The organism is Bacteroides sp. AF25-38AC (genome assembly GCF_003602995.1).
GTDB lineage: Bacteria > Bacteroidota > Bacteroidia > Bacteroidales > Bacteroidaceae > Bacteroides > Bacteroides uniformis.
In genome coordinates this window covers 57,672-104,836 of the sequence record NZ_QTMD01000018.1, presented here as the reverse complement: position 1 = coordinate 104,836, position 47,165 = coordinate 57,672, and the positions used below count along the sequence as shown (strand labels likewise).

26 protein-coding genes and 1 tRNA gene (1 of these 27 only partly in view) are annotated in these 47,165 nt (G+C 50.9%); 5 read left to right on the top strand and 22 right to left on the bottom strand.

All coding sequences use genetic code 11. From position 1 onward, the window contains the following. The first annotated feature begins 165 nt into the window (after positions 1-165). From prfB to DWY55_RS13550, 5 genes are all read left to right on the top strand, one after another. Complete coding sequence (prfB, locus tag DWY55_RS13565) at positions 166-1,281, top strand: peptide chain release factor 2 (RefSeq protein WP_117713767.1); 1,116 nt, start codon at positions 166-168, stop codon at positions 1,279-1,281. Between the two features lie 80 nt (positions 1,282-1,361). After that, entirely contained in the window at positions 1,362-1,496 is a 135-nt protein-coding gene (locus DWY55_RS22525) for a hypothetical protein (protein WP_005830349.1), read from the top strand. 19 nt (positions 1,497-1,515) lie between these two features. Beyond that, positions 1,516-1,983, top strand: coding sequence for a CYTH domain-containing protein (locus DWY55_RS13560; RefSeq protein WP_005834595.1), 468 nt, complete (start codon positions 1,516-1,518; stop codon positions 1,981-1,983). Positions 1,984-2,017: 34 nt separating this feature from the next. After that, on the top strand, positions 2,018-3,313 hold the full coding sequence (locus DWY55_RS13555) for an MgtC/SapB family protein (protein ID WP_120178111.1): 1,296 nt from the start codon (positions 2,018-2,020) through the stop codon (positions 3,311-3,313). A 150-nt stretch (positions 3,314-3,463) separates the two neighbouring features. After that, positions 3,464-5,995, top strand: a complete 2,532-nt coding sequence (locus DWY55_RS13550) for a TonB-dependent receptor domain-containing protein (RefSeq protein WP_120178110.1) — start codon at positions 3,464-3,466, stop codon at positions 5,993-5,995. 87 nt (positions 5,996-6,082) lie between these two features. On the opposite strand, the gene DWY55_RS13545 is transcribed toward DWY55_RS13550, so the two are convergent. From DWY55_RS13545 to DWY55_RS13435, 22 genes are all read right to left on the bottom strand, one after another. Continuing rightward, positions 6,083-7,417 carry a glucoamylase family protein gene (locus DWY55_RS13545; RefSeq protein WP_035447069.1) on the bottom strand — a complete coding sequence of 445 codons (1,335 nt, stop codon included), beginning with the start codon at positions 7,415-7,417 and terminating at the stop codon, positions 6,083-6,085. Positions 7,418-7,461: 44 nt separating this feature from the next. Further along, entirely contained in the window at positions 7,462-8,325 is an 864-nt protein-coding gene (locus DWY55_RS13540) for an endonuclease/exonuclease/phosphatase family protein (protein ID WP_120137747.1), read from the bottom strand. Between the two features lie 39 nt (positions 8,326-8,364). After that, entirely contained in the window at positions 8,365-10,701 is a 2,337-nt protein-coding gene (gene bglX, locus DWY55_RS13535) for a beta-glucosidase BglX (RefSeq protein ID WP_120178112.1), read from the bottom strand. Between the two features lie 315 nt (positions 10,702-11,016). After that, positions 11,017-12,537 carry a RagB/SusD family nutrient uptake outer membrane protein gene (locus DWY55_RS13525; protein WP_120178109.1) on the bottom strand — a complete coding sequence of 507 codons (1,521 nt, stop codon included), beginning with the start codon at positions 12,535-12,537 and terminating at the stop codon, positions 11,017-11,019. 79 nt (positions 12,538-12,616) lie between these two features. Further along, positions 12,617-15,652, bottom strand: coding sequence for a SusC/RagA family TonB-linked outer membrane protein (locus DWY55_RS13520; RefSeq protein ID WP_120178108.1), 3,036 nt, complete (start codon positions 15,650-15,652; stop codon positions 12,617-12,619). Positions 15,653-15,789: 137 nt separating this feature from the next. After that, positions 15,790-18,081 carry a beta-glucosidase BglX gene (bglX, locus tag DWY55_RS13515; protein ID WP_005830329.1) on the bottom strand — a complete coding sequence of 764 codons (2,292 nt, stop codon included), beginning with the start codon at positions 18,079-18,081 and terminating at the stop codon, positions 15,790-15,792. Between the two features lie 119 nt (positions 18,082-18,200). After that, complete coding sequence (locus tag DWY55_RS13510) at positions 18,201-19,592, bottom strand: glucoamylase family protein (protein ID WP_034525906.1); 1,392 nt, start codon at positions 19,590-19,592, stop codon at positions 18,201-18,203. Between the two features lie 17 nt (positions 19,593-19,609). Further along, positions 19,610-21,709, bottom strand: coding sequence for a family 43 glycosylhydrolase (locus DWY55_RS13505; RefSeq protein WP_005830326.1), 2,100 nt, complete (start codon positions 21,707-21,709; stop codon positions 19,610-19,612). Between the two features lie 12 nt (positions 21,710-21,721). Beyond that, positions 21,722-23,272, bottom strand: a complete 1,551-nt coding sequence (locus DWY55_RS13500; RefSeq protein ID WP_005830324.1) for a RagB/SusD family nutrient uptake outer membrane protein — start codon at positions 23,270-23,272, stop codon at positions 21,722-21,724. 18 nt (positions 23,273-23,290) lie between these two features. Further along, on the bottom strand, positions 23,291-26,314 hold the full coding sequence (locus DWY55_RS13495; protein WP_005830322.1) for a SusC/RagA family TonB-linked outer membrane protein: 3,024 nt from the start codon (positions 26,312-26,314) through the stop codon (positions 23,291-23,293). Positions 26,315-26,492: 178 nt separating this feature from the next. Beyond that, a complete protein-coding gene (locus DWY55_RS13490; RefSeq protein ID WP_117963385.1) occupies positions 26,493-29,357 on the bottom strand; it encodes a hypothetical protein in 2,865 nt (954 codons plus the stop codon). 168 nt (positions 29,358-29,525) lie between these two features. Next, positions 29,526-29,607: transfer RNA gene (locus DWY55_RS13485), tRNA-Leu, on the bottom strand. 76 nt (positions 29,608-29,683) lie between these two features. Then, positions 29,684-30,700 carry a S41 family peptidase gene (locus DWY55_RS13480; protein WP_085931088.1) on the bottom strand — a complete coding sequence of 339 codons (1,017 nt, stop codon included), beginning with the start codon at positions 30,698-30,700 and terminating at the stop codon, positions 29,684-29,686. A 44-nt stretch (positions 30,701-30,744) separates the two neighbouring features. Next, positions 30,745-31,599 (bottom strand): DUF3316 domain-containing protein, encoded by an 855-nt coding sequence (locus tag DWY55_RS13475; protein WP_005830316.1) that lies wholly within the window; start codon positions 31,597-31,599, stop codon positions 30,745-30,747. Between the two features lie 61 nt (positions 31,600-31,660). After that, positions 31,661-34,342 carry a DNA gyrase/topoisomerase IV subunit A gene (locus tag DWY55_RS13470; RefSeq protein WP_009037727.1) on the bottom strand — a complete coding sequence of 894 codons (2,682 nt, stop codon included), beginning with the start codon at positions 34,340-34,342 and terminating at the stop codon, positions 31,661-31,663. A 137-nt stretch (positions 34,343-34,479) separates the two neighbouring features. Beyond that, entirely contained in the window at positions 34,480-34,605 is a 126-nt protein-coding gene (locus DWY55_RS22520; RefSeq protein WP_255342453.1) for a hypothetical protein, read from the bottom strand. A gap of 158 nt (positions 34,606-34,763) precedes the next feature. After that, positions 34,764-37,604, bottom strand: a complete 2,841-nt coding sequence (locus tag DWY55_RS13460) for a family 43 glycosylhydrolase (protein ID WP_227212766.1) — start codon at positions 37,602-37,604, stop codon at positions 34,764-34,766. Between the two features lie 49 nt (positions 37,605-37,653). Beyond that, positions 37,654-40,044, bottom strand: a complete 2,391-nt coding sequence (locus DWY55_RS13455) for a TIM-barrel domain-containing protein (RefSeq protein WP_009037730.1) — start codon at positions 40,042-40,044, stop codon at positions 37,654-37,656. 14 nt (positions 40,045-40,058) lie between these two features. Continuing rightward, positions 40,059-41,675 carry an alpha-L-fucosidase gene (locus DWY55_RS13450; RefSeq protein WP_057281390.1) on the bottom strand — a complete coding sequence of 539 codons (1,617 nt, stop codon included), beginning with the start codon at positions 41,673-41,675 and terminating at the stop codon, positions 40,059-40,061. Positions 41,676-41,732: 57 nt separating this feature from the next. Continuing rightward, positions 41,733-44,840: a glycoside hydrolase family 2 TIM barrel-domain containing protein gene (locus DWY55_RS13445; protein ID WP_005830298.1), complete on the bottom strand. Its 3,108-nt coding sequence runs from the start codon at positions 44,838-44,840 to the stop codon at positions 41,733-41,735. 22 nt (positions 44,841-44,862) lie between these two features. Then, entirely contained in the window at positions 44,863-46,923 is a 2,061-nt protein-coding gene (locus tag DWY55_RS13440; RefSeq protein WP_005830295.1) for a beta-galactosidase, read from the bottom strand. Positions 46,924-46,949: 26 nt separating this feature from the next. Beyond that, positions 46,950-47,165 carry the end of a glycoside hydrolase family 2 TIM barrel-domain containing protein gene (locus DWY55_RS13435; RefSeq protein ID WP_229031903.1) on the bottom strand. 3,510 nt of this gene lie beyond the right edge of the window, so only the last 216 of its 3,726 coding nucleotides appear in the window; its start codon lies off the right edge, out of view; its stop codon occupies positions 46,950-46,952.

Genomic DNA, 47,165 nt, shown 5'->3' with positions numbered 1-47,165 from the left:
ATGAATGATGCCGATTCAGATCAACTGAACCTATGGGAAAATTTCTTTGGACAGTAGTGGGTGTTCTGGTGAAATCATTTGCTGTTAGTATTACTTATTGGATTGACAATTGCGGAATTATGTGTTTTTTTATACCTTTGCACTTCCTAAATTGTAAATGCATATATGATTACCGCAGAACAACTGAAAGATATCAAAGAACGTACCGAGGCGTTGAACCGCTATCTGGACATTGAAGGAAAGAAGATACAAGTGGAAGAAGAGCAGCTCCGCACCCAGGCTCCCGGTTTCTGGGACGACCAGAAGGCTGCCGAGGCTCAGATGAAGAAAGTGAAAGGCTTGCAGCAATGGATTTCCGGCTACAATGAGGTAAAGACCTTGGCCGATGAGGTACAACTGGCTTTCGACTTTTACAAAGACGAACTGGTGACTGAAGAGGAAGTGGACGATGCCTATGTCAAGGCAATCACTGCTGTCGAGGCTCTCGAACTCAAGAATATGCTTCGAGAGGAAGCCGACCAGATGGACTGTGTGCTGAAAATCAACTCAGGTGCCGGTGGTACGGAGAGCCAGGACTGGGCAAGCATGCTGATGCGTATGTATCTGCGCTATGCCGAGACTCACGGCTATAAGGCCACCATCGCCAACCTTCAGGAAGGAGATGAGGCAGGTATCAAGACTTGTACCATCGAGATTTCCGGCGATTATGCCTACGGCTACCTAAAAGGTGAGAACGGTGTACACCGCTTGGTGCGTGTTTCGCCCTACAATGCCCAAGGCAAGCGCATGACTTCTTTTGCATCCGTGTTTGTCACTCCCTTGGTAGATGATACCATCGAGGTGAACATCGAACCTGCCCGCATGTCATGGGATACCTTCCGAAGTGGTGGTGCCGGTGGACAGAACGTCAATAAGGTAGAGTCCGGTGTCCGTCTGCGCTATCAGTATAAGGACCCATATACGGGCGAAGAGGAAGAAATCCTGATTGAAAATACCGAGACGCGAGACCAGCCCAAGAACCGCGAGAACGCTCTCCGTCTTCTCCGTTCCATGCTTTACGACAAGGAACTCCAGCACCGCATGGCCGAGCAGGCAAAGGTGGAAGCCGGTAAGAAGAAAATCGAATGGGGTAGCCAGATTCGTAGCTACGTCTTCGACGACCGCCGCGTGAAGGACCACCGTACCAACTTCCAGACCAGTGATGTGAATGGCGTGATGGATGGAAAGATAGACGGCTTTATCAAAGCTTACCTGATGGAGTTTGCAGGAAGCGGCGAATAAATTTTCTCCCTTTCATTTGCATTCTTCCCGAATTTCTTCTTACTTTGTTCATCGTTGAACTTTAAACTATAAAACACACCATGGGAAAAAGTAAAAAGAAAGCAATGCATAGCCAGAAGGAAGAGCAACAAGCCAAGAAAGTGATGATGACGATGGGAGTAATAGCCATTGTATTGGTCATCGCCATGTTTGTGGCTTACTCTTACTGGGGCTGATAAAATCATTGGAAACGACATGCCGCAGGAGATAGAACGGAAATTCCTCGTGACGGGAGAATACAAGCCACAAGCGTATGCACACAGCCGTATCGTACAAGGATACATCAGCAGTGTACGTGGACGGACAGTACGGGTGCGCATCCGCGATGAACGGGGATTTCTCACCATCAAGGGTGCATCCAATGAATCGGGAACCAGCCGCTACGAGTGGGAAAAGGAAATTCCGCTGTGCGAAGCGCGGGAATTGCTGAAGCTGTGCGAACCGGGTATCATCGACAAGACCCGTTACCTGGTGCGCAGCGGACAGCACGTCTTTGAGGTGGATGAATTCTATGGCGAGAACGAGGGACTGACTGTGGCCGAGGTGGAACTCTCCTCGGAAGACGAGCCTTTCGTGAAACCTGCATTCATCGGACGGGAGGTGACGGGAGATGTCCGCTACTATAACTCGCAACTGATGAAACACCCTTTCACCACGTGGTAGCAAACCAATTGTATGCCGTACTTGTTTAATCGTCATGGAGAAACTTTACGACTACCTGCCAAGAGAACTGGTCACCTTCCTTTTGGTCACTGTATTCTCTTTACTCATCGGGCTTTCACAGCGTAAAATCAGCTTGAAGCGCGAAGGGGAAACTACGCTTTTCGGTACCGACCGCACCTTCACCTTTATAGGCATTCTGGGCTATCTGCTCTATATCCTCGACCCTACGGGCTATCGTCTGTTCATGGGAGGAGGAGCCATTCTGGGACTGCTGCTCGGACTGAACTATTATGTGAAGCAGTCACAATACCATGTGTTCGGAGTAACCACCATCATCATTGCACTCATCACCTACTGCATTGCTCCCATTGTGGCTACGCAGCCGTCGTGGTTCTACGTCATGGTCATAGTGACCGTCCTGCTCTTCACCGAGCTGAAACACACCTTCACGGAATTGGCTCAGCGCATGAAGAATGACGAGATGATTACGCTTGCCAAGTTCCTTGCCATCAGCGGCATTATCCTGCCGATGCTGCCCAATGAGAACCTTATTCCCGGCATCAACCTGACGCCATACAGTATTTGGCTGGCCACGGTGGTTGTATCGGGCATTTCCTACCTTTCTTATCTGTTGAAGCGTTACGTCTTCCATGAGTCGGGTATTCTGGTTTCGGGCATCGTGGGAGGCTTGTACAGCAGCACGGCTACCATTTCCGTACTGGCGCGAAAGAGCCGTAAGGCTTCTGCGCAGGATGCTCCCGAATATGTGGCAGCCATGTTGTTGGCGGTCAGCATGATGTTCCTCCGTTTCTTGATATTGATAGGTATTTTCAGCCGGGAGACGCTACTGGCCATTTATCCCTACTTGCTGATAATGTCGGTGGTGACGGCAGCCGTGGCATGGTATCTGCATTCCAAGCGGAAACGGGTGGACGACGGCACGCAGACCACGGAGGACGAGGACAGCAGTAATCCGTTGGAGTTCAAGGTAGCGCTGATTTTTGCCATGCTGTTTGTGGTGTTCACTATCTTGACCCACTATACGCTGGTGTATGCCGGCACGGGTGGGCTGAACCTGCTTTCTTTCATTTCGGGCTTCAGTGACATTACTCCCTTCATCCTGAACCTGCTTCAAGGAACGGGCAGTGTGGCGGTGCTGGTGATTACGGCTTGCAGCATGCAGGCTATTGTCAGCAATATAGCGGTGAACATGTGCTACGCGTTATTCTTTGCCGGCGGAAAAAGCCCTTTGCGCCCGTGGATATTGGGGGGATTCGGCTCTGTTATTGCCGCAAATATCTGTCTGTTACTTTTCTTCTATTTTCTCTAAATTGCTTTCTTTTTGCTTTTTTAACTCCGAAAGTCTCGTAAATGCATGAAAAAGGGGCTATTTTTGCCGAATTCATTGTGACAAAAGTCGAACGGGAAACGTCTAATACCAAGACAATAAACATGAATAGTCACTAAATATAAAAACGCAATGAGAACAAAATGGACTGTGCTGCTATGGATGCTGATGATTTCGGGACTGCTTGCAGCGCAAAACACGGCAAACACTTCTTTCCAGGTTAAAGGAATTTTGCTCGACTCACTCACCCAGGAGGGTGAACCTTATGCTACCATTAAAATCGTGAAGAAAGAGGCCCCTGCAAAGGCGCTGAAAATGCTGGTAACGGACATGAAAGGCCAGTTCCAGGAGAAAGTACCCGGTACGGGCAACTTCGTGATGACCATCACTTCCGTGGGACGTACTCCCATCGTGAAGGACTTTTCTGTGAAGGCAGGGGAGAAGCTGGTGGACTTCGGCATGCTGTATATCGTAGATGCCTCCAATGAGCTGGGGCAGGTGGAAATAGTGGCACAGAAGCCTCTGGTGAAGGCAGATATCGACAAGATAGAGTACAATGTGCAGGATGACCCTGACGCCCAGTCGAACTCCGTGCTGGAAATGCTTCGCAAGGTACCGTTGGTAACGGTGGATGGCGAGGACAATATTCAGGTGAACGGGAGTAGCAGCTTTAAGGTATATGTCAACGGAAAGCCCAACAACATGATGAGCAACAACCCGACGGAAGTGCTGAAAAGTATGCCTGCAAACAGTATCAAGCATATTGAAGTGATAACCAATCCCGGCCCCAAGTATGACGCCGAGGGTGTGGGCGGTATTCTGAACATCGTCACCGTGGGCAGCGGACTCGAAGGCTATACGGCTACGTTCAGTGCCAACGTCAGCAACCGCGGTGCAGGCGGCGGGGCATTCGGTACCATTAAGAGCGGCAAGCTGACCGTCAGCGCCCGCTACAATTACAACTACAACGATCAGCCCCGCAACTATAACAGCGGTAGCCAGCATGTGACACCGGAAGCTGTTACGGAGAATTCTTCCAATCTGGACTATGACGGCAGCAACAAGGGACACGGTTCTTTCCAGTCAGGCAGCATGGAGGCCAGCTACGAAATAGATACATTACGCCTGGTCACCATGTCTTTCGGACTTTGGGGCGGCGGGAACAAGAGTAACGGCTCTACGGACTACATCGCTACTTTTCCGGAGAACATAAACGCTGCTCCCATTTACAGCTACTCTGCCTTCAACCGCAGCAAGTCTTCCTGGTATTCCATCGACGGAGGTATCGACTACCAGCGTCTGTTCAAGGTCAAGGACCGCATGCTGACGTTCTCCTACAAGATAAACACCCGTCCGCAAACGTCGGATTCCTATACGGAATATGAAATAGACAATGGCTATAACCCCGATTGGGCAGACTATCTGAACCGTTTGAAGAACCAGCATAACGACGGTGAGCAGAATACCACGGAGCATACGTTCCAGGCCGACTATACCACGCCTATCGGCAAACTGCATACACTGGAGGCAGGCACCAAGTACATTCTGCGCAACAACTCCTCCGAAGACGACCGTTTTGATGCGGACGATACCGGAAAGTATGAATACAACAAGGACCAGAGCTCGCACTACAAGCATTTGAACGATATCATCGCCGCCTATCTGGGATATGGACTGAAGGTGAAGAGACTTTCGGGCCGTTTGGGATTGCGCTACGAGCATACCATCCAAGATGTGAAGTATCTGGTGGGCCGCGGCGAGGATTTCACAAAGAACTTTGACGACGTAGTGCCTTCCGCTTCCATCGGCTATAAGCTGACGGATATGTCCAATCTGCGTTTGGGGTACAACATGCGTATCTATCGTCCGGGAATCTGGTCTCTGAATCCTTATCTGAATGATACGGACCCCTCCTACATCAGCCAGGGTAATCCGGAGCTGGACAGCGAGAAGAGCCATGCTTTCAACTTGAGTTACAGTAACTTCACACAGAAGTTCAACATCAATATCTCGGCCCGTTACTCGTTTACCAACAACAGTATTGAGAATGTGACAAGGCTCATGCCTGATACGGAGATTGAGGGATTGAAGAATCCCACGGGCAAGGATGTGCTTTATTCTACCTATGCCAACATCGGCAAGACCCGTTATGCCAGTGTGAACGGCTACGTCAACTGGAATGCCACTCCACGTACACGTATCTACATGAACATGAGCGGCAATTACTCTTATCTGGAGGGCAGTGAAGGCATGCGTAACGATGGCTGGAGCCTCTTTGCCTACGGCGGTGCACAGCAGACGCTGCCCCATGACTGGCGCATCAGTCTGAATGTCTTCGGACAGACGCCGTGGATTATGCTGCAAGGTAAGGGTAGCAGCTTCTTTGATTATGGCTTGAGCGTCAACAAGTCCTTCCTGGACAAGCGCCTCACCTTGTCTGCCTTTGCCAGCAACTTCTTCAAGAAGTATATGGACCAAAGCTCCACCACCGAAGGCAGCGGTTTTATACGGGAAAGCAATTATAAGTACAGCCGCCAACGCTTCGGCATAAGCGTCAGCTACCGTATCGGTGAGTTGAAGGCAAGCGTGAAAAAGGCTGCGCGCACTATCAGCAATGATGATGTGAAGAGCGGTGGCAGTGGTTCCGGTGGCGGCGGTGAATAGGTTGTAAATACATCCCCTTCTGAAACTTGTACCTCGCTATTCATCAGAGAATACAAGTTTCAGAAGGGGATTTTTTATGATAGTAAGTTACTTGCTGACTGTTGAGAACCCCAACTCCTTCAACCCTTTCTGCACATCCGGATGACTCATGAAGAGCTTCCACAGCAGTCCCGACCGATAATTCTCGAGCATGACGGCTATCGGGCCCTGGTCAATGGCGAGGTAGCGCTGCGGATACCAGTTGTCCGTTTCGCTGAAAGCATCGTAGAAGCCATAGGGGCCGAAGACCTTATCTCCCATCTCGTAGAGGTGGCGCATCACTTGCAACGACTGTTCCGGGGTATAGACGATGGATGACAAGGCGGCAGTTGGAGAGATGACTCCCTGGTCGTCGCGTTCGTTGGGAGCGTGGGCGGCATATCCGTTGACGGAGTAGCTGGCTGTCAGTCCCCAGCAGTCGGGCCCGAAACCTTTGTAGTGCTTGGGGTTGCGGACACAGTAGGCACGGTTCACAAGCGTCAGGTTACGCATCTCGTCGAAGTAGTTGGCGCAGTATTCATCCTTCAGCCCGATGGGGTCGAGGCCGAGAAACGAGTATTGTGCCCAGAAGAGCGGTCCGGCTTCTGTGCCTTGATAGCGCAGATGCAACTCGATATTCTCCACTTTATGAGGGTCTACAATGGCCCCGTTCTGCGCCCAGCCCTCGTGATAGACTGCTGCAGGCACGCCGTGGGTAGGCGAGGCGGCGGCAAGGATATACATGATGAGGCATTCGTTGTAACCGTGTACGGGAAAGTTCATTTCCCAACCGTATTCCGGACTCCAGTGCCAATAGAGCACGTTCTGGCCGTTCTGGCGGTAGAAGTTCCAGTCCACTTCGCGCCACAGCTTGTCGATGCGGGCGGCGAGGGCTTGCTCGGCGGGCGAACCGTCGATGTAGTACTGGTGGACGGAGAGCAGCGCCTGCATGATGAAGGCTGTTTCTACCAGGTCGCCGCCATTGTCTTTCTGCCCGAAGGGTTTCACCTTGCCCGTATCGCCATACCACCAGTGTGGGTAGGCACCGTGGAAACGGTCAGCGGTTTCGAGGAAGGAGACGATTTTCTCCATTCGTTCCAGCCCTTCCTGGCGGGTGACATAGCCGCGGTCTATACCGGCAAGTATAGCCATGATGCCGAAGCCGCTTCCACCGGACGTGATTACGTTCTGGTCGTTCTCCGGATAGACACCGTCCATGTGGATGCGTTCGCGTGCCAGTCCGCTGTTGGGCTCGGCACCTTCCCAGAAGTAGTTGAAGGTACGGCGCTGTACGGTGTCCATTAGGGCATCGTCGCTCAGCCGGTCTTCTTTGGCGGCGGGGCTTTTGCATTGCGTGAAACCGAGCAACAGCAGGAACAATAATAAACAGTATTGTATTTTCATTGTACCAATGCTTACTTGTTTTTTTATCATTTACTTATCTATATTCATTGCACGGTCAATTCAACAAGTATAGGACAGTGGTCGGAAAGGTAGCTGTTCTCCGGTTTGTCTTGGATAACGCGGTAGCGGTCTATCTTTGCGCCTTTGGTCACGAAGACATAGTCCAGCAGTACGCGTTCCTCCACCGGCAGACGGCCGAAGTCATGGAAAGACCAGGACGGACCGTAGGTGACGGCAGCTGTCTTTGCGGCATTTTCCATTCCTCCCTTTTCCAGCGTTTGCAGAGGTTCTTCACCGGGCGTACAGTTAAAGTCACCGGTGATGATGGCGGGCATGTCCGGTGCTATCTCCTTGATTTTGTCGAGAATGAGTTGCACGCCCTCTTTGCGGGCTGTCTTTCCGTCGTTGTCCAGATGGGTGTTGAAATATACAAACTTTTGTCCGTTGTTCTTTTCCTGCAGTATCGCCCAGGTGGTGACACGGTTGTAGGAAGCGTCCCAGCCCTTGATGCCGATAGTTTCGGGTTGCTCGCTGAGGGAGAAATTGCCGTATTCCACCAGTGTAAACCGGTCGGTCCGGAAGAATATCGGGCAGTATTCGCCTGCTTCCTTGCCGTCGTCGCGCCCCACACCGAGTGCTGTGTATTGCGGCAGCCCGCGTTTTAGGCCTTCCATTTGGTTGTGAAGCACTTCCTGCATGCCCAGCAAGTCGGGGCTGTAGTAGGCTATCATACGGCAGGCGTCACCCTTGCGGTAATTCCAGTTGTTTACACTGTCCGAAGGAATATCCAGGCGGACATTGAACGTCATCACTTCCAGCGGCTGTCCGTTCTGTGCGGAGGGCTGGCTCTTGCAGCTGCCAAGGAGCAGAATGCTGCAAAAACAAAGGAGTAAAGTAGTATATCTCATGTTTTCTTGTTTTTAGAGTGCAATATTAAATATTTTATTTTATTTCAGTGTCAGTCGGGCTGTCTTTTCTGCCTGGCTGCTGCCACCTATCATCACATCGAAATCTCCCGGCTCGGCCACGTGGTTGAGGTCGTAGTCGTAGAAGCGGAGCAGCTCAGGGGTAATCTTGAAGGATACGGTCTTGCTTTCGCCCGCTTTCAGGAACACCTTTTCAAAGCCTTTCAGCTCGCGTACGGGGCGGGTAATGCTGCCTACGAGGTCGCGGATATAGAGCTGCACGACTTCTGCGCCGTCACGCTTGCCGGTATTGGTCACGGTGACTACGGCAGTGGTGGAGCCATTTTGTCCCATGACCGGGGTACTGAGGGCGATGTCGCTGTACTGGAAAGTGGTGTATGAGAGTCCGTATCCGAAGGGATACAGCGGTTCATTGTCCACATCCAGATAGTTGCTGCGGAACTTCTCGAACCAATTGCCGGCAGCCAGCGGGCGACCGGTATTCTTGTGGTTATAGAATAAAGGTATCTGCCCCACGTTCTTCGGGAAAGTCATGGTCAGCTTACCGCTTGGGTTCACGTCGCCGAACAGTACGTCGCCGATGGCGTATGCCGCTTCACTGCCACCGAACCATACGTTCAAGATGGCGGGCACATGTTCCTGCTCCCAGGTGAGCGTCAGCGGCCGGCCGGTGAAGAGGGTTAGTACAACGGGCTTTCCGGTCTTCAGCAAGGCCTCCAGCAGGGTGCGTTGCACGTCGGGGATGTCGAGGTCGGTACGGCTCGAGCTTTCACCGCTCATTTCGGAAGACTCGCCCAGGGCGGCTACAATCACGTCGGCACCGGAGGCCACCTTCAAAGCTTCGTCCAGCAGTTCCTTATCCGTACGGTTGTCCCGGCCCAGCGATCGGCCGAATAGGGTGGCGCGTTCCTCGTAGGCTACATCACCGATGAGGTTGCTGCCTTTGGCGTAGGTGATGTTCACCCGGCCGGCTGTCATTTCTTTCAATCCTTCGTACAGAGAGGGATAGTCGTCCAGGCGTGCGGCAACACTCCAGGTACCGGGCATGTTGCTGCGGGTATTGCCCAGGGGGCCGATGACGGCGACGGTGCCTTGCTTCTCCAAAGGAAGGACGGGACGAGAAGACTTCTTGCCTTGTCCCTCAAAAGGTTCGTTTTTCAGCAGCACAAAGCTTTCGGCGGCAATCCGGCGTGCGGCGTCGCGGTGCTCGCGCGTGAAGATGTCGCGTGCGGGACGGCTGAGGTCGCAGTATTTGTAAGGGTCATCAAACAGCCCTAACTTGTATTTCGCTTCAAGGATGCGGCGGCAGGCTGCATCCAGCGTCTTCATGGTTATTTTGCCTTCGGTGAACGACTTTTTCAACGTGCCCACGAAACCTTCGCTCACCATATCCATGTCCACACCGGCGTTGAGCGCACGGGTGGAAACGGTCTGCAGGTCACCGATGCCGTGCTCCACCATTTCGGAGATACCGGTAAAGTCGGTCACCACAAAACCGCTGAACCCCCATTGTTTGCGCAGCACGTCTGTCATCAGCCAGTGGTTGGCGGTGGCGGGCACGCCGTCCACTTCGTTGAAGGAGGCCATCACACTACCCACTCCGGCGCGGACGGCTGCTTCATAGGGGTACATGTATTCGTTGAACATGCGGTTGCGGCTCATGTCTACCGTGTTGTAGTCGCGTCCGGCTTCTCCGGCACCGTACAGTGCGAAGTGCTTGACGCATGCCATGATTTCGTCGTTCCGTTTCAGTTGGTCGTTCAGGTCTTTTCCCTGATACCCCAACACCATAGCGCGGGCGATGGCACCTCCGAGGAACGGGTCTTCGCCCGAACCCTCGGATACACGTCCCCAGCGTGGGTCACGGCTGATGTCTACCATTGGACTGAATGTCCATGAGATACCGTCGGCACTGGCTTCTGTAGCGGCTATGCGGGCAGACTGCTTGATGGCTGCCATATTCCACGTGCAGGAGAGGCCGAGGGGGATGGGGAAGATGGTCTCATAGCCATGTATCACATCCATGCCGAACAGCAGGGGGATGCCCAGGCGGGAGTTCTCTACGGCCAGTTTCTGTACGTCGCGTATCTTGGCCACTCCTTTCAGATTGAAAAGCCCTCCCACGAGCCCCTGCTCAATCTTCTTGGCCACGTCGCTGCTCTTTGCCTGACCGGTGGTGATTTCTCCGGTCACGGGCAGGTTGAGCTGGCCGATTTTCTCTTCCACAGTCATCCGGCGCATCAGTGCGTCGATGAAGCGGTCCATGTCCTGCGGAGATTTCTGCGCCTGCACGGTGGCGGTGACACCTATTAAAGCGGTCGCGAGCAGTAGACTTGTTCTCTTGAAAATTTTCTTCATATTCATATTGAATTAATTGTTTGTAAGTATGTTCCCTTCATTGTTTTTAGATTGCCGTCACTCTATTGCAGTGGCGCTATGACTTCTTTGCAACGGTGCTGCAATTTCTCTGCAGTGATACTGCAAACGATTTGCAGCGCTACTGCAACTGCTTTGCAGCGACACTGCAACTGTTGTGCAGTGCTACTGCAACACTTTTGCAGTGCCACTGCAAAAAGTTTGCAGCTCTTTGCAGTAGCAATGCTTTGATTGAGAGCAAGTTATAAAACAGACCTTTTGCCATTGATTGGGTCGGCTGTTTCCTTTGGCCGGGTATCAATAGTCGGGGTTCTGTACCAGTACTCCGTTCGATTTGTCTATCTCTGTCTGGGGCAGAGGCAGCAGCGCATTCTTGTCCTGGTAATTCTTTCCGGCAGCTTGCAGCACTTCTTTGGCAATGCCCCAGCGTACGAGGTCGTAGAAGCGGTCGGGTTCCAGTGCCAGCTCTACGCGGCGTTCGTGGCGAATGGCGTCACGCAGCACAGACTGGCTGGCAGATTCTACCTTCGGAAGCACGTCTGCCAGTGTGCCGCGGGCATGGGCGCGTACTTGTTCCAGATACCCGGCGGCTTCGCCTGTCAGCCCTTTCTCGTTGGCGGCTTCGGCAGCCATCAGCAGCACGTCCGGATAGCGGATGAGGCGGATGTTTACCCAGAAACCCATACGGCTGTACTTGCGGCGCAGTGTCGGGTCCGTGTAGGCCTTCTTGTTGAAGTAGGTACCCATGGCGGTGGATACGGGTGACTCGCCATAAGGCTGGTTGGTATTCTCCGGTGTAATGGGTTCGTCCGTGCTGTGACGGAAGTAGAGCAATGTGGCGTTCCGGCGTGGGTCGCCCGGCTCAAAGGCCTTGCCCATCAGTGAGGTGGCCATGTGCCAGCCCCATCCCAGGTCCCACTCGCCGGCTCCGCGCACCCCTTGCACCTGGCAGAACTGGCTGCCGATGCTGGCGTCCTCTTTCATGGCGTCGGTGGCTTCACATTGCAGTTCGAAGATGCTCTCGCCGCAGTTTTCCCCTTCTACGGTGAAGACTTTGTCGACCGGTGTATTCAGGTTGTAGATGCCCGACTTTATCACTTCGGTGGAGGCTGTGTACATATTGTCCCAATCGTTCCGCATCATATAGGTGCGTGCGTGCAGGGAGCGTGCGGCGCCCCAGGTCAGCCGTCCCGTATAGTCGCTGTCCCACCGCAGGGGCAGGCATTCTTCGGCTTCGGTCAGGTTTTTGTCAATCTGTTCGTATATCTTTTCCGCCGTGGTCTTGGGCACGTTGGCATCGGAGGCTTCCACTACCTTGATGGTGACCAGCGGCACTTCGCCAAAGGCGCGTACCAGGTTGAAGTAGCACCAGGCACGGAAAAAGAGCGCTTCGCCACGGTTGCGGATGGCTTCGGTGTCGTCCTTGTGTCCGCTCTTCTCAATGTCGTCCAGGATTTCGTTGCACTGGTAGATGATTTTGTAGTTCTGTCCCCAATAGGCACTCAGAGGGCCGTTGGAGGCAGTGTATTCGAAGTCATCCCACATGGCGGCCTCGTTGCTGCCGTCGCCGGCATCACTGCCTTTCTCGGAGTCCTCGCTGCGCACCATGTGCACCATAAAAGCAGGAATACCGGCAGTGATGTCGTACGAGCGCATCAGGTAGTAGACGTTGAATATCTTTCCGCCTACAAGGGCGTTAGGAGAGTCATCTTCCGTGAACTGCCCCAGCGGGTCGCGGTCCAGGAAGTCGTTGCAGGATGTCAGTGAGAGGGCTGTTGCACCCACCAGCAATGTAAATATGTATTTTATCAGTTTCATAAATTTATATTTTTCATTCCCCGTTCCCTTTGAAGGAGTCGGGGGAGGTTTGAAGTTACTCTTTTTAGGGGAGAGGCTTTTAGAACGTCAGATTAAATCCGAACGTATAAATCGCCGGCATCGGATAACTGCCGTCGTCCACCCCGAAGGCGATGGCGCTTCCGCCCAGTTCCGGGGTATATCCGGTGTTGTGCTTCCACGTCTTCAGGTTCTGTATGTTCACGTAGAGCTTCAGCGCCTGCATGCCTATCTTCGAAATCAGCGCCTTGTCGAAGTTGTATGCCAGCGACACGTTACGGATGCGGAAGAACGAGCTGTCCTCTATGTAATACTCGGAGTTCAGATTGTTGATGGTATGCTTGGTGTTCAGCAGCGGCTGGGTGTTGCTGGTCCCTTCACCGTGCCAGCGGTCCATGCGTTGCTCCATAAAGTTGAACTGGCTCCAGTTGTAGTTGTCCCAGGTACGGTAAATCTGATTGCCGCCTTGTCCCATCATGTCAACGGCAAGCTCCCAGTTCTTGTAGCCCAGGCCGAGCGTGAAGCCGTAGGTGACATCGGGTGTAGGATTACCAATCATCGTACGGTCTGCCGTGGTGATTTCACCGTCACCGTTCACGTCGCGGAATTTCAGGTCGCCCGGGGTGACGGTTGCCAGTGTGTTCTTGGGAGAGTGCTCAATCTCCTCCTGGGTCTGGTAGACGCCTTCCACCTTGTAGCCGTAGAAGTAGCCGATGGGGTATCCTGCCATTGTGTAGCTCTGCTGCTTGTCTCCGGCTATGATGGAGTAGCCTTCCTGCACGAGGCTCAGTACCTTGTTCTTGATGGTGGCAAGGTTCATTCCGATGTTGTAGTTCCAGTCGCCTATCCGGTCGCGCCAGCTCAAGGCAAGCTCTACGCCCGAATTCTCGATGGAGCCAAGGTTTCCGATACCCGGTACGGTGCCCGAGATGCCCGGCACTTCGGCCAGCAGGTCTTTGGTTTTCTTCTTGTAGTACACCCCTTCAAAGTGCAGGCGGTTGCGGAGGAAGTTGGCTTCTGCACCGGCTTCCCAGGCTTCCACCTTCTCCCAGCGCAGTTTGGGGTTGGGCAGGTAGGCAAGCTGGTAGCCCGGATAGATGGCAGACGGGGTGCCGAACACGGCGGAGTAGGCATTCGTCAGCAACGGTTCGGCGGGATAGGCGCGGTCCAGGTTCTGGTTGCCCAGTGTGCCCCATGAGCCTTTCAGTTTCAGCATATCCAGCCAGGTGATGTCCTTCATCCATGCTTCCTCGCTCATCAGCCAGCCCAGGCCGACGGAGTAGAAGTTCTGCCACTGGTTGCCGGTGTAGGAGAAGGCGGAAGAACCGTCGCGGCGGTAGGAGCCGTTGAACAGGTACTTGCCCTTGTAGTTGTAGAGCACGCGTGCCAGCACGGACACGGTGGAACGTTCCCACTGCGTGCTGCCGTTGGTGGCGGTGGCTGCGTCACCGATGCTGACGTACCATTTGTCGGGATTGTCCGGAATGACCAGGCCTACCCCTTGGGTACGGGCGCTGTTCAGATTCTCGAGCTTGTTGTAGTAGGTGGTAAAACCGGCAGTGGCCGTCAGGCTGTGGTCTTCCCAGGAGTTGGTGTAGGTCAGCAGATAGTCGCTCTGTACCTTCATTTCCGTTTCTTTGGCTTGGGACACTCCGGTCTTGCCGTTGCCCAGCGTGGCTATGTCTCCCTCGACGCTTGCGTCATATACCTGGATAACCGGGGTGTATGTCCGTGTGCTGTTCGAGGCATAGTCCAGGGAGAACATGGCCTTGAACTGGAAGTGTTTCAGGAAATCCCATTGCCCGTACACGTTGCCCGAGCCACGGTAGTTCTCGGCTTTCGTGGTATTCGCCTTCAGGTCTACGTCCACCATCGGGTTGTTCATCTGTGCCTTCTGGAATCCGGGCAGTGAGGTGTAGAGGCCGTACTCGGAGTTGAATACATGCGCCACCGGAGCTGCGCGCAGGGCTGTAGCCACACTCTTCGTGTCGGCGGGCAGCATGCGTGCCCCGTTGAATTGGAAACCTACCTTGAGGTTGTCCGTCACTTTATAGTCGTTGCTGATGTTCAGCGTGATTTTGCTGTACTTCTCGTGCTTGATGTTGCCTTGCTCGTAAGCATAGCCCGCACCGAGATAGAAGCTGTTCTTGTCCGAGGCACCCGTGATGCTGATGTTGTTGTTGGTGATGAACCCAGTCTGGAAGATTTCATCCTGCCAGTTGGTGTTTCCCGTCCAGTCCGAGAAGTTGTATTCCGGGTTGCCTTCATTCCTCAACTGTTCGTTGTACAGCAGTTTGAAGCCTTCGGCATCCGTCAGTGCAATTTTGTCGGTGACGGACTTGAAACCGAACGAGCCGTTGATATTGACGCGTGTCTGTCCCTCTTTCGCCTTCTTGGTGGTGATGATAATCACGCCGTTGGCACCGCGCACACCGAAGATGGCGAGCGACGACGGGTCTTTTAGTATCTCCATGGATTCGATGTCCTGCGGATTCAGGAAGTTGATGTTGTCGTTGAACAGTCCGTCCACCACATAGAGTGGCTTGTAGCCGTTGATGGAGTTTGTTCCGCGTACACGGATTTCCGGGTCGGAGCCTGCCTTGCCGGAGTTTATCACCTGCACGCCGGCAATCTTTCCTTGCAGTGCGGATACGGGGTTGACCACCGGCTTGTTGGCGATTTCGTCGCCTTTAATGTTGGTGATGGAGCCCGTAAGGTCTCGCTTCTTGGCGCTGCCATAACCGATGACAACGGTTTCGGCCAGCATCTGCGAGTCGTCTTTCATCTGGACGTTGATTACCGACTGGCTGCCTACCTTGACAGCTTGCTTCACCATGCCTACATAGGAAAAATCCAATGTGTTCTCCGGGGTGGCCTGGATGGAGTACCGGCCGTCTATGTCGGTAATCACGCCATTGGAGGTTCCCTGCACCAATACGGTGGCACCAATCAGCGGGTCACCCAGGGCATCGGTCACGGTACCGGTTACTGTTTTCTCCTGCGCCGATGCGGCGACACTTGCCAGCAGGCACACCGTCAGAAATAGGTTTCTCAGTCTTCCGGTTTTCTTCTTGGGAAGGTTTAGGTTCTTCTTCATTACATTGATTTTTTAGTGGATAAATCATTCAGTTTCTCCTCTGAACAATCAAAATGCAAAAAAGATTTGGTGACGGTGTTAAAAAAGGGCAGCCCGGTTTTCGCGGACTGCCCTCTTACCTAAAAGCAAAACTATACCTATTTCAACTCAAAACTCGTAGTCTTTACATCGCGGCTGTTGGGTCCAATCATTACATGGAACTCGCCGGGTTCGTATACATACTGTATGTCGTAGTTGTAGAACTTCAGCAATTCGGGGGTAATGGTGAAGGTCACCTGCTTGCTTTCGCCTTTTTTCAGGTGGATGCGCTCGAAGCCTTTCAGCTCTTTCACGGGGCGGGTAATGCTGCCCACCAAGTCGCGGATATAGAGCTGTACGATTTCATCTGCATCGTAGTTACCCGTATTGGTTACGGTTACGGAAGCGGTCAGCTTGCCGTCCGCATTCAGTTGCTTGGAGCTGAGCGTGATGTCACTGTACTGGAAGGTGGTGTAGCTCAAGCCATAGCCGAAAGGATACAGCGGGTCGTTGCTCACATCCAGGTAGTTGCTGCGGAACTTCTCGAACCATTTGCCTTCTTTCAGAGGACGGCCGGTATTCTTGTGGTTGTATGCCATAGGCAACTGGCCCACATTCTGCGGGAAAGTGGTGGTCAGCTTACCGCTGGGGCAAACGTCTCCGAACACTACGTCGGCAATGGCGTCTGCAGCTTCACTACCTCCGAACCATACATTCAGGATGGCAGGAACATTTTCATTCTCCCAAGTCAGCACTACGGGACGTCCGGAGAACAATACCAATACTACGGGTTTGCCCGTTTTCAGCAATGCTTCCAGCAGGTGGCGCTGTGCGTCCGGCATTTCCAGTTCGGAACGGCTACTGCTCTCACCACTCATCTCGGAGGACTCGCCGAGGGCGGCTACAATGACATCGGCTTGTGCGGCTACTTTCAGGGCTTCGTCCAGCAGTTCTTGGTCATTGCCACGGGGCAGTTCACGGCCGAACATCGTGGCGCGTGTCTGGTAGTCGGCATCGTACATCAGGTTGCTGCCTTGTGCATAGAGAATGTTGGCCTTGGAGCCGACAGAATTCTTGAAACCTTCCAGCAGGGTGCTGTATTTGTCTGCTGTGGCTGCCACACTCCAAGTGCCCGGCATGTTGGCACGGGTGTTGGCAAGCGGGCCAATCAAGGCGATATTGCCTTTGCGTTGCAAGGGCAGCAGATTGTCCTGGTTCTTCAGCAGTACGAATGTCTCTGTGGCAATCTGGCGGGCGATGGAACGGTGTTCGGGAGTGAACACTTCTTTTTCGGCACGCTTCACGTCGCAGTATTTATACGGATTGGCAAACAGTCCCAGCTTGTATTTGGCTTCTAGGATGCGTCGGCAGGCTTTGTCAATGTCGGCCTCGGTCACTTTGCCTTCTTTCAGAGACTTTTCCAGTGTGCCGATAAATCCGTCGGCTACCATATCCATGTCTGTTCCGGCGGTCAGGGCACGTGCGGATACTTCCTGCAGGTCACCGATTCCGTGGTCTATCATTTCGGAGATGGCTGTATAGTCTGTCACCACGAAGCCATCAAAGCCCCATTGGTTGCGCAGAACGTCGGTCAGTAGCCAGTGGTTGGCAGTGGCGGGTACGCCGTCAATTTCATTGAAGGAGGTCATTGCGCTACCCACACCGGCTTCTACGGCAGCCTTGTAGGGAGGGAAGTATTCGTTGAACATACGGTTGCGGCTCATATCCACCGTGTTGTAGTCGCGGCCGGCTTCTCCGGCGCCATACAGTGCGAAGTGCTTTACGCAAGCCATTATCTCGTTGTTGGCACTCATATCCTTGCCCTGATAACCGCGAATCATGGCTTGTGCAATGGCTGAACCCAGGAAGGGGTCTTCACCGTTGCCTTCTGATACACGTCCCCAACGGGCATCGCGGCAGATGTCCACCATCGGGCTGAACGTCCAGCAGATACCGTCTGCACTCGACTCAATGGCGGCGATACGGGCCGATTTCTCTATAGCCTCCATGTCCCAACTGCACGAGAGTGCCAAGGGGATGGGGAATACCGTTTCGTAACCGTGAATCACGTCCATACCGAACAGCAAGGGGATGCCCAGGCGGCTGTTCTCTACGGCAAGTTTCTGCACTTCGCGGATGTTCTTCACGCCTTTCAGGTTGAACAGACCTCCGACTTCACCGTTGCGGATTTTACCGGCAACGTCGCTGCTCTTGGCTTGTCCGGTGACGATGTTTCCCGTTACCGGCAGGTTGAGCTGACCGATTTTCTCGTGCAGCGTCATTTTGCCCATCAGCTCCGTAATGAATTTATCCATCTCCTGCGGATTGCCTTGGGATGTGTTTTCTTTGGGCGTTGCCGTCACGGTGAGGGCAGAGAAAGCCAAGGCTGCTAATAATGTGTATTTCTTCATATGATATAATTTTGATTATCCCCTCCGGCCCCCTGAAGGGGGAGGGGAATAGTGATATAGAAATTCAACTTAAGCTTAGCTGCTCCATCATGTCGCATACTAACTTCAATCGTAAATCCCTAAGCCTTAAATCCCAGCTTCTGCAATCCTTCCTGAACCTCGGGACAGCTCATGAAGAGTTTCCACAACAAGCCGGAACGATAGTTCTCAATCATCGGGGCAATGGTGCATTGGTCGATGGCAAGATAGCGGGGCACCGTCCAGTCACTTCCCTCGGAGAAGGCATCGTAGAATCCGTACTTGCCCCAAATCCAGTCGCCTTTGGAATAGAAATACTTCAGTGCACGCATGGATTCCTCCGGTGTGTAGGGAAAACTGGACAAGGCTGCTGTCGGTGTGATGACACCATGGTCGTTGTCGCCCGGGCAGTGGGCTGCATAGCCTTTGGTAGAGTAGCTGGCGGTCAGTCCCCAGCAGTCCTCGCCGTAACCTTTGTATTGTTTGGGATTCTCCACGCAGTAGCGGTAGTTGGAGAGGGCATGGTTGCGCACCACGTTCCAGTAGTTGGCATAGCGGTCGCTCAGGTTGCGCGGGTCCAGACCGATGTGCGAGTATTGTGCCCAGAACAAGGGACCGCCCAGTTTCTCGGCTCCGTTGTGTTTCAATTCCAAAGGCAGGCCGTAGGGGGCAGAGTCGGACTTGATGCCGCCGCCGCGTGCCCAGCCGTTGTGGTAGGCTGAAGCCGGAACGGGATAAGTGGGGGAGGAGGCTGCGAGCACATACACAATCAATGCTTCGTTGTAGCCTTCCAGCGGGAAGTTCATTTCCCAGTTGTATTCGGGAGACCAGTGCCAGTAGATGACATCCTTGCCATTCTGATACCAGCTGAACTCCATCTCTTTCCACAATTGGTCAATCTTCTCTGCCAGCGCCTTTTCCTGCTCGTTGCCGTCGCGGAAGTATTGGCGTACGCAAAGCAAGCTTTGCATCAGGAAGCAGCTTTCCACCAAGTCTCCGCCGTTATCTTTTTGTCCGAAAGGTTTCACCTTGCCGGTAGGGCCGTACAACCAATGGGGCCATACGCCGTGGAAGCGGTCGGCGCGTTTCAGGTAATCGGCAATCTTGGTCAGGCGCTTCACGCCTTCTTCCCTGGGGATGAAGCCGCGTTCGATGCCTACCAGCAGTCCGGCTATACCAAATCCGCTGCCGCCGGTGGTGACAACATTCTGGTCCTTTTCGGGATAATCCCCATCCAGGTGGATGCGTTCGCGTGCCAGTCCGGAGGTCGGTTCCGCACCGTCCCACATGTAGTTCAAATGTACCTTCTGGATGTAATCAAGCATTTCGTCATCCGAAGCGAATGATTCGGGACGTACTTCCTCTGTGTCGGGCTTTTCCTCTTTTCCGTTCTCTTTCCCGTTTTCCTTCAAGTCGGAAGAGCAGGATGCACAGCCCGCCAATGTGGAAATCAGGAACAAAGCCAGCACATGTATCATTATTGGTTTTTTCATATCTTTATTTCTTGTGTTTAATTTTTTGTCGTCTTGCACAATGGCGAGCGGCCGTTTTCGTTCAGCGCCTCGATAGTGAAGTAATAGTCCGTGTCCGCATCCAGTCCGCGGAAGTCATATTCCGTCTGTCCCAGTACCGTGATGGCATTGTACATCTTGCCTTCGGCGGTGCCGTAGTAGATGTTGTAGCCATAGGCGCTTGCTTCGGGTTGCCAGGAGATAAGGGCATTCCGGCGGTCTTTCCTGTCACGTTTCACAGTCAGTCCTTTCACGGCTTGCGGGACATCGCCGTCACCGTTCCCGAAGACGCGGAAGCCGGACAAGGCGACATTTCCCGTAGGCATGTGCACATTCTCGTATTTCAGATAACGGGCACGCAACGGCTCGTTGAGCTCGATGTAGTCGTGCGGACAATCCTTGTCACTGTCGCTCTTGTCTATGACCAATGTCCATTCTTTTCCGTCTTCGGAAGCAAAAATACGGTATTGGTGATAAATATCCATGGCACGGTTGTATTGAACCGCTTTATGGTCGTAGAAGTTCAACTGCACGGCACGTACATTCTTTGTACTGCCCAGGTCTATCCCGGCCCATTCGCCGGGGTTGCCGGAACGGGCTGCCCAGTAGGTGCGCATACTTTCGTCCGTCAGGTTGGAAGCTGCATGGATGCTATCCGTAGATGATACCTCCACCGGTTTGCCGTAGGACAGAAGCATCCATCCCGTGAAACGCTCTGCAGGGTTCTTTACGTCCATCGGTTCTGCCCAGTTGGGATAATCGCCGAAGGCAGTGGACGAATACATGACACCATCCTTGTCGAAAGCCACCGGATAAAGACCGATGCGGCGTTCGAACTTGTACTTCAGGGAGAGCATGCAGGTGGCCACGTGCCAGTAATTGCCTTTCACGTCGCAGAACGTGCCTCCATGACCGGCACCTTGCACATAACCGCCCGGCTTGTAGCACATCGGGTTATGCTTCTGGTAGACAAACGGGCCCAGCGGGGAATCCGAAACATATACGCCATCGGCATAGACTTTGAATTCAGTGCCCGGAGCACCATATTGGAAATAATATTTGTCATTGTGTTTGGTCATGTAAGCGCCCTCTGTGAATGGGCGGAGTGTCACTTCATCGTCATTGTTCATGCCGAAACGTTCCCAGCCGTGTTCTTCGGGGCGGAGCATCATGACATCGTGAATCTTGCTGATGGGGTAGAAATCATTCCGGTCCAGTTCTACCGCTTTCAAGGGATATTCATTGCTGGAGCCATAGTACAGATACAATCTGCCGTCGTCGTCCAGAAACAGACAAGGATCCCATGAAGGAAGTACGTTCTTTTCGATGGCACGTTTGAAACGTCCCGTTTTGGGATGCGTGCTGTACCACACGGCCAGACCTTCGTAGGTGGAGCCGGTATAGAACAGCGTGTCGCCGCTTACATAGGCGGCCGGCGCACACTGGTCATCGTCCGTAGGCTTGCGCTGGAAGCTGGCAGGAACGAAATCCCAATCCACCAGGTTCTTGGAATAATGAAAACCGCCCTGGTTGGTGGAGAACAGAAAATATTCTCCTTTGTATTCCACAGCCATCGGGTCGGCAGAGGAACGGAACGAACCGTTGGGACGCACATTGTTGTTGAAAGGCTCGAAGTTGTAACTGATGTTCATCGGATTGCAGAAGGTGCGCGACAGAGGCGCCTGTGGGTCATACCACCGGGTCGCCTGGGCGGGGCGGCAGATTGCGGTTGCCTTGTGTACCTCTTTTTCCATCACTACCTCAATATCGGTTTCATCCAGTGCCAGGATTCTGTTCACTATCTTTTTCCCGGGATAGTAGACATACAGGTGCACGTCGTTCTTCGCTCCTTTGATGGCAAAGCTGCCGTCGTGGGCAGTGGTATTGTGCATGGGACTTGCGAAGAACATGACTGTGGCGCCTGCGAGTGGCTGGCGGTTGGTGTCCAGTACGTGTCCTTTTACGATACGGTCTTGGGTTACAGTGATGTAATAGTCACTGACTTGCCCCTTCACCACTTTGATGGAATCGTCAGGGGTTGCCTTTGCCGCCAGAGCGGCAAAGGCTATTCCACAACTGATTAGGAATCTTTTTACCATATTGGAACGGATTTATTCGGCAATTCCGTCAATGGGTTCCAGCTTCAAATCAGGAAGGTCGTCCAACTGGTTGGCCGGTATGGGCCAATAAGTCTTTTCTGCTGTCCATCCTTTGGGACCGAGTACGGTGGCGGCATCGCCGGTACGCACCAAGTCCACATAACGGGCACACCATTCGCCGCAAAGTTCCATCCGGCGTTCGTCCATCACGTCTTTCAGGGTAACACCGGTTTTGGTGCTCATGCCTGCACGCCGGCGCACTTCGTTGTAGCCTGCGTCTCCATCCTTGCCCAGTCTGACTTTGGCTTCGGAGTTCATCAGCAGTACTTCGGCATAGCGGATGATACGCACATTATTGTTGGCTCCGTAGGTTGTACGTGGAAGAGTCATCTGATTGTAGGGAAGGTAACCTTTGCCGTTCCAACAGTCGGTCTTGGTGGCCGATGTGGGACCTACCTGCCAACCCTCGCGCGTCTTGCTCAGGGCTTTCAGGAAAGAAGTTTCGGCACGCACACCTTCGCCACGGGCTTCGGCCCATGCCACGAACTCGGGTTCATAGCCTATGAAATTCCAGCCGCCTATGGACTTGGTGCCTTCGGCTTGCTTGTAGCTGATGGTACCGTCTGCGTTCACTACTTCATCATACCTCTCTGCCATGTTCGGACCCTGGAAATTGAACCATTGGTCTACGCCCAGGTAATCGCCGGAACCATTGCCGTAGTCTGTTACCTGGCATTCGAACAAAGATTCGTCACACAACTTTCCGGGAATTTTGAACAGCTGGTAGAAGTCGTCGTAGAGACGGAATCCACCGTTCTTGATGATGTCATCGGTCAGTGTCTCCACTTGTGCATAGTCTCCTTTCAGCAGATAGATGCGGGCGGCCAATGCTTGGGCGGTGAAGGCTGTCACGGCTCCCTTGTGTTCCATCTGGTTGGGACGCATGCGGGGCAGTTTGTCGATGGCGTAGTTCAAATCTTCCAGCATATAATTATATACGGCCTCTACGGTAGAACGGCGAAAATCGGTCTGCAGGTTGTCACGGTAGATGACGGTGGGACCGAAATTGGTCACCAGACAATAGTAGGCCCATGCACGGATGGTACGTACTTCGCCGCAATAGGATTCGTAGGTTTTGTAATCTTCGCTTCCTGCAGCAAGATATTCGGCATAACCGTCGAGGCTTTGCAGGGCGGCATTGGTGATGCGGATGATGTCGTAGAAGTTCATCCATACCTGGTTCAGTGCCCAGAATGAGTTGTTGTAGTTGAACTTGCGTCCGAAGGCCACGGCATCGCCCTGGTCATCGGTACGGCCCGACCACACGTCACCGTCGCGGGTGAACATCAATAGCGCGTTGCACCAGTGCATGCCCTGTGTGCGTACTTTGGAGTAGGCACCCACTACGGGTTGGTACATATTGTTCTTGTTGGTAAAGTCCACGCCTTGTTCGGGAACTTTGTTCTCCGGATCGATTTCTATGAAATCGGTGCAAGCGGTAGCTCCTCCCAGTACCATCATGGCCGGAAGTATATATGCGAATGTTTTCTTTAAGAATTTCATTGTTTTACGTTTTAGGGTTTAGAAATCTATTTGCACTCCGAAAGTATAGGTTGAAGTCAGAGGGTATACTTCGGTATCCCAACCTTCGGCATCCGACACTTCAGGTGTGAAGCTGTTGGCCTTGAAGGTAGTGAAGGGGCGGTCGGCCGTCAATGAGAGGCGGAGTCCCGGCATCACGTAGCTGCCTATCTTCAAGTTCTTGAACGAGTAGCCCAGCGTGATGTTCTGGATGCGGAAGTAATCGGAGCTTTCTACGAAATAGGAAGCGTTGTTACTGTCTGATTTGTTCCAGGTTTTGAGAAGAGCCTTGGCCGACGGATGTTCGTTGGTAGAGCCTGCACCCGTCCAGCGGTTCTCATACTGTGCACGGTCAAAGTTATAGTAGTCGGCTGCATAGCGCAGGGCACGCTTACGGTTCCACAGTTCGCCGCCTGCTTGTCCGTAGGTAGTGAGGCTGAAGTCGAAGTTCTTATAAGAGAATCCGGCATTGAAGCCATAAGTAAAGCTGGGCACGTATGAGCCCAACACCTGCTTGTCGTTTCCGTCTATCACATGGTCGCCGTTCACGTCCTCGTAGATGAAGTCGCCGGGTTCCAGTCCGTTGGCCACGGCGATGGGGTCGGCAGCACATTGTTCAGGAGTCTGGTAGATGCCGATGACCTTGTAGCCATAGAATGAGTTCATCGTCTCGCCCACCATATTCACGGTCTTTCCGCCTTTGATGATTTTCATGTTTCCTTTTAGGCTTTTCACTTCGTTATGCAGATAAGAGAGATTGACGCCGATGTTGTAATTGAAGTCCTGGCCAATCTTGTCGTTCCAGTTCAAGGAGAGGTCGATACCGGTATTCAGAATCTGTCCGTTGTTGCCGGCCAGCAGCTCGCCACTCATCGGGAGCTTGGGTGAAATCACGGCGTTGTCAGTCAGACGGTAGTACCAGTCGATGTCGGCGTTCAAGCGGTTCTTCAGTGTACTGAAGTTGACGCCCACGTTGGTTTCGTTCACTACTTCCCAACCCAGCCAGCTGAAGTTGGTGGTGTTGATGAATCCGTCGATGGCGGTATTGGGACCGAATACGGACTGTACGTTCTGTATGCTTGCGAAGCCTGCACTGGCAGCAATCTTGTCGTTACCCAGCTTACCCCAGCTGGCACGCAGCTTCATGTAGTCGAAGATATTCTGGTTCTTCATAAACGGTTCTTGGGAGATGACCCATGCGGCACCGATGGAGGGGAAGTAGCCCCATTTGTCGTTGTACTTGGACGAGCCGTCGGCACGGAAGGTGAACATCAACATGTACTTGTCGTTGTAGTTGTAATTCAGTCGGGTGAAATAGGAGAGACCGCGGTATTTCCAGCCGTCGTCTTTCACCGTAGCGCCTTCCTTGTTGCCCAGTGCGATGTATTTCCACACGTCCTCACCTTCGGGCACGTTGGTGGCGGTACCTTCGAGCAGGCGGTATTGCTCTTGACGCATGGATGCACCCAGCATACCGGTAAAGGAGTGTTTGCCCCACTTGTCAGTATAAGTGGCCACGTTGTCCCATATATATTTGTAGTAGTTAGTGTTCTTTTTAGTGAGTTCGGTAACCTCTTTCTTCTGGTTGGTGCCTACATAGTAGGTAGGAGTGAACTCAGAACCGCGAATCATTGAGTAGTCGTAGCTGTAGCTACTGCGTATATTCAGCTTGTCGGGGATGAGGTTGAGCTGTGCATAGAAGTTGGTCAGCACTTGGTAGGTCTCGTTCCGGTTGTCGTAATAGTTGGCAGTGGCTACCGGATTGTTGAAGTTGTTGGTCAAGCCCACCTGCTCGGGCGATGTGTACTTCTTAGGGAACACGGCATCGTCGCGGCGGTCATCATACACCGGGATGATAGACGGTGTGTTGTATGCCTGTTGCCATGCGGCATTCTTGGGAAGCTGCTGCTGCGAGTTGCTGAATACGCCGTTGAAGCCTACTTTCAGCCATTTGCGGGCTTCGTAGTCAAGGGCGGCACGGAAGTTCAAGCGGCGGTAGTAGTTTTCCACGTCCATGATACCGTCTTGTGCCAGATAGCTCATGCCGGCAGAGTAGGTCGCTTTTTCCGTACCACCGGAGATATTCAAGCTGTGATTGGTCATCATGGCTGTGCGCAACAGTTCGTCATACCAGTTGGTATCGGCATTGAATTGCAGGTTTTCCATATTGCCTCCGAATTCGGCTACTGACTTTTCGAAAATCGACCGGTAAGCTTCCGGGTTGGCTTCCAACATCATGGTGGCATACTCGTGAGAGTTACACATCTCCAGCAGGTTGGTGGCTTTCTGAATACCTACATAACCGTTATAGGTAATCTTGGCATCCTGGTTGCGGCTTCCTTTCTTGGTGGTGATGATTACAACACCGTTGGCGGCGCGTACACCGTAGATGGCAGATGCGGATGCGTCTTTCAAGATGGTCATGTCCTGAATGTCGGAATTGTTCAGGAAGTTGATGTTGTCGTAGAACATTCCGTCCACTACATAGAGAGGAGAGGTGTCACCGAAGGAACCCATACCACGGATGGTCACTTTAGGACCTTCGCCCGGCGTTCCCGAATTGATGATGTTAACACCCGGTACCTTTCCCTGCAATGCTGCCATCGGGGAGGAGGTAGGAACATTGATAAGTTCTTTCTCTTTGACAACGTCAATCGGGGCCGTCAGGTCTTTCGCCTTGGCCGAACCGTAACCGATAACAACAACTTCTTCCAGTAGTTGTGCATCTTCACGTAGCTTTACATTAATGACGGATTGTCCCGCAGCGCTTATTTCCTGCGGCAACATGCCCAAATAGTTGAATACGAGAGTTGCGTCTTCGGGGACGCCGTTCAGTACATAGTTACCGTCGAGGTCGGTAGCTGCTCCAATAGTAGAGCCTTTTACTACAACCGTGGCTCCAATAATCGGTTCGTTGTTCTGATCAACAACAGTTCCTTTAACTGTCTTTGTTCCTTGTGCCAAAACTGTCAGTGGCAATGAGAACAAAATCATGAATAGAAGAAATAAAGTTTGCCTTCTCATAAACTAAATTTAAGAGTTAATAATTCTGCCGGCAAAGGAAGTAATTACGGTAAGTAAGGCAAAAAAAAACACTACCACGATAATACGTTTAGGGTAAAAATGGGTACCGTTTTACTACGTTTTCGTGTTACTTGTTTCTAATAATCAGTTTGTTATGATTGAATGATTTGTAGCCGCTTTATTTCAAGTCGATGAGAAAATCCACTAATCCCGTTCCGTCGGGGATATCCAGTTTCTTGCGCAAACGGTAGCGTGCTGCCTCTACTCCCCGGATAGTGAGGTTGGTCATTTGCGCAATGTCTTTCGTAGAAAGATTCAGGCGCAGCAGCGCACAAAAACGGAGGTCGGTAGCGGTAAGACTGGGATAACGTTCGCGCAAATTACGGAAGAATTTCTCATGAATCAGGTCGAAATTGTTCTGGAATACATCCCAAAATTCCTGTGTCTCGATGTTTTCGTTGATGAGCTTCAGCAGAGATTCGAGGTTCTTGCGTCCATATTGCCCTTTCACCAGGGACTCTTGTACGACAGTACGAAGTTTCTCCAGGACCTCGTTCTTGGCAAATACACCCAGTGCCATGCTGGCAAGGTCTTTACTCTTTGCCGACAACTCGGCTTCCAGCAATTGCTGTTGCTGCAGAGTTATCAGATGCTCCTGCTCGCGCATCTTGATGTTCTGCTGCACCTGCTCTGCCTCATACTCCTTCCGTTTCTTTTCCATGGCACGGTTGGCGCGCCACTTGGAGAAAAAGTAGACAAGCGCTGTGAGAACTATGAGATAGAGCGCAAAGGCATAATAGGAGAGGTAGAAAGGGCGGGCTATGGCAAAATGATATTCCACCTCACCGATTTTCTGTCCCAAATCATTATAGGCTTCTGCCTGGAATGTGTATTCTCCGTAATCCAGGCTACCGTAGCGGATTTCGGGCTCTTTCAGGTCCGATGTCAGCGCCATGCCTTGTCCTCCTTGCAGGACATAATGGAAATGTACGGACAATTTATTGTAATGCGGCAGGCTTACTGAGAACAGCAAATCCCGGTAATTGCTTTCCAGTTCGACATTTCCAGACAGAGGCAGGCGTTTCTCCTTTTTATCGGAAGAGGAAGCAGTGACCGAGCTCAGTGAGAGGGCGGACTCCAGAGTAGGACTGAGGCTGTCTGTGTTTTTGCTGTAACTGGCGATTCCGTTGTTCAGATTAAAATAGACAACGTCATTGTCGACGAACACATTGTTGTAGTTCTCTATGCATGGAGAATCAAACAGTTCGATGAGGATGCGCTGCTTCACGATGTACTCTCCTTCTGCGTACTCTACCAGTACGTACTCATGTGAACCGGACAGCCAGAAGCGGTCGTTCGTGACGGATACCACAGAATGAGCATTCCTGATATAGGGCAGAATGGCATTCAGCTTTTGGAAGGGGATAATCTGCCGGGTGATGTCGTCATAGGTATAGAAGCCGTTGGGACTGGAAAAGACGATACGTCCTCGCATTTTCATTACTTGGATAGGGCCGATGATATATTCCGAGCCTAAATGGGAGATGTGCCGTACGCCTTTTACAGCCGACAAGTCATCGCTCAAGACTATTTTATAGACTCCCTGATACATGTGTGAAGCCCAGATGACACCGCTTTGGTCCACCTCCAAGTGCATGACCGGTGCAATGAAGCCGTCTATGACATGCGAAAAGGTCCATTGCCCGTTCTTCTTTTTATAGATACGCAAGTCGGCGTAGGATGATTCCAACAGTATCTCTTCGCCATAGAGGGTGCACTTTATCAGACACGTACTGCTGTTGGTATTGCTTATGACGGAAACGTTCCCTTTTTCACCTATTAATAAGGTATGGGCATTGTTGCCTGCAAAGAGTTGCCCGTCAATGTCCTTTACATACCAGTTCTGACCTTCGGTATGGGGAAGCAGGCGCAGATTTCCGGTAATCTGGTGGTATTCGTACAAGCCCTGGTTGGTGGCCAGATAGAAACAGTCATCCCGATGGGCTATGTCGTACACCATACCCAATTTGGTTTCATGGTTGGCAGGGGTTAGCAGCATAACGGGGGAGTTGTGGTGGATGTATGCAATGCCGTCGTCCAATGCTGCCCATACGTTGTTGTCTTTGTCACAGAACAGCCCCAGGACGGTGTTGTTGTCCAGGCGGTTGTCCAGGTTGAAGTGCCAAAGGCAATGTCCTTTGCGGTCGATGGCGTATATACCGTTCAAGACCGTGCCTATCATGAATATAGAGTCATTGGTCATTACAGCACGGTTCACCCGCTGTTTCTTTAGTTCCGTATCAATGTCCGTTTTCCAGGGAGTGATGTCACCGTTGTAGCGGAACAATCCGTTATTCTCTGTGACCATCAAGAAGCTGTCGTCCCCGTCGGGTAACAATGACACTACATTGTCATCGTTCACTTGGCTGCGGGGGAAGAGATGATGGAAATCCTTGCCGTCGAATTCATAGAAGTCCTCATCAATCATCTGTGTGTAGATATGTCCGTTTTGGGTGTAGAAGTAGAGCGGCTGTTGCTGTCTGTTGCGGAAAGCGCGTACCATCTTCCCGTCGTAGGAGAACCAGGCGCTGAACGACTGGAAGTAGATGCGACCGTCCAGCTCTACAATGTTCCATATCTCGTTGTTCTCCATGGGGAAATTTTTCAGGAATTTGCTCAAAGAATGGTACCGGAGAGTGCCTGCCTCCGAATACTTGAAATAGCCGAATTCCTCGAATGCCCCCACATAGATACGGTCTTCTTTCACATACACCGAACGGACAATATGGTTCCCCGGCACTTTGTGGAGAGTCCAGCGATAACCGTCATATACCAGGAGCCCCTGGCTGTTGCCGAAATACATTTCGCCGTTGCTGCCTTGCGCACATGCCCAGTTCTGATAACCGGCTTCATAGTCTTTGGCAAGATAGTTGGTGACGGCGGGCATGAAGGAAGAAGCCCTGGCCTGGATGAAGAGGATGAACAATAGAAGGCACACTACCCAATACTTGAAAAGCATCGGTCTTATCGTATTTTGTTTCATTTTTTCAGGTTAATCGAAGTGTTTCTTGGAAGCAAAGATACAATAAGTATTCTAAATATTGTGTTTTGATGAGATAAAAAAGGTACTTGAAGCGGTTAGGGAGGATGCTTCTTAATGAATATCCTCCCCTCTTAGTTGTTTGTCTTTTGAAATTTATTATAGGGATTGTGCGGATGATAGGACTCGAACCTACACGCCTCACGGCACCAGATCCTAAGTCTGGCGCGGCTGCCAATTACGCCACATCCGCGGAATAATTCCGATTAGCGGGAGCAAAGATAGAAAGAATTTTCGTTTTGGCAAATTGTTTTGTAGATAAAGTCGTTTTAGAAAGTCACTTTCAGTATTTTTCTTGCTTCCTCAATGATGGTGTCCAAGTCATTGTTCTCATCTTCTTTGCTCATATCCACTTTCTTGTCCGGGTCGATGCCGAACTCGATATGCTGTTTTTGGGCATCGAGGTGCGGGCTGGCAGAAAAGCGTACCCCCCATCCGTTGGGCAGTTCCGAAGAGAATGGCAGGCCCGACCCGCCGCCGGTTTTGTCACCAACCAGGGTGACATTGGGAAAACAGCGCATGGAGTTGACAAAATCATTGGTTGCACTATAGGAATGACGGTTGGTCAGGACAATTACCTTTTTTTGCCAGCGGATACTGTTGGAAGGTTCCACATAAATGGGAGTCGGATCTGAAAAATCGCTATGGCCTTTGCCGGTCTTGTGCTGAATATATCCCGTCAGTACTTTTTCATTCGTGAAGCGTTGTGCCATTCGGGTGGCGTTTGTCAGGTTGCCGCCACCATTGTTGCGCACGTCGATAATTAGGCCGTTACAAGCGGAAAGGTATAACAGAATCTCATCCAGGTTGCCGTTTCCGATGCCGCTGGAGAAATCACCGTAATAGATATATCCTATGTTGTCCTCCAATATGGTATATTTGGCGCCTCCAGCAATGCGGTAGTCTCTTCCCAGGTACTTTTCAATGATACTTTCGTTGAAGTTACGAGGATAATCCAGATACCAGTCCCAGTAGCGCGCCATGTTGGAAGAAGAGTACAAGTTGACATGTCCGTCTTTTAACTCGGCAAGCATGTTACCTAATATTTCAAATAGACCGTCGTAGCTCATTCCCGGGGTAATGAGTGGCTGGTACTTGTCATGGATGGCATCCCAGTCTATTTGCTTGTAGTCCAGGAAGCAGTACTGTTCGTCTATTATTTTCCACAAGGCTTCGAAATTGCCTTGTGGGGTATTGTCGAACTCTTCCTCACGAATACATCCGTTCAATAGGGGCAATAACGTGAGTAGGATACTCCAAATTATTAAAATATATCTTCTTTTCATGCACATTATCCTTATCATCTTATCGTTTATCACCTTGTCACTTTTTACTTTCTCTTGTTAGGAAACAGATAGAGTTCCTTTACGAACCCCACCATGAATACATGCGAGTAAGTATGTGTCTTTATTTCATTTACTTTGGACTGTTGTGCGTCCCATATGTAAGCGAAACGCATCCGGGCACGTCCCACCGGAAAGTCTGCGGTCAGCATTTGTCTCAGAGAGGGCTGGTTGTGCAGGGAGGTGAAGTTCACTACTCCGTCCCAATGTCCTAACGTAAATATCTCGTAGTAGGACTGTCCATAGTTGGGCATGAACATGATACCTGCCAAGGGAAGATTTACCTGATAGCGTAGTGTGATGGGACGGTTCTTGATGCGCAAGTCCCAAATAGCCATTCCAGATGCGGCAAGGTTGATATAGGCACGTGCTTGGGCGGGGTTGTTTCCGTTGCGCAGATTATAGACAAAGCCACCGTTGAAGTCGCCGACTCCTCCGGCAAGCAGTTTGAAATTGCCCGTGATTGGAAAATTATAATGCAGGCCGTAGTTCCAGTTGGCCAGTCCGGAGAATGTATTGTTATTGTCTACTTTGTTGTGTGTATATCCTAAGTCTGCCTGGAAGAAAGTTTGCAGAGACACGTTGCCGTCCATCAACCGTGTCATCCGCATGCTTTCGCGGGAGATACGGAAATCGATTCCCTTATACTCCTGAGGTGAAAGATAAGTGTCGAACACGTTGGTGAAGCCGACACCATACATGGTGGCACGGGTGATAATACGGTTACGGTTGGTGGAGTCAGCCCGTAGCTTCCGGTCGATGCTGCATTGTGCTTCTTGTGCTTTCAGTCCGACACTTCCCAAGAGCAGTCCGCATAGGATTATTATCTTGTATATGTACATATTAAATTATCAATTACAAATTAGTAATCGTTAGCCACTAATACTTCATTTCCGTCCTTCATCAAAAGAGTTTCATCTGTCCTGTCATCTCGTCCAGTATGTCCCCTTCGCTTTTACCGTGGTCGGGGTCCAGAATTTCCGGTTCTTCATCCGTTTCCTGCTCTTCGGTTTTCTGCGAGGGTTCCGGTTGACGGGTAGGCTCCAGCTCGTTGATGGTTTCTATAGTATAGGTGGTCAGGCGCTTACCTTTTGCTTTGAAGCCTTTCACGGCGATGAATTCGTCGGCTTCCACCACCATCGGCTCTCGGAAATTGTCGTGGCCGCCAAACACCACTTCTAAACGTGGGTAGCACTCGTCTGTCAGCAGAATGAGGCTGCTGTTCTTGTTTTCTCCCAAGTAGTTTTGCTTGCGGGCGGTTGCCTCGAAGCAGAAACGCTTGATGTAAGGATAGTTCTGCTGGTCGGCATCGTAGAGTACGGCGGTCCATACTTTGTTCGGATCGTATTTCTCCAATACGCGTATGCCATCGTCATAGTGATTGTTCAAGTCGAAGTTGGTGGCATAGAACTCTCCGCTGTTCTGTACGACAAGGATGGTGTCTTCGCTCTGGAATTCTCCGAGATATTCTCCGCGCCCGTCGTAGTTGAGACGTAGCACATCACGGTCGAACCAGACTTTCCGTCCACCCAGCGTGGAGCCTCCACGTTGTTTCAAGGCTATCTTGTGTACGGGGAGTTTCGTGAGTATATTTCCCATGGCCTGCCGTCCCTTGATATTGATGTTGCTGAAATCCTCCTCGAAGATAATACGGCGTACACGGGGATTGGGTTTCAGGGTTACCTTGATGATTTCAGCTTCTCCATTGGGATTGGCGGTGAAGTAGGTGATACGGGAGTCGGGAGTACCTTGCGTCACATCGTATTCGCGGTCACGCACCACGGAAGTGACGGCAAAACGCTTGATATAGCTTGTCCCCTCCTTGCCGTCACGGTAGCAGACATTGTAGATGGTACGTTTGTCGTTCTTCTTAAAAATGTTGGCATAAAGTATATTCTTGCCCACGAACTTCTTGTCGGCCACCGGTGTGATGATATATTTTCCATCGCGGAAGAAGATAATCACGTCATCTATGGGCGAGCAGTTGCCTATGAATTCGTCTTTCTTCAATCCAGTTCCGATGAAACCCTCTTCGCGGTTGATGTACAGCTTTTCGTTGGCTTCGATGACTTTGGTTGCTTCGATGGTGTCGAAGTTACGCAGTTCCGTGCGGCGGGGGAAGGCTTTGCCGTACTTGTCCTTCAACATACGGAACCAGTCGACGGTATATTCCACGATGTTTGCCAGATGGCAGTCTATCTCCTCTATGTCCTTTCGCATGCGTGCTATCAGTTCCTCTGCCTTGTCGGAGTTGAATTTGAGGATACGTGCCATCTTTATCTCCATCAGCCGGAGGATGTCTTCCTTGGTCACTTCGCGGATAAAAGTCGGGTAGTAGGGAGTCAGGCGCTCATCGATATGTTCGCAGGCGGCATCCATGTTTTTGGCTTGTTCAAACTCCTTATCCTTGTAAATACGTTCTTCAATGAATATCTTTTCGAGTGAAGCGAAATGCAGGCTTTCCAGTATCTCTCCCTTACGGATTTCCAGTTCCTGGCGTAGCAGTGCCAATGTGTTGTCGACTGATTTGCGCAATACATCACTCACGGTGAGGAAGTGGGGCTTTTGGTCGTCGATGACACAGCAGTTGGGAGAGATGCTCACTTCACAGTCGGTGAAGGCATAGAGGGCATCGATGGTCTTGTCGGATGATACACCCGGGGCTAGATGCACTAATATTTCCACACTGCCGGATGTCAGGTCCTCTACCTTACGTATCTTGATTTTTCCTTTTTCGCTGGCCTTTACGATGGAGTCGCATACACTGGCCACCGTTTTCCCGTAAGGAATTTCCTTAATGGCAAGTGTCTTGTTGTCTATCTTTTCTATTTTGGAGCGCACGCGTATCGCACCGCCACGTTCACCGTCGTTGTATTTGGATACATCGATACTGCCTCCCGTCTGGAAGTCGGGGTACAGCTTGAATTCTTCGTTGTGCAGATAGCTGATGGAAGCATCGCACAGCTCATTGAAGTTATGTGGTAATATTTTGGATGACAGGCCTACGGCAATACCTTCCACACCTTGTGCAAGCAGCAGTGGGAATTTTACCGGTAGTGTAACCGGTTCTTTGTTTCGCCCGTCATAAGAGAGTTTCCATTCGGTGGTCTTGGGGTTGAATACCACGTCCAGTGCGAACTTGGAGAGACGTGCTTCGATATAACGGGGGGCAGCGGCGCTGTCACCCGTCAGAATGTTACCCCAGTTTCCCTGGCAATCCACGAGCAAGTCCTTTTGTCCCAGCTGTACCAGAGCATCGCCGATAGAAGCATCACCGTGCGGATGGAACTGCATGGTATGTCCTACGATGTTCGCCACCTTGTTGTAGCGCCCGTCTTCCATGCGGCGCATGGAGTGGAGGATACGCCGCTGTACGGGTTTCAGACCATCCATGATATGGGGTACGGCACGTTCCAATATAACGTATGAGGCGTAGTCCAGAAACCAATTCTGGTACATGCCGCTCAGTTGGTGCTTTATATTGGCATCCTTTGCGTCCGCAGGTTTGTAATCCGAGTGTTCTTCGCTCCCGGCCGGGAGTTCCTTGTCCAAATCATCTTTCGGTGCTTCAAAATCTTCGCTCATATTTGTTCGGGAATTGTCTATTCTATGATATTACTGATTTTTCAGTCGCAGGCAAAAATACAATTTTTGTTCGATAAATGAGAATTTGCGCGGAACTATTGTGCCAAATCCTTCCCATTTTTTAAAACTTCTGCCCGTTAATGGAACCAATCTGTCTCTTTCCCGTTAGCGGAATTATATTGAGGACGTGCTTCCGCCTCTTTGCGGACAGCGATGTTGCTTTTGTCTTTCTTGCCGACAAGTTGGCAAGGTTTTGCCACCACATTGGCAAAGCTTTGCCAAAGGCATGGCAAAACTTTGCCAATATGGTGGCAAAACGCTGGCAAAGTAACTTGCTAGCTTGTTGTGTGTTGGCTCGAATTGTGCAGCGATATCATCACAAGGGTGAAGAGATACTGGGCAGATTCTGCCGACGGATTCATTATTTTGTGAATTTCCATTCGTCAAATAAGAACTTTCCGTTCCCGAATACGAAGTAAATGTCGTGTTTGCCTTTTATCTGTTTGTCCAACGGCTTTGTCAATGTTTGCCACGTATCGGTATCAAAGGTCAAGGTGGATAGGAGCGGACCGTCTGGACTGTCCATGTGTATTTCGATGGAGCCTTTCCCTTTTATCTTCATCTGTATGGCTTGAGGTGATTGCGGGAATTCCGCACCGCGGACACAGATGGCCTGTCCGCTCTTGTTTCCTACGGCAGACATGTTGCCTGTCTGTCCGGTAGGTTCAAAGGCAACGCCGCGTGTGGCGGCTGTGGTCTCGGCCTGTTGCTGCGCAAACGGGTCGAGAGGCTTGATTTGTGAAACGCCCTTGGCTGTGGCTGTGCCCATGTGGATAGTGAGGTCCTTTTCGTCCACCTCTATTTCTTCCACGCAGATACTGCGGACGCCCACTTTGAGGTCGCGGCTGTCCTGCAAGCCCAGTGAGTGGTAGAAGAGATAGTACTTCCCTTGAAATTTTACCAGATGTGTATGGTTGTTGCTGTCGGACATGCCATAGTCGCCGGGATTTTTGAAGTAGTTGTCCCGATAGGTCCAGCTGTCTGTCTCAAGTGGCGTGCGACTCGTCATGTAGCTCATGCAGCACCGGCTCGGCTTGTCTATATCCTTGTGGGGCCATGCATCCCGGTTCTTCCAGTTGGTGTTGTAGGTGTAAATCCAAGTGCCGTTCAGATAGTTCAGTTCGTTTGCTTCAAAGTGGTATGGCGCTTTTATTTCAACTATTTCGCTGTCCAGCGTCTTCATGTCATTTGCCAGCCGCACGATGCGTGCGTCTCCGGGAATGTAGTCGTCGCTGTCGCCCCCGCCAAAGGAGAGCCAGCCGATGCCCTTGTCGTCGATGACTACTCCCGGATCGAAGGGAGCTTTACACTTGCCGAGTCCTGGAGTATTGCCGTCTACCACACATTTGCCCAATGGGTCTGTCCAGGGCCCCACGGGGGAAGTGGCAGTCAGCATACCTACACCGGAACCGCTGTTGGAGTAGTACAGATAGAAGTGGGTTTTGCCGTCGGCCTCCTTGCGCGAAGCGATGGAAGGTGCCCACGAAGCCATTCCCCAGGGAGCCAGAGCCTTTACATTGATTACTCCGTGATAAGTCCAGTTCACCATGTCGTCAGAAGAGACCATCGTCAGCGAATGGATGTGCTGATAGGTGTTTTTCCCGTTACGGCCCACTACATCATATTGCTGGTGGTCGTTAGTGCCGTACACATAAATGCGGCCGTCGTGCACCACTGCTGTGGGGTCGGCCATGTATTGGAAGTCGAGAAGGGGATTGGCATTGCCGGTAGAGAACTTGGGCGAGAATTCAAAAGATTCTTCCAAAGCGCTGTCTGTAGAAACCGGAATGTTTTCAGAAGAGGCGATGCTGTCTGCCCGGAAGGGGGCTAAGGGGATGCCTTCCGTTGAAAAAAGGTTGCCTTGAGCAGCGTCACTGAAGCAGTAGCGAATGGAAACCGGGCTTTCGATTCCTTTTACCGGGACAATCAGCTTTCCCCCGTCTATCCTGGCCCGGGCCTCTTGCCATTCCTGGCCGGCTGCGGCCATCATCAGCCCCTCTATCCTTTTCCCGTGTACGGCCAGTCCGTTCTTTATGTCTTTGAAAGAGATTGTCACATGGTTGCCTTTGCGGCAGGCGCTTTCAAAGACCGGGCTTTTATAGGGGCCTGCATATATATGGTATGTATCGTCCAGTGCAAGATTGGCGAGACGTTTGCCTACGCTTCTTTTGTCACGTGGATGGATGTCCTGCACATTGTCCACCAAATCTGACACGGTAATCATCTTGACCTTGTCCAGCATTTCGGGCAACATGGCCTGCTGCTCGCGTAGCAGTGCCGGTCCGTTGTCTTTGGAGTGGTATTGGAAGGGGGCTATCTGGACCAGATAGAATGGGAATTCCTTGTTAAATCCGGTACGCCACGAGCCTATTAGCCGCTGCATCACCCGGGCGTAGGAGCTGGCACGGCCTTGGTTGGCTTCTCCCTGATACCAGATGCATCCGGCAATGCCGTAGGGCATCACGGGATAAATCATGCTGTTGTACAACGTGCCTGTTTCAGCCGGAAACCAAGGATTGGATTCATACGGATAGTCGCACAAGATCGGGTCGCTCATTACGCATTCGCGGGGCGTCCATGTCTCGGCGGTGGTTCCGCCCCATGCGGCTACGATGATTCCTACCGGCACGTCCAGCTCTTCCTGGATGTTGCGGCCGAAGAAGTAGGCCAGGGCACTCGTGCTGCGCATCGTTTCGGGCGTGCACTGTGTCCATTGCGAGAAACAGTTTTCTTGAGGGAACGGGGCGGCTATTCTGGCCACGTGAAAAATTCGGAGATTGGGACAATGGGCATTTGCCGTTTCCTCGTCTCCGTTCTTTATGCCGTGGTTGGCGCTCCATTCCATATTGGATTGTCCGCTGCACAGCCAAACTTCGCCTAGCATGACATCGGTCAAGGTTACTTCTGACGAGCCGCTGAAACGAATCTCATAAGGTCCGCCGGCTTCGCCGGAAGGTACACGGGCTGACCATTTCCCCGTATTATTGACTTGGGTTTTGATTATTTCTCCTTTCATCCATTCGGGGGCGATGGAAATTGTTTCTCCCGGAATACCCCATCCCCAGAAAGTAAGTTCTGAGTTACGTTGTAGCACCATATGGTTGGAAAATATGGCAGGGAGTTGTATCGCTGCTTGCAATTTCAGGATGCCGAGCAGCATAAATAAACTTAAAAGGGTAAGATAATGATGATATTTTTTCATACGAGTATTTATTTCCATAATGCAAATTAATAGCTGTTTTTAGAAACCATTACATTTTAACCGTTACTTTTTTCCCATTATAAGCCACTGCCTTTTTTGCGCCATCAGCAGTTACTATGTTGAATTTCCGTTCTTTCAACATACCGGAAAACTCTCCTTTCCGATTTTCAATAGTGAGCATGCGAGTACGGTCATTCCATTTCATCGTAATGGTGCTGTACATTCCTTTTTCATAATTGTAGTTGTCATTCTCGTCTTCGTAAAGTGTGAATTCGCCGTTACAACCGGGATACACTTTTATCTCCAAGTTGTCCCATGATTTTTCGGTGCTATACTGCACTTCGGGACCTATTGGCAGGATGGAACCTGCTTTCACATAAAGTGGTAAAATGTCAATAGGGGTATCTTTCACGATATATTGTCCGCCGGAGTGTTTCTGATTGGTCCAAAAATCATACCATTCCGTATTTTTAGGCAGATATATTCGCATAGACTTAACGGTACTGAAATCTTCTACACGGATGGTGTCCGAAACTGTTTGGGTATACATGGGTTGGGTTACAGGGCATACCAATAGGGATTTGCCAAACATATACTGATTGTGGATGTTCCACACGTTGCGATCGTGGGCAAAATCCATTGCCAAGGCACGCATGAAGCTGGACTGATTGGCAGTTACCTCCCAGGCAGTTGTGTAGATGTATGGTAACAAACTGTAGCGTAACCGAATGTATTTCTCAATCGCATCGTATATTGGCTCGCCTTTTTTGCCGAATTGATAGATTTCTCTGGGAGCACCTTCCCCATGTGATCGCATCATGGGACAGAATGTACCGAACTGTATCCAACGGGCATAAAGCTCGCGATAATCCGGGTCATCCAGCATCAAGGGATATTGCCATAGGAAGAATCCGCCGATATCGCTGTTCCAATGGGGAATGCCGCATAGTGAGAAGTTTAATCCCGCAGGTATTTGCTTCTCCAAAACTTCCCATGATGCTGTGATATCTCCTGTCCATGTATTGGCACCATAACGTTGCTGGCCGGCAAAGGCTGAGCGGGTAAGGATAAATACGCGTTTATCCGAAGTTACGGCACGCTGGTGGTCGTACACTCCACCTACACTCATTAAAGGGTAGGCATTGCGTACTTTACGGAATGACCCCAAATAGGTGGGCGTGTCAAAATCTTCAGGAATGGGGTGAAAATGGTCGGGTTCGGTAGAGTCCATCCACCAGCCGTCTATACCCACAGAACGTAGGTTCTCGTTCAGGTACTTCCAATAGATGTCGCGTGCTTGCGGATGGTAGGCATCGTACACGCGGGCACCGGATGGATAGTCCATATTGGGAGGCCACTTCTCGGAACCGGATTCGGGCCATGTGCGGAAGTTGAAGAGCATGTTCCCTTTATCCAACTCGTGATAGGGTTTGGTATGTGGTCCGAAAGCTGACCAAATGGAGATGATAATGTGGGCATTCATTCCGTGTATGTCTTCCATCATTTTTTTGGGGTCGGAGAATTCTTCGTTCAAAAAATCCATTGCGTTCCACAGGTAGTTGCTTCCCCAGTATCTCCAATCCTGGATAATTCCATCGAGGGGCACACCCAGTTCGCGGTATTTTTGCACTACGCCAACAATCTCTTTTTGGCTTTTGTAGCGTTCACGGCTTTGCCAGAATCCATATGTCCATAATGGAAACATGGGCACTTGTCCTGTGAGGTAGCGCATCTGGGCAACTACTCCATCGGCATTTTCGCCGTACATGAAATAGTAGTCAATGCAGTCGCCGACTTCAGAAAGGAAGGATGTCTCTTCTTGATTGTCTTTGAAGATGGTTGGCGAATAGTTGTCCCAAAAGAGACCGTAGCCTTTGACGGACTGGAAGAAGGGAATCACATCCTCAAGATTGTCTTGGATAAGGCGTTTGGTCTGGTTACGTTGCGACATTTTGCCGTTTTGCAATTGTCCCAATCCATAAATAGCTTCGTCTTTCTCTAAGGTGAACGATTGATAAACGCTGAAGGTTTTTGTGCCGGCATCGTTGAAATCATCAAAACGTGCGCCTTTATTTTGTTCCTGCAACAGCGATTTTCCATCGGAAGAGGCAAAAGTTATTTGTCCGGTCTCTTCGTTGAGATGGACTGTAAGCTGATGGCTTTTGATAGTCAATATGCCCCCTTTCGAAGAGACGGATAGTTTTACTTTTTCCGGTTGCCCGATGACCGACAAACTTTCTTTGGTATACTTCCAGCCGTCAGGCGATTTTAAGATTCTCACTGTGACAGGAGAGAAGAAGCTAATATCTATATTTATACCTTGCACAGTGCTTTTTATGCCTTGTGAGGTGCGTTGGTAGGTTTGTGCTCTGCCTTGTTCTGCTATGAAAAATGTCAGCATCAGCAGGACAAATAGTCTTAAAAAAAATCCCTTTTTCATACAATATCAGCAGTTTAACGGTTAGTGATTTTCAGTACCAAAGAAATAGGATTGGGTGTCTTGTCTTTGGGAAGGTCAATAAGCAAGCCTTTGGAAGTTCTTCTGAACTTTGCCTTTCCACCTCCTAATAATTCTACCTTTTCGATTTCTCCTTTGCAGTAGGGACTGCCGATAGCCAGTGATTTTATCTGTATTTTTCCGTCTGAGGGCCATTTCATGATATGGGCATACAAGTATTTCCCTTTTTTCACAAACCGGATGTCGGCAGAAGTGTAGGGTGCGTTCTTGCCTTCGTTGAATCCTGCTCCGTCCAAAGGTATTGCTGTTTCTGTGGAGGGACCTTCACCATAAATACACCAGGGACGTGTGTCGAATATTCCTTCTCCGTTCACCTCCATCCAGGCGGCTATGTCTTCCAGAATTTTTTCTTCCTTGTCGTCGATGGTGCCGTTTCCTTTCATTGGTACGCTTAGTAATAGGTTGCCATTTTTACTGACGATGTCAATGAGCATGTGGATGACGGTCTCGGCTGATTTATACCAGTTGTCTTCGTAAGCAGAGCGGTTATAGTGCCAAGTACCGAGGCAACTACAGGTTTGCCACGCCTTGTCCTGGCATTCCGATGGAACCCCTTTTTCTACATCCCATACGATGGCCTCTTTATGTTTAGCTTCCAGCTTCTTTCCGAAGACTACGGCATTGAGATTGCCCTTGTGAAGCTTCATGTTTTGGTTATAGTAGTGCGACACGACTTTCAGCCCCGTATCGTTGATGGGCCAGAAGGGGAGTACGCTGTCGTCGAAATAGACCAGGTCGGGATGATACTTGTTTATCATGTCCACTGTGCGGTCGAAGAAGTTGTCGTAGTAGCTCTGTGGGGGGACAGAGGTTCCTTCGGGCCAGTCCCATGCAGCCCAAGCATGTCCGCTCAGGGCATGATTCTGTACGTATAGCTCTTGCGGGTCGTAGCCTTCCCACCATTTTCCCTTGCCGTCTTCCTTAGTCACTACGCGGGCATCGTAGGAGATTCCTGCGTATGGGCCTTTCTTGTCGGCTCCTTGTGCAGTTTCATACCATGTCCAAGCATGGGAGGAGTGGATGCTGACACCGAAGGGAAGTTTGTTTTTGCGGGCCGCTTTCTCCCATTCGCCCAGTACGTTTCGCTTGGGGCCCATGTTGACGGAGTTCCATGATTGGTATTTACTGTCCCACAAGTCCATGTTGTCGTGATGGTTGCCCATAGCAAAGAAATATCGGGCACCGGTTTTCTTGAAAAGGGCTACCAGCCTCTCCGGATTCCATTTTTCGGCTTTCCATTCGTTGATTACATCCTTGAAGCCGAATTCCGAAGGATGTCCGTAATGCTCCAAGTGCCACTTGTAGGCAGCACCGCCCTCTTCGTACATGCCACGACCGTACCAGTCGCCGGCTTCGGGTTGGCATTGCGGACCCCAGTGTGCCCATATGCCGAATTTGGCGTTGCGGAACCATTCGGGCACTTCGTATTGGGACAATGACTCCCAGGTAGGTGAGAACTTGCCCGGTTCTGCTTTCTCTTGTTGTGCCAATGCACTGCCCCCTTGCAGGATGCAGGCGGATAGGAGAATTGTTTTAAAGATGTTTCTTTTCATACCTTTATTGTTGTTTACAAAATGTTTATTTCCTTTTTGAATACATTGATGAACGGATTATTCTGTTTTGTCCATATACTCCATGATAAACCCATATCGGTAGGAGCGATTGCCGTCAATGGTGTATGGCTTCATGGTCTGTGCGCCCCATCCGTCGTTTCCACCTACTCCGTGTATGTTGGAGTCGATATTCAGGTTGATGAAGTCGCGTTCGGGCAGTTCGTGCGCATGTTCTTTCCCTTCTAGGTCTTCTTCCCCGTAGGGCCATATACGGAAACATAGGGGTTGCAGGCCTTTGACTTGTATTTTCCATCGCTCACTGTCTCCCAGCATGAACCAGCGTGTATCGCACCGGTTGGCATTGTCTTGCGGTACGATGTAGTTCGTGATAAATTCGTGTATGCCACACTCGTAGACTCCCAGGAAAGCGGAGCTCTTGCGGTCGGGATAGTTCTCGAACTTGCCGCGTCCGTACCAGGCTATCCGATTCAGCGCCGAGGGCATTCTCATGCGCATACCGAATTTGGGCATCAGCGGAATATCTTCCTTTTCAGGCTGATAGGTTGCTTCTACTTGTATGCGGCCTTTGCCGTCCACAGTGTAGCGGAGATGGTAACCGGCTCCTATCCGGGGGAGGGAGAGACTGGCATCCACTATCACCATACCATCGTTTACGGTTGCTTGGTATGCCTTTACGATACGTTTTTGCTCTGCATTTTTCCAAGCGCTCAAACGTTCATTGTAGCCGTTGCGGACCTGAATGTCATTTGCCGGTTTCCAAAAATAGGGTTCCAAGGCACTGTGCAACAACTCTTCTCCCTTGACTCGCCAACTCACCAAAGCACCGGTACCTTTTTCTATGGTGAACAAGGCATCGGCGGCTATAATTTCCACCGCTTCGGGTGTCTCCTTAAACGTGGCCTTCCCGCCGTCATCCTTCAATTGTGGGAATTCATAGTCATGATACGTAAGTTGTTCCTTGGCAACTTTGAAGCCCTTCTCTGCCCACGTCGTGGATTCCTTCAACGTGGCATATACATTGAGGCAAAGTTCCCCACACTTATCCGGTCTTGAAGGTACCTCCAGCAGATTCCCTTCGGACAAGTGGAGGTCGCCGTTGCGTACAGCCTTTCCGTTGCATATCCACTCATAGCTGTAATCGAATTCATCCAAATCGGAAAACGCATACCCGTTGGTCAATTTGATTTGCTGTGTTCCCTTCTTTTCAAACTTGATGTATTGATATACTTTTTGTACTTCATAGTAATGGGGGTGAGGCACCCGGTCGGGAGATACCAGCCCGTTAATGCCGGTGGGACCGTCGTTGGGATAGTCCCCGAAATCTCCTCCATACGCCCAGAATTCATCGGGCAGTAATGGGAGTGACGAGGGGCTCTCGCCGAAACTTAACGGTGCACCGTTAAGCTTTTTAGGAATGCCTTGGTCTACCCAGCACCAAATGGCAGCTCCGATAATACTTTCGTCCTTTTCAATCACATCCCAATACTCCTTGAGGTTGCCGATGGAATTTCCCATGGCGTAGGCATACTCTCTCATGAATACGGGGCGGTCGGTTATTTTCTCGCCAAGTTCCTTCAAAGCGTTGGGATGCAGATAAGCTTCGTCATAGACATCGGATACGGTGCGGTCTGTATCGTCGTATATCGGTCTGGTGGGGTCTAAGGCACGGATTGTGTCTGCCATAGCTCGCAAATTGGCACCGCTTCCACCCTCGTTGCCCAATGACCAGAATAGGATGCACGGATGGTTCTTGTCCCTTTCCACCACGGCTACTGCCCGGTCCACATGGGCCAGTGTCCATTGAGGGTTGTCTCCTAATACTTTGTTCCCCAAACCGTAGGCATGACTTTCGTGGTTCGCTTCGTCCATTACGTAGATTCCATACTTGTCACATAGCTCGTACAGCAATGGCAGATGTGGATAGTGGGACGTGCGTATCATGTTGATGTTGGCTTGTTTAATCAGCCGGATATCTCTCTCCATCGTCCGGCTGTCGACAAAGAATCCCATACGGGGATGGAAGTCGTGACGGTTCACTCCTTTCAGCTTGACGGCTTTCCCGTTGACTTTGAAGACGTCTCCCGCGATTTCTATTTTCCGTATGCCCCAATGGTATTCGAACGATTCCAAAAGTTCATTCTTCCTGCGAAGCTTGATGTGGATGTCATATAGATGCGGTTTTTCGGCAGACCATAGTTGAGGCTCCCGGAGCATTTCGGACAGTGTGACGCTCGTTTCAGAAAAGGCCTGAATAGTACCTACGGGAGCCACCATTTTTTTGTCGAGTTTATTTCCTCTGTTGTCTTTCCCCACCAGGTTTATTTCTACGGTCAGGTCTTTTACTTTACGGTCGGTCTGGTTTCTTATCCAAATTTCGGTTCCGAATGTAGCTGAACGCATGTCGTCCGACAAGTCGCTGCTGAACCTATAGTCCCGGATATTTGTCCGGGGACGTACCCATAGCTCTACCGGCCTGAGTATTCCACTAAGCCGCCACATGTCCTGGTCTTCCAGATAACTGCCGTCCGACCACCGATACACTTCCACTGCCAGACGATTGGCTCCGTTCTTCACAAATTCGGTTATGTCAAACTCGGCAGGCGACATCGAATTCTGGCTGTAGCCTACCCGCTCTCCGTTTACCCAGACATACATGGCCGATTTTACTCCTTCAAAGTGAAGGTATAGGCACTTGTCTTTCATATCGGGCGTCACTTCGAACGTGGTGACATAAGAGCCTGTGGGATTTCTGTGCCCGTAACTGTAATATTCGGCGGGAGGCTCGCTTGTCACTCTGGGTGCATCCTTCTGGAAGGGATAGTTTACGTTGGAATAGATAGGTTTCCCATAACCTTGCAATTGCCATGCTCCCGGCACTGTGATGGTATCCCATGTGTCGGTATTGAAATCATTCTTGTAGAAGTCGGCCGGGCGCTTTCCCGGGTCGGCAGACCATTGGAATCGCCACTTGCCGTTCAGGGATATGATTTCTTTGCAATCGACTTTTTGCGAAGGCAATGTCAGTGTGGCATGATACGGCTCTTTGTTGATGCCGACTACAATAGGATTCTCCCAGTCCGGAGCTTCTTGGGCGCCGGCATATAGGGCACTTAGCAATAGAAAGGCAAATATCTTTTTTCTCATTTTTTCTCATGTTTTCTGATGGTCAATAAACTTCCATGATGAGAACTCCCCAGGGGGGCAATGTTACATGGTCTCCTTCTTTTACAGTCTTGCCGGAAATCAGCTCTTTGGATGTCGGATAGTTATGAGTGATTTCTTTACTCTCGCTGCTGTAATTGAAGAAGTAACGGATGGCTTTTCCGGCTTTGTTTATTCCCGAACGCTGTATGATGGGGAACACGTCGCTCTCTGAAGAGATGATACCGGCATGGATGGCTGCCTTTCGCACGATGGCATTCAGCAATTCCTGCGAAGGGTAGGCTCCTATGTAGGTCAGTTTGCCTTTGCCATACTTGTTTTCGGTGACAACGGGCCATTTGCCGAAGAACGGATGCTCTGCATAAGCCAACGGGGTGGCTGTCTCGGGAATCAGGAATTCATACCAGTCGCTTATCTGGTTCTTTCCCTCTAATTGAAAGGGGTTATCCTTTAATGATAAGTCACCGATAGTGGAGAATTCCTGGTAATGGAAGCCGCAGGCTTTGCGTAGCGGCCCGGGAGCCAAGGTGGCCCGAACTGCGGAGTGCTCATTGCAGTAACCGCTTTTGTGCATCATTACCACGTGTCCGCCGGACTGTACGAATTCATCAATGGCTAATAGCAATTGGTCGGTAGCCACATACAAAGGGGGAATGACAAGCATGTCATATCCGCTGAAATCGGTTGTCTTGTCACAAGGGATGATGTCCGTTTCTATGTTTTGGAAATAGAGGGCTTTATGCACCATATCAATGGGATAATTGCTCTTGTAAGTGTAGGGCATGAAGCCGAGAGCATGATAAGAATCATGACTGTAGAGGATAGCTACCCGGTTTTTCTTTTTCAAGTTCACGATGTGGCTGCCTATTCTTTCCAACTCTTTGGCGGTGGTGGTGAATTCCTTGTATATGCGGTTGGGCTGGAGGTCATGGCCCAGCACGCCTCGCCAGTATGTCTCCTGCCCGTAGTGCAGGGTAGACCAGTGCCAGTATTCCACCATATTGGCTCCGGAAGCATAATGTGCGTACACATTCTGCCGCAACTGGTTGTCGTAGGGAGGAAACTGGGTGCGGGCATCCCAGCCGATGCCTTGTGCGTTGGTTTCCATGACGATGTAATTGTTGTCGGCCACGGTGCGCACGAAGTCACCGGCATAAGCGATGCGCTGGCCGTCTTGTTTATCCTGTACATCGTGATAGACATTGATGGCAGGATATTGCATCTGCCTGAAACTTTCCACTTGGTCTATATTATGGAAGTCGGGCATAAAGCAGTGGGTGACAAATTGGTCTTTACGCTTGTATTCATTTACAAGGTCGCACTGCCAATTCAGAAAATCGGCCACTTCCTTCCGGTTATAGCGTTCCCATTCATTCTTGTACGAGGGGCTTGTCACTCCATCGCGCGGATAGAACTCTTCCCAGGTGTTGATGTTCATTCCCCAGTAGTTCATTCCCCATTCCTTGGCAAGCAGATTCAGGTCATTGTTGAATTTCTGTTTGATGTAGTTCCTGAATCCGAAGAAATAGTCTCTGTTGTTTACTCCGCGCGCTTCTGTTTCGTTGTCCACTTGATACCCGATGACTGCCGGATGCTGTGCATATCTTTCCAGCATCTTGCGGATAATCCGTTCGCAATAGAATTGGTAGGTCGGGTTTGTAAAATCCATGTTCTGTCTGATTCCATAATAGGCTTTGTTTCCTTTGGCGTGTTCTGCCAGCACTTCCGGGTGTTTGTATGCCAGCCATGCAGGAATGGAATAGGTGGGAGTTCCCAAGATGACTTTGATTCCTGCTGCATGCATCTTGTCCAGAATGCGGTCCATCCATTCAAATTCAAAATTTCCTTCTTGCGGCTCAAATACTCCCCAGGCAGATTCTCCAACGCGCACTACTGTCAGGCCGGCTCTTTTCATCAGCCGGATATCTTCATCCAGTCGCTCATAGGGCATATATTCATGATAGTAGGCTGCACCATAAAGCACGTTGTCGAATGAATACTGCGCTTTTATTTGTAAAGCGCTTAAAAACAACACTAATAGAATAAAGTAATTTTTGTTTTTCATAATCTTACCAGTCCGATACAATATTTTTATTTCATCATAGGTCTTATGCTGATGGTTCTCCGATATTCCTGCGGCATCGCCTTGTAAGCACCGAATACACCGCGGGCCGTACAGCCGACCCCGGTAGTGGCATAATCGAGATTCAGGGTCATGCCTTTCTGCTTCTGCAATTGGTAGGTATACATCGCTTTCGTCAGATTGTCTGTGCTGTACGGATAAATGTTGAAGTTGAACCATTCGTT

What these genes read in the sequence shown, in the direction of transcription:
- prfB (WP_117713767.1), top strand. Translation starts at nt 166, where the DNA reads ATGATTACCGCAGAACAACTGAAAGATATCAAAGAACGTACCGAGGCG.
- DWY55_RS22525 (WP_005830349.1), top strand. Translation starts at nt 1,362, where the DNA reads ATGGGAAAAAGTAAAAAGAAAGCAATGCATAGCCAGAAGGAAGAGCAA.
- DWY55_RS13560 (WP_005834595.1), top strand. Translation starts at nt 1,516, where the DNA reads ATGCCGCAGGAGATAGAACGGAAATTCCTCGTGACGGGAGAATACAAG.
- DWY55_RS13555 (WP_120178111.1), top strand. Translation starts at nt 2,018, where the DNA reads ATGGAGAAACTTTACGACTACCTGCCAAGAGAACTGGTCACCTTCCTT.
- DWY55_RS13550 (WP_120178110.1), top strand. Translation starts at nt 3,464, where the DNA reads ATGAGAACAAAATGGACTGTGCTGCTATGGATGCTGATGATTTCGGGA.
- DWY55_RS13545 (WP_035447069.1), bottom strand. Translation starts at nt 7,417, where the DNA reads ATGAAAATACAATACTGTTTATTATTGTTCCTGCTGTTGCTCGGTTTC.
- DWY55_RS13540 (WP_120137747.1), bottom strand. Translation starts at nt 8,325, where the DNA reads ATGAGATATACTACTTTACTCCTTTGTTTTTGCAGCATTCTGCTCCTT.
- bglX (WP_120178112.1), bottom strand. Translation starts at nt 10,701, where the DNA reads ATGAAGAAAATTTTCAAGAGAACAAGTCTACTGCTCGCGACCGCTTTA.
- DWY55_RS13525 (WP_120178109.1), bottom strand. Translation starts at nt 12,537, where the DNA reads ATGAAACTGATAAAATACATATTTACATTGCTGGTGGGTGCAACAGCC.
- DWY55_RS13520 (WP_120178108.1), bottom strand. Translation starts at nt 15,652, where the DNA reads ATGAAGAAGAACCTAAACCTTCCCAAGAAGAAAACCGGAAGACTGAGA.
- bglX (WP_005830329.1), bottom strand. Translation starts at nt 18,081, where the DNA reads ATGAAGAAATACACATTATTAGCAGCCTTGGCTTTCTCTGCCCTCACC.
- DWY55_RS13510 (WP_034525906.1), bottom strand. Translation starts at nt 19,592, where the DNA reads ATGAAAAAACCAATAATGATACATGTGCTGGCTTTGTTCCTGATTTCC.
- DWY55_RS13505 (WP_005830326.1), bottom strand. Translation starts at nt 21,709, where the DNA reads ATGGTAAAAAGATTCCTAATCAGTTGTGGAATAGCCTTTGCCGCTCTG.
- DWY55_RS13500 (WP_005830324.1), bottom strand. Translation starts at nt 23,272, where the DNA reads ATGAAATTCTTAAAGAAAACATTCGCATATATACTTCCGGCCATGATG.
- DWY55_RS13495 (WP_005830322.1), bottom strand. Translation starts at nt 26,314, where the DNA reads ATGAGAAGGCAAACTTTATTTCTTCTATTCATGATTTTGTTCTCATTG.
- DWY55_RS13490 (WP_117963385.1), bottom strand. Translation starts at nt 29,357, where the DNA reads ATGAAACAAAATACGATAAGACCGATGCTTTTCAAGTATTGGGTAGTG.
- DWY55_RS13480 (WP_085931088.1), bottom strand. Translation starts at nt 30,700, where the DNA reads ATGAAAAGAAGATATATTTTAATAATTTGGAGTATCCTACTCACGTTA.
- DWY55_RS13475 (WP_005830316.1), bottom strand. Translation starts at nt 31,599, where the DNA reads ATGTACATATACAAGATAATAATCCTATGCGGACTGCTCTTGGGAAGT.
- DWY55_RS13470 (WP_009037727.1), bottom strand. Translation starts at nt 34,342, where the DNA reads ATGAGCGAAGATTTTGAAGCACCGAAAGATGATTTGGACAAGGAACTC.
- DWY55_RS13460 (WP_227212766.1), bottom strand. Translation starts at nt 37,604, where the DNA reads ATGAAAAAATATCATCATTATCTTACCCTTTTAAGTTTATTTATGCTG.
- DWY55_RS13455 (WP_009037730.1), bottom strand. Translation starts at nt 40,044, where the DNA reads ATGAAAAAGGGATTTTTTTTAAGACTATTTGTCCTGCTGATGCTGACA.
- DWY55_RS13450 (WP_057281390.1), bottom strand. Translation starts at nt 41,675, where the DNA reads ATGAAAAGAAACATCTTTAAAACAATTCTCCTATCCGCCTGCATCCTG.
- DWY55_RS13445 (WP_005830298.1), bottom strand. Translation starts at nt 44,840, where the DNA reads ATGAGAAAAAAGATATTTGCCTTTCTATTGCTAAGTGCCCTATATGCC.
- DWY55_RS13440 (WP_005830295.1), bottom strand. Translation starts at nt 46,923, where the DNA reads ATGAAAAACAAAAATTACTTTATTCTATTAGTGTTGTTTTTAAGCGCT.